The following is a 54155-nucleotide window of genomic DNA, read 5'->3' as shown; positions in this document are numbered from 1 at the left end:
CGGGCCGGGCGGCGTTGCTGGTGGAGGCACGGCTGTACCCCGGGCCAGAGCGCTGATCCGGGGTACAGGGGGCTGGGTTGAAAAGCTGATCACCGCCTAAGAAACGCCGCCGCGCGGGATAAGCGCCAGGTGCTGCACATCGCTGTCGAGCAGTCCGAGGTCAGCCGGAGTCATCCCGGCCGCGGCGAACTGTTCGGCCGGAGACAGGCCGGGGAACCGGGCGCGCAGTAGCAGCAGGTCGGCGAGGGCCGGCGAGATACGGTCCATGACGTCCGGGCGGCGGGTCGCGAAGTCCGTGATCGCGTCCGATTCCGCCTGTTTCGCTTCGAGTTCCGCGACTCTGGCGCGGGCCGCGGCTGCCTTTCGTTCATACGTGGCCAGCGACTCAAGGGCGGCGGCCTCCGCCTCCTTTGAATGGCGGTAGCGGTCCCGTGCGGCGTGATACGCGCGGATGATGGATTCGTACGACTCTCCGTCGGAGTCCTGGTCAGTGGTCACGTCAGTCCAACGACTCCCACCCCGGGCAGGGTGCGCGTCACGCCGGGCGGCTGCGGTCAGCCGGCGTCGGGGAGGGCCCAGTCGTCGGGGAGGTTGAGCAGGCGCTGGGCTCGTCGGTTGTTCTCCTGGCGGAGGGCGGTGGTCCAGGGCCAGGGGTCTTCGGGCTGGAGGTAGGGGCAGACCACGCGGTGCGCGATGCGGCACCGGGTTCCGGGGAGGGGTTCGGCGTCCCAGAGGTTCATCGCGGCCCCGTCGGAGGTGATGATCCAGCGCCGTCGTGGGGGCACGGTGTGGGCGGGGACGAGGATCCGGGGTTCGAGGAGGACCCAGTGGCCTTCGTAGTGGGTGGCGTAGCGGTCCTGTGGGAGGTCGCAGAACGGGCAGTCGGGCGGGGCGGGTGGCCGTGGGGCGGTGGCGCCTTCGAGGAGGGCGTGGAACGTGTTGTCAGTACTGTCCGGACCTGGTGTGGTGTTTCCGGTATCCCCCATGTTTCACAGGGTCCGCACGGCTCGTCGGGGTGGGTAGAGCGCGATCCGGCCGTGCCGGGCGAGGAAGAACCTGCCCGGTGTGCTCCCAGGCGTCACATGGGGCATGCTGCGGCGCAGTAGCACCTTGGGTCCAGGCTGAACTGGCACGCCCTGGCCTTCTTCTTGAGCGGAGTCAGCACTGGTCAGCGGCCTGAAGCGGGTACGGCGATCCGTTACGGGTGACGCTTTCGCGTACCTGCTCTGTCCGGTGACGCGCTCGGTGGGCCGCCTGCCGGCACGCCGAGCGGTCGTAGACGGCGTCGCGGCGGTGCCCGTGCCCCAGAGCGAACCTGCGGCCGCACACCGGACAGTGAGTCACGAGCTCGGTCTCGACGCCCAGGGTGTACCAGAGGCCGATAGCGACGGCCTCGGCGTAGTCGCGGCGCCACCGTCGCGCGGCCGCCTTGCAAGCTGGGCTGCAGAACTGCCTGTCGCTGCGGGCCCTCGCCGGCAGCGGCTTGGAACAGTTGATGTACGCGCACCGGCGCACCCGCCCGGCCATATCTCCACCGTACGCCGCCCCCGCGCTGTGCTCAGGCGGGCGTCAGGCCGCCTGTGTCCAGGTCCAGGTTGAACGGCTCCGGGAGGCGCAGCACCGCGCCGAAGGGGTGGGGGCCGTCGACGCGGGTGTAGCCCAGGTGGCTGGTCTTGCGCAGCCACGAAAGCTCGCGGTGAATCAGGCGAGACCGGGATCGGCTGATCCGAATAGCTTCTTGAACAGGGCCACAACCGCTGCTGCGATGGGCTGCGCGTGTCCCCAGGCCTTCGTGGCCTCCTGGGCCGCCTTGCGCGTCGCACGCAGCGCCCCGACCACCTTGTCGCAGCACAGAATCAGGCTGTCAAGGAACTCGGCGCACCGCGACCATTTCGAGGGGCGGGGCTCTTGGTCCATTGGTCGACTCCTTGATCGGGTGTGGGCGTACGGCGGCCAGCGTTACAGCGGGTGCTGACCGCCCGCCGGAAAACGACGGAAGGCCACCCCTGGAGGTGACAGGAGTGGCCTTGGCGTGGATTGGTGAGGTAGTGCGTCAGGGAGCCGGGCGGTATCCAGCGGTCGGTTCAGGTCGGGCCGGCGTACGCGATGGCGAGGACGGTGAGGGTGCGGGTGTCGCGGCCGACGAGGATCACCGCGGTGACGTGTCCTTGGGCGACGGTCCGGATGATGCCGTCATCCTGCCCGTACGGCTCGGACGCGGCGGTCGGGTCTTCCTGGGCGTCGACGAGCACCAGGGCAAGGTCCCGCCGGGCGAGTTCGGGGAGCTGCTTGTACGTGTCGAAGACGTCTGCGGGGAAGTGGAGCCGGTAGGTCACGCTGCGCCCTGACCACGGTCCTGGCCGCCGGTGTGCCCGTGGTCCTGGTCGCGGTCGTGGCGGGGGCCAGCGTCCCGCAGGATGTCCACGGTCACGTCCCGGGCCTCGAGCCCGTCAGGCAGAGCACCTCGGGCCGCCACGCTCATTCGGGCTGCCTCGATCATCGGCCGGGCCGCCTCAAGTGCCTCAGCCGCACCCGCCCACCCGTCCAAGACCGCGGGCAGGTCCTCGATCGGGGTCAAGTTCACGTCCTGGAGGAGCTGCTGCCTCGACGCGGAATGTGGAAGCGCGACATGTAGCCGGTCCACCGTCCAGTCCTCGTGCCCCATGGCTGTCTCCTCCCGCGCAGTCAGGTGGCCAGCGTAGCGGGCGGGCCGTGCCGCGTCGGGCCCTTCTGGGGCGAGTGCTACTCCGCAGGGTGGCTGGCTGAAGTTGTGGCTGCGGTATGCGCTGCTCGGATCAGCGCCTGGTGTTCATCGTCCAGGTTGCGTGGGGAACGTCCCTTCTTTCGGGTCTGGAAGAAGACCACAGTGCCGTTGACGATGCCGTATCCGCCGCCCAGGAGTTCCACCATTCTGGTGGCCACGGGGTTCGGCTTATGGGTCTCTCGGTCTTCAAAGACAGGGACCAGAGCGTCGAGCGTGGCAGTGCCGTCCAGTGGGAGACCCTCTGTCATGGTGCCGACTTCAAGATGCATCTGTCGCGTGGTGGCGGTCAGGATGGACAGGGTGCCGGTGGGCGGCACGGAGGCAAATGTGACGGCCGGTGTGTGGTCCGGCTCCTTCTTTCCCTCAAGTAGATCTGCCAGCCATTTGTCCCTGTCGAACGGTTCCTTCTCGACTTCCGAGGAATCGGCGAGGTCATGGTCGAGTTCCAGAGTGTCACGGCTGTTGACGCGCTGGTGGAGGGTCTTGAAGTGCGTGAGGGCGGTGCTGGCCTCTTCGCGTTCGGCGAGGAAGCGTACTGCGGTGCCGTGCATGGCCGGGCGGGGCACCGAGTTGGGTACGTCGTAATGCGGTACAGGGCGGTCCTTGGCGTAGCCGATGCGGCGCTCGAGGTTGGTCACGGAGGCGGACGCGACCGCACCGGGCTTCAGGCCCGGGGTGCGCTGCCCCCACGCCACGGAACTGGCTGCTGCACTCCACGCCACGGCGATCACCTGCTCAAGGACGTAGCCGTTCTGAATGGCTTTCAGAGCGAAGTCGTACGCGTCGGGGAGGCGGTGCTCGGGGATGGGGGTTTCGTCATACCGGTTGGTGAGGAGTCCGTTCAGATAGTCGACGGCCATGCCGGCCTCGAGCTGCTGAACGATCTGAGCCACCGCGGCCGTGTGTTCGGTGAGGTAGTCACGCAGCTGCCTGGTCACGGCAGTGATGGCCTCGCGGGTGGTGGGCCCGAGCCAGCGGGGGAACGTCCACGAGACGGCGTCAAGGTACATGCTGGTGGCTTCGCCGTCGTCATTGAAGGCGAACGAGTCAAGGGAAGCGGGCGTCGTAGCGGCGAGCCAGTGCTCCTGGTACATCTCGCGGACCAGCTCGATGTCTCCACTGGAGGAACCGGTGACGGTGTACTTCAGACCCTTCAGGGGGCCGAGGGACTCCAGATTGCCGCGTTGCAGGATGTCGGAGACGGCAAGGAGTGCGAGGGCCTGGCGGGGTTCGGGGTAGGCGAGCGGCTCGTCGGCTCGCAGGCTGCGCGCCAGCCAGCGAGACGCGCTCTCGATCTTCTGTTCCGCCGCCTTGACGGCGCGTTGCTTCTCAAGGGCCGCCGCGGCAGCAGCTTCGACCCGGGCGCTCTCGCGGCAGTCCTGGCAGGTCGCCCGAGCCGGCACCGGCTCTTGAGGGAAGGCGTCGTTCCAGTGCCCGGTCGCGGACATCTCGGACCGGCTGGTCACCGTGAGCGGTGCTGTGCACTCGGGGCAGACCACGGTGAGCAGGGACACCCGGCAAGCAGTGCGCACAGTCCGCGACACGAACGTCGTCTGCCCGATCTCAGCCACGTTCCGAGCCCACGTTCCGGGCTGGGTGAACTCCCAGTAGGCCCGACAGAGGGCCTTCGCGTCATCGGTGATGTCGTCGTTGAAGTGCAGCTCGATCAGAGGCTTGCCAAGGTTGGGATAGAGCACCCGTTCAGGTGCGGCTGGCGTGCCCGTAGAGACGCGCAGCTGCTTCGCTGCTGCCTTCTGCTTCGCCCGCTGCCTCTTCCGGCGCTGGTCACGCTTCCCCATAGCGTCCCCTCCTGCTGAGTGGCCGTCAGGATATCGACGAGACGGGACAAGCAGTCGAGTTCTGGCCTGAAGCACCCACATAGGTGTTGCTGCTCAACTCAGGGCTAGTTCTGGGCGTGCCGACGCCCCCGTCCTTGGTAAAGGATCGGGGGCGTCCTGCTGTATTGCGCAGCTGGTCAGAACGGGGCGGGCAGGCCTTTGTTCTCGAGGAAGTACTGCTCCGCGGCCTCGTCTTCGCAGTCCCCGCACAAGCTGCGGCCCGGAGCCAGCAGGCGGCCACACATGCCGTCGCGGCCGTCGCACTCGCCCTTCTTGCGAGCTGCCTCCTCAGCGCGCGCCTGGGCAGCCCAGTCCTCCGTCGAGCGAGGCTCCGAAGAGGGCTGTACGGCCCGCTGAAGCGGAACCGGGGCATCTGGCGAATCCGTGCCCCCCGCGCGGGAGTTAGCGCCCCCAGACGGCTTGGGGCCGTACTTCCGGGCCTGCTCCGCCTTCCAGTCCGCGATCCGCTCCGCACACAGCCGGCAGGGCGCACCGGTGTCCAGGCTGGCCCCGTTCTCACACCGCAGGTCCGGGCAAGCGAACCGGTCCCCGCGGCGCAGCGGCCGCACCAAGGCGACAGCAACACCGACCGGCTTCTCGAACCGGCCGAACTCCGCCCACTGGTCCGCGAACCCATGATTCGACCACCGGTACCAGATCCGCTCACCCATCTGCTCCACCGTCCGGCCCTCACCCATCGCCGTCAGGATCGCCGACGACAGAGTCGGGACGTCCGGGAGACCACCCTCGGCGTCGAGGAGCTCACGGGGGAACAAGGCGCGCACCCGGCGGACAACGTCGAGCTGCTCCCGGGTGTGGGCCGCCTTCTTGCTGCCGCTCTCCTGTCCTCGAGCCGGCCCGCGGGTTTCGTTGTGCTTGGCGGGGGAGGGGCTGGTCTTGCGGGACGCGGCGGAGCCGCCTTCACGCGCGCACGCGCTACTACCTGAGGTTGAGGAGCTTCGCTCGTCCACGGGGCTACGCCCCGAAGGGGCATCAGCTTCTCTCTCTTTCTTGTTTCCCTTACTTGTAGTTCCAGTGCGCTGCACCGCACTACCGAGGTGCGCTGTACCGCACTGCGTAGTGCGCTGTGCCGCACTACCAGAATCTCGTTCACTGGACCCCGCGAGGCCAGCTTCCTCAGAGGCGCCCTCCCCTGCATTTTCCGTAGTGCGCTGTACCGCACTACGGGGCGACAGGGGGTGCCCCCTCCGGCGGGCCGTCCAGAGCCTGTGACACTCCTTCAGCCAAGCGCGATGGCCCACCTTCGACACGGGAGCGGAAGGCTTGGCGCCCCGACTCTTCTCGTCCTGTTTGATCCGAGACCAGACGTCTTCGATGTCCTTGAGCCACGACTTGCGGTCGACGTAGTACTGCTTGCACCCGTCCGGGTCCTCGCGAAGCCACTCCCAGACCTCGGCGTGCGACGACGGCCCGTCCCAACCGCGGGGAGGCGTGTCGTGAATCTTGTAGAGGTTCCTCGAGCGCATCTTGGCTACGTGCCGCTCCCGCTCCGCACCAATGGCGTTGATGGCCTCGAGTTGGCGGAGGTAGGGGTCCATAGTTCGGGCCTGCTTGTCGCCGGCCAGCATCGCGAGGAAGTCGCGCGGCGGCCACGCGGTTCCGGTGCCCAGGTTCTCGTTCACATGGGCCTTGATGTCCCAGTAGATAGATCGGGCGTTCGGATCCACCCCGGAGACGGCAACCCAGTCGCCCAGCATGGTGAAAGGGGCGCGTCGGCCCTGCTCGAACTCTTCGGCATCGTTCACTCGGTCACCCCCGCCGTACGGAAGATCACGGAGCGTGGGCTTGCAGGGGTAGGGCTGCGCCCGGGTACTCTGCTCATGGATGAGCTACCTGCTCTCAGGTATGGGACTCGTTCGATGCAGCGGGGTACGACCCGCTGTTGTGCTTGGACGGCCGGCGGGGTGCTGCCCCCGCCGGCCGTTCGCGCGTCCAGGACTACCGCGAACCGCGGTTATGCAGGGACGTAACCGGTTCATGAGGCGCTCCGTGTCGACCGCGGTGCCTTGTCCGGGCCTCGGCCGACGATGGGGTGGGACTGGAAGAACTCCAAAAACGGTCCTGTCTCCATGACGTCCGCCCGTGCCACTTCCCAGTACGGGTACGGGCGGTCGATGCCAAAGGGCCAGTCGGGATGCCTGTAGGCGATGCGCCGGACGCCTTCGCGGGTCATGTGCAGGCACAGGCCGAGGCGCATGAGGAGCTCGGCTCCGGTAGCAAACGTGACTACGGGTGGGGTTCCAGTGACCGTGCGAGGGTCTCGGTCCTTCATCGGAGCCCCCGGTCTGCTGTTTTTGCGCCCCGAATGAACGCGAGAGTCACGCCAACAAGTAGTCTCAAAGCGACGGCCTTCCTTTGATGAGGGTTGGTGCGTCAGTGCTGCCGACTTCGCAGGTCGGTAGTGCAAAAGGACGGTCGGCCGGTCTCTACACCGGTCGGCCGTTCGTGCGTCCGGGCTGGGTGCTCGGGCGCGTCAGGTTCAGGCGCTATCAGCCCCTTCCCGCGGGCGTAGCGAAGTGGTCCAGCGGAGAATCGTCGAACCCTCTGCAACCTTCACGGCCACCTCGACGACACGGCCGTCTTCCAACGTGACCGTGCGCACGACCTGGGTGACGACCACGTCCGTCGCGGTCAGTCCCAGGGCCTGCTTCTCCGGCTCCGTCGCGAGTCGGCTGGTGACCTCCTCAAGAACCTGTTCCTGAGCAAGACCGAGACGTGAGGCGGCCAGCTCCCGCGAGGCCCCGGTCGATACCGGCTCCTTCAGCTCGGGAGTCACCGCGATTACGTACGCGGGGTAGTAGCTGCTGCTCAGGTGCACAGGTGTGCCGCCCCTGCTTACGACCCGGCGGCGCACCTGAACGGGCGTGCCCGGGTCTACCTCCAGCCGGGGGGCTACCAGTGCGTCAGCGCCGACGGTTCCGACTTCGAGGATGCGCGAGGACTCGCCCGCTTCTAGGGCGCTACCTGTAGCGGCGTGCATGGACACACGGCTGCCGATACTGGTGCTGGCTGGCGTGGCGACGACGGTCTTGCTGCCTGGCCTGGTGAGTACCAGGCCCTCCATCTTGAGGGCCCGGAATGCGCGGTTGACGGTCGTATGGGCTACGCCGAAGTGGTCGGTCGCTTCCCGATAGCTCGGCATCTCATCGCCAGGTCTGAGTGTCCCGTCCTGGATCTGCCGTCGGTAGTACGCGGCGATCTCCGCGGATCCAGGCGTCTTCGCCATGGCCTACCTCCCTTCTGTGTCGCGTTACTGCTCACTCCATTGTGAGTAGCGGTGTCACTCCAGAGGTTAATCCATCGACACATGTTGCGCTACTACTAGCGCTAGAGGTGTCACTTGGGCTACGTTGTGGATGTCGGAAACGGCGGGAGCCCAGAAACGCCGAAAGGCCCAGGTGCGCATACACCCAGGCCCTTCAGGGACCCCAAAGGATCCGGCGAACCGCCCCAACCTGCGCATACAGGAGGTTGATCCGCGTGAGTAAGCCTAATGGCACCGCCGGACACACCGCACGCACCATCGACACCGACTTCAACGAGGCGCTGCGCCGCACGGCCACAGTGCCCGCTCCTCGCCGGCTGATCGCCGCCGGTGTGAAGCGCGGCAACGGCCGCCTCGTCATCAAGGCGGTGGCATGAACACCACCGACTTCCCGATCGATCCCCAGCTGATCGCAGCCGTCGAGGCCGCTTTCCTCCACACCTTCACTGCCGTCCCGGACGCATGGATCGCAGCCGCTCCGAAGCGAAGGCAGAGCCTCGACAAGGCCAAGCGGGTGCGCAAGCTGGTAGCGCTGAAGAAGCGAGACGGTAGGCGCTGCTTCTACTGCCACCTGCGTCTCTGCTCCTACCGGCCGGCGACGTTCGATCACCTCCTCCCGCGCAGTCTTGTCCCTGGCTGGTCCGTGAAGAACCTGGTGCTGGCCTGCAGTGAGTGCAATGAGGCCAAGGGCAGCCAGGTCCACGCGGTCTTGATGCCGATGTTGGCGGCCCTGGTGATGAACCAGCTGCGTCTGAACGCGGGCCCGGTCGAGCGCAGCCTCGTCCTCAAGGCGGTGGCCTGAGATGGCGAACACGACCCGCATCGACATGGCGAACCCCGACGGTGACGCCATCCGTACCGCCGCCGACAACGGGCAGAACCTTGAACTCCACGACTCCACCCGCCCGGACGTCGCCCCGATCGTTCTCGACGACTTCCTGATGGCCGTCATCCGTGGGGAGGTGGCGTGAGATGGACCGCGAACTTCGCATCCTCGCCCTGCTGGCCCAGCTCCAGCGGCTCAGCCCCGCCGACGCCAAGACAGCCGCACGCCTGACCATGCGGAACGCCGACGGTGACTTCATCGGCGAGGCGCTCCTCTCCGACAAGGCCGTCACCGCCCTCACCGAGTCCACGCTCTCTCTGAACCTGCACCTGCAGAGCGAGCCCACCGCGCCGAGCACCGACATCGACCCGGACCTTGAGGCGGAGTTCGAGGAGCACTGCCTCGGCCTCGACACCGAGTACCTGATGGCCATCGCCGAGCAGGACCCGCACCGGGCCGTAGCCGCGTTCGACGAGATCACCGCCGAAGGCGACCTGTGATGGGCGACTACGGGCCGGTCCACACCGACGGCAACCAGGTCCCGCCCCTCGACGACGACCTCGCCGGCGTCCTCGACGACCTGACCGGCATCCACCCCGGCATCGACCACCTCCGCAACGGCATCCGACTCCTCGCCCTCGACCGCCACACCACCGACAAGACCCAGACCCTCCTCGCCGCCCTCGCCGGATCCTCTGACGGCACCGACGTCCTCACCGCCCTCGCCCACCTCATCGCCCGACTCAGCGCCGCCGACACCAACCCGTGCCTCCGCAACCTCCCCCTCAACCAGCAGAAGGCCGTCCAGCAACACGGCGAAACCGCCCTGTTCGATCTGACTGATCCGAAATTGCATCAGTCGGCCAGCGAAGCCTCCGGTGCCATCAGCAGCCACTGACCCCGAAAGGACCAGCCCCATGACCACCAGCACCCAGCCCCTGACCCCCGCCACCCTCATCGCTCGGTACGCCGCTGGCATCGCGTTCGTCGCCGAGGAGCAGCCCGCCACCACCATCAGCGACTTCACCTACCAGATGGCCGTAGCCGCTGAGAACTTCGAGGCCGCCGGGATCGACGGCGGTGACGAACTGGAGACCGGCGGCCAGTACCTCGCCGACGCCGACGCGGCCACGGACGACAGCAAGCGCGCCGTCCTCCTCGGCCAGGCCGCCGAGTACCTCGCCCGCGCCAACGACATGGCCGACGAGTACCGCGACATGGTCTGACCGATCAGCCGCGCAGCCCCGGACCCGGCATGACGCTGCCGGATCGGCAGCTCGCCGACCGTGAGGCCCGCCAGCCCCTCACCCACTGACCACTCCTCCCGCGGGGTCCGGCCGCCGAGCCGACAGACGACCGGACTCCGTACCCGCCCGACAGCCACGAAAGGACCCACCCATGAAGTTCAAGCTCAGCCCCACCCGTGAGGCCGCGATCACCGCAAGCCAGCGCGCAGAGAGCGACCTGGTCGCAGCTCAGAAGGACGTCTCTTCGGCCCGGTCGCTGCCCGAGAAGGCCGCCGCAGCAACGCGCGTGGCCGAGGCCCGCGAGACCGCCCGGGACGCACAGGCCAAGGTCACTGCCGAGCACGCGAAGGCGAAGGCCGCCGGCCGGTAACCCCCCCCGGGGTCCGGTCGCCGAGCCGACAGACGACCGGACCCCACACCACCGCCCTGGAGCACGGCGCGAGGCCGCCGGATCAACTCCGGCCCAAGGCACTCACCACCACCCACCAGCTGAACACCCGGAAGGAGCACCACCGTGACCCCCGCCCAGTTCCGCAACCAGCACGGCAACCCCACCACCTGGACCGACAGCGACATCGACAGCTACCAGGTCATCGCCGAGACCAGCCACGAAACCCGCCTCGCCTTCCGGATGCGCCGCCTCACCTACCCCGCCTACCAGGCACTCCAGGCCATCCACCACCTCAGCACCAACACCGTGGCGACCATGGCCGGCCTCGCCCTCATCGCGTACGCCTCGCTCACCCGCTCGACCGCCGTCAACGCCGCACTCGTAGGCATCGGCCTCTACCTCGCCTTCGCCTGGGGCATCGACGGCAACGAGAAGGCCTGCCCGATCTGCCGCCGCAACCGCCGTCTCGATGCCGCCTGATGCACAGCCACCGCGCCGCCTACACCCACCAGACCGGCCCCGCACTCGCCTGGAAAGGACACCGAACCCGATGACCACCGTGACAACCCAGTGGCACGACGGCATCGAGCTCAACGGCGTCCCCTACCCCACCCGCAACGACGCCCCCGCTGTCCAGGGCGACAGCGACAACGCCTACGACCTCCCGTCCGACCTGGTCGACTACGCCCGCGCCGTCCACGAAGCCGGACACGCTGTCGCCGCACTCATCGGCGGAGCCCACCTCCACCACGCACAAATCGTCAAGGGACCGGCGACCACCCCCGAAGGCGGAGTAACCGCGGTCTGCAATCTTGCCGACGGATGCGCCTACGCCACCTACTCCGCGGCCGGCGAACGCGCCGTCAACCGGTGGCTCCACGAAGACGGCCTGTGGACACCGGACCGGGCCGTCGCCAACGAAGTCGGCGCCCACGCAGACCGGCGCTCCTTCCTGGCCATCAACCCGCACGTCGGATTCGGCGACAAGGAGATCGACTACGCGGTCGTCCACGACCTCGCCGACCACGCCCTGGACCAGCACTGGGCCGCCGTCACCCGCGTCGCCCACGCCCTCAACCACCACGCGCACCTCACGGGCGGCGAAATCGCCCGCATCGCCGGACTGCCCAACCGGACCCGCCCCTCCTGCACCGCCTGACCACCGAAAGGACACCGATCCCGATGACCACCACCCCGGCTACGCAGCCGACCACCAGCCCCGCCCCGGGCCGGCCCCTGCACGACGCCGGGGACGAAACCACCGAGAAGCTCTACCGCGGCAAGACGGTCTCCGACTGGGCCATCCGCATCGTCCTCGTCGCCGTCATGACCGCCGCCCTCGCCGTCGGCACCTGGTCCATCTACACCCTCCTCACCAAGGTCTTCCAAACCCCCGACTTCGTTGCCGTCCTCGGCTGCGGCATGTTCGACGGCGCCGCCCTCTTCTTCGCCCTCCTCTCCCAGCGCTACGCCACCACCACCGATAGCGGCCTCGCCCCCCGCGCCGCCATGCTCGTCATGGTCGGAGCCAGCAGTTGGGTCAACTGGAAGCACGCCCAGATCGAGAACTGGGGCACCGTCGGCGGCGTCATCCTCGCCTCAGCCCCCGCAATCGCCGAGCTCGCCTTCCTGATGTTCCACCGCTTCGCCCACCGCGAGACGCTCCGGAACCTCGGCCGCGTCCCCCAGGCGCTCCCCACCCTCGGCAAGTGGGCGTGGCTCGCTCACCCGCATCGTTCCGGGAAGACGGTCGACGCTCACATCAAGGCCGCGCTCACCGAGCACGAGGCGATTGCTGACCGCCGGGAGGAGCTCGCCGAAGAGCGCGCTCGGAACATCGTGAGCGCTCACGCTCACCCGACGGCGGCGCTCGCTCGTGACGCTCACGCTTACCTGACCACGCCCGCTCAGGAAGCAGCTCCCGCTCCGGCGCTCACGCTCACCACAGGCGCCCAGATGCTCAGCGAGCCCGTTGAGCGTCCGGCGCTCACCGCGCCCGCGCTCAGCAATGACGCTCACAAGGCTGAGCGCCCCGCCCCGGCAGTCCTCCCGGCCGACGATGAGCGCGCCGCAGACGCTGAGCGTGAGCGCGCTCAGGTCAGCGCCCCCAAGGCTGAGCGCGCTCGCGGTAACGCCCAGAGCGCCCCGAGTCTGAGCGAGCGGAAGGCGCTCAAGGGGCGGCAGGACGTGCTCACGCTCACGCTCTACACCACGCTCGGCGGACGCCCTGAGTGGACCGAGATCCGCGACGCGCTCGTGAGCGCCGGACTTGAGAGCGTCTCCCGGCCCACCGCTCAGCGAATCCGCGAGCGCGTCGAAGCCGCGAATCCCGAGCTTCCCCGTGAGCGCCGGACCGCGCTCAGCGCAACCAACTGACTGACCTGACAGGAGCCCACCCCGATGACTGCCGCGCTCGCACTCTCCTCGTTCACCAGCCCCGACGTTCGCCCCACCGGAGCCAACGCCATCGAGACGACCGAGGCCCGCATCCCGGACCTGGACATGGAGGAGATCCGCGCCGAGCTGTACGCAGCCCTCCAGGACATCGAGAACCTGCGCCACCAGCACCCCTACAAGGCCTCCGGATACGCCGGAGACCCGGTCTACCGACCCATCGCCCCGGACACGAACCGTGACGTGCCGGAGGGCAACGTCAACACCAAGACCAACACCAACTTCGGGACCCACACCCCCATCCAGGCCCCCAACCCCCGGGAAAACACCCTCTGATCAGCGATTTCTTCGCTGGTTGGCCTTGGGGTTGGCGTTGACCTTGGTCTCCAGGTTGGCCTCCCGAACATCACACACAGCAACACCCGCCGTCGTCTGAGCCCCGAGAGAAGGACCCGTCCGTGAGCACCGACAGCTTCAATCTGGCACCCGCCGAGGCCGGTGCCACACTCACCGCCCCGCAGCCCACCACCGACACACCCGCCCCGAAGAAGAAGACCAAGAAGCAGGACACGTCCCCCGAGACCCCCGCCGACGGCACCGTCGCCGGAGCCGTCATCCCCGGCGCCGCGCTCACCGGCCTGATCAGCCTGTGCTGGATGATCCACCAGTTCGGGCTCCCGGCCGTTCTCGCCGGCGTCATCGCCTGTGCCCTGGCCGCGAGCGCCGCCCTCGTCGCGAATGCGCGGCGCGGCACGCGGTCCGTACGAAACGCGCGGAAGAACGCCCTGGGTGCCGTCGGTGGCGGTGGGGGAGCAGGTCCTGGTCGCGGGAAGGGCGGGGGCGGGCAGTCCCTTCGCTCGGGTTGGGGTTCCTTCGGCGGGTCCGGGCGCGGCGGCAACCGGAAGTCCGGCGGCGGGTCGCTGGGCGGGTTCGGGGGCGGAGGGAAGGCAGGCTCGACGGGCGGGTCCGGTCGGTCCGGCGGTTCCGCCTCACTGAAGCCCGCGGGCCTGAACACGCCCAAGAACGGGTCGGGCAAGGCGAAGCCGGGCGCCACGCTCAGCCCGGCACCCGGCCGCACCGGCGCCGGTGCCAGCGGTATGGGTGGTGGCGGGAAGAACCGGATCCCGAACCAGCCCAAGCACCGCGGCGGCACGACGTCCACCGGTCTCGGGTCTGTCGGAAACGGCACCGGGGCGGGCAACCGGGGCGGCCGGGGAGGCCAGGGCGGACCGAACCGGAAGTCGCCGGCCGCCGACCGGCTCAGCCGCATCCACGACCGGAAGCACACCCCCGGCACCCAGAACACCCCGAACATGAAGCCCTTCAAGAACGCCCCGAAGAGCGGCACCCCCACCCGGCCGCTCAGCAAGAACGAACTCAAGAAGGAACGGGCCCTGAAGGAAGCCGCCCGTAAGAACGGAGCCGCCGCTCTCGAGCTGACGAAGAACGCACTCAAGGACGCCAGGAAGCGAAAGGAAGCCGAAGGCACCCGCCGCCAGCGCAAGGTCCGCGACCGGCTCGACAAGACCCGCGGCAAGGTCAAGCGAATCAAGCAGTTCCAGAAGGACAAGGCGGAACTCAAGGAAGCACGCTCCGACCTCTGGCGCCTGTGCAAGCTCCGGATCAAGACGGCCGCCGGACGCGTCCGCACCGCCGTCCGCCCCGTCACCCGCCGCTTCTCAAGGGCGGCCGCCCACGTGTGGCGCTACGGCACCCACGCCTTCAACCGCGCCCACATGATGCTCGGCACGATCCGCTACGCCGACCTCGGCCCGAACTGGGTGCGCCCCCTCGCGAAGCTCCTGCACGCCGTCACCAGCCCCGTCGCCCGCCTCATCCACGCCACCGGTTCCTGGAACTGGCTCAACAGGTGGATGTACCGCAACACGACCACCCAGCCCGACCCGAACGGCCCGAGGCTCAAGCCCGTCTCCCCGGCAGCCGTTGCCGCAGCGGTCATCCGCGATCACGCCGCCCACCAGGCTGTCAACAGCCCGTGGGACGCACCATCACCGAAGGGATCACCCACCATGTCCTCCTCCCTGTCCGGAGCCATGCCGCTCGCCTACGCCGCCGAAGCCGTCCGCAACGCAGGCATCATGCTCCTCATCAACCCCTCCGAGAACATGACCGGCTACGAGGCGACCATCCGCCAGCTGTCCGACGTGCAGGCCGCGATCAGCCAGGTCATCCAGGCCGCCGCCGCCTCCACCCGCGAGAACTTCGCGGTCAACCCCGTCATCAGCGACGCCTACGACGACACCGCCCAGTACGGGTACAGCCTCGCCGAACGCCTCGACGCGATCCCCGTCCTGTTTCGGATGGTCCACGCCGAACAGCTCGAGAACCTCGAGAACCCCACCCCGCAGGCCGCGAAGTGGGACATCGGCGCCAACCTCAACGACTGACCCACACCCACAACCGATTCACCGCAGGACCAGTTCTGAACAGCACCACCGGCCGGGCCCGCACCCCGCAGGCCCGGCCGCCACCCCCACCCACACCACCAAGGAGCCCATCCCGTGTCCATGTTCGACCGCCCCCGCAACCACGAGCCGATCCCGTGGCGGCACGGCACCATCACCACGCCGCTCTACACCGCGGCCACCGTGTACGCCGGCAGCCTCGTCATGGACCTCGCCACAGACGGCACCGGCCTCCCGATCGCCCTCATGGGCCTCGGCTCCGTCACCGGGATCGTCACTGCGGCCGCGTCCCGCTGGTTCCGCGCCCGCCACCAGACCGGCCCCGCCCGCATCTTCCACACCGCGTTCACCGCGACCTGGACCGCCGCCACCTACGCCTGGCTCACCTGGGCCTCCTACGACTCCCCCTGGACCATGGCCTCCGCCGCCACCGTCGCGATCGCCACCGCCGCCCTCACCCCCGCCTACGCCGTCGACCGCTACCTCCGCCACGACGTCATCGCCGCCCAATGGGCCGAGGAAGCCAAGCAGAACCAGGTCATCGACGGCAACGAGTGGGAGCTCCTCTTCGAACAGGCTGGCGCCCGCGGCGTCAAGGTCCAGACCGACTCGTTCACCACCCGCGGCGGATACGCCCTGCCTCTCAAGCTCACCGGCACCCCGTACGCCCAGATCCTGCCCATGCTGCCGATGATCGAGACGAAGAAGGGCGACCTGCGCACCGGCGCCCTCGACCTGCGCCCCGGCGATAGCGGCCTCGCCTCCGACGCCATCCTGTACGTCTCCACTCGCGACGTCATGTCCGAGGCCGTCGACTTGCCTGCCGACGCCCACCCCCTGACCATCAACGAGCCCCTCACTCTCGGCGTCCTCGAATCCGGCGAACCCTTCGAGATCAAGTTCCGGCAGAACAGCGTGTTCATCGCAGGGAAGAAGGGATCCGGCAAGTCCGTCCTCCTCCACTGCATCATCAGCGTCATCACCCGCTGCACCGACGCCGTCATCTGGATGATCGACATGGCCGAAGGGAACACCGCCAAGCGGTGGCTGCGCCCGTGGGTCGAGCAGTGGAAGGACCAGCACGGCCGGCTCATCGACCGGCCCATCCTCGACTGGGTCGCCACCAGCGTCGAAGAAGCCGTCCGCCTCCTCAAGGCATCCGTCGCCGTCGCCGATGGCCGGGCCCGCCGCATGCCCGGCAGCAAGATCCGCCCCACAGCGAACATCCCGGCCCTCATCGTCATCACCGACGAGAACCCCGAGCTCATGTCGTGCGTCCCCGAAGCGATCCAGGAGAAGGTCCGCGGCATCAAGAAGGGCCGCAAGGCCGCCGTCGACTACATTGACGCAGCCCAGCGCGGCACCGGCCCCAACACCGGCGGCGGCGAAGTCATGTCCCAGTACGACACCGTCATCGGCGGCCGCTTCCCCAAGAAGGCCGAGGGCCAGTTCGTCTTCCCCGACTACTTCCAGCGCGTCGACCTGTCCAAGCTCCCCGGCAACGGCTCCTTCTACGTCCTCGACGAGACGCGCTCCAAGACCGGCATGGGCCCCGAGAAGTTCAAGGGTTACTTCATCTACGACGACGACGAGCACCCCGACGGCACCGAGGCCCGGGTCATCGAGGAGAAGGCCGTCGAACGCTGGGACATCCGCCCCGACCTCGACAAGGACTCCCAGGCCGACGCCGAACCGTACGGGTACTCCACCCGCTGGGAAGACAAGGCCCGCATCGCCTGGCTCCTCGACGCCATCGGCCTGCCCACCCCCACCCACACCACCCCTGCCGCGCCCGGCCCGACCCCACAAGGGCCGGCCCGCCCCGCCCGCCCGTCGGCCGCCGCAGCCACCGGAACCATCGCCCCACTGCCCTCCATCGACTCCTACATCGAGCGCGCCAAGCAGAACCAGAACCAGGACCAGGACCACCAGGAAGCAGCCGAACCCCAGCTCGACCCCGCAGCACTCGAACGCGTCCTCGCCGAGGCCGAGAACCTCACCAAGCAGGCCGCAGTCGACCTCATCAAGCCGAAGAAGGACCGCCGACACCCCCGGCGGGACGAGGTCACCGACTGGGTCAAGGCAGCAGGCGACGACGGAATCACCGTCGCCGACATCCGGACCCGACTCGAAGGCCTCTACCCCGAAGAGCAGCCCCCGTCCGACACCGCCATCCAGAAATGGTTCGCCGACCACCCCAACATCGTCAAGCCCGGCCGCGGCATCTACTTCTGGGCCGACGACCCGAACACGACGGGGGAGTAGCACCACCCATGCACGGCACCACCCCGCACCAGGTGATCGCCGCCCGCCTCCCCGGCGGGCGGCTCCTCATCGCACAACTCGACCCCCACACCACCGAACACCGAAGCCCCCTACGGCGCGTACTCCGCGCCAACCGCATCGACATCCCCCTCACCACGAGAAGGGACCAGCCCCTGGAGACCCGTTGACCGCCCCCCTGACCCCCGACCACCTTGACCGCGAGGCCGCCCTCCTCTACGACACCGCCGCCTGGCAGCAAATCGTCACCAACTGGCGGTACACCGCGGCGGAGCCCACCCCGCAGGCAGCGCCCGAAGCGACCCAGGACCCGACCGACACGAAGCTGGGGAACTGGCGGAGCCTCCTCTCCGCCCCCGTCGACCAGCTCATCGCCGACGCCGTCCGGTCCATCCCCGCCGCCCCACCCACCGAGCGCACCCTCCCCGGCCGCATCGGCGCGATCCTCCCCGACCGCCTCCACACCTGGCGCCGCATCGGACAAGCCGACATCCGCCCCTCCACCCACCTCGCCTACACCCGGCAGGTCCTGGCCGAGTGGGGATGGCAGAACCAGCCGTACAAACTCAGGAACGGCCGCGGCGCCCGGTGCCTGTGCGGCGGAATGCTCACCGCACACCGCCTCGGCTACGGCTCCACCAACACCATGAACCAAGCCGGCGCCTGGATCCTCACCGAACTCCGCGCACAGGGATGGACCGGCCTCATCGGCGCATGGAACCGGACCCCCGGCCGCACCGCCACAGACGCTCTCAACCTCATCGACGCCACCATCCGCCGCGCCTCCCACGCAGGCCAATGACCATCCACCGAAACCCCATGGGCATCCTCGAACACCTCGCAACGAGACAGGAGACCACCGCCATGCTGACCGCCATCGTGGCCGTCCTCGGCACCCTCGCCGGATCCGCCATCGCCCACCTCAGCCAGCGCGCCCACCGCAAAGCCGACGACGCCCGTGCCCGCCGCACTGAGGCGCTCACCGCCGTTGCCGAATTGGCGACCGCACTCGCCAACCACAGGCGGGCAATGTGGGTACGAGAAGACCTTCGACTACGAGGCGAGGACTGGGCCAGCGCCCGCGCCGAGTCCCACGCCACCAGGTCCGCGATCACGGCCCCGCTGTTACGGGTCCAGGTTCTTTTGCCCTCCATCGCGGACGCGGCTCAGACCGCCGCCCGCGCCGCGTACAGCCTCCGGGCATCTGAGTCGGAGAGTAGGCTCCGTGCCCGCCGTGAGCACGCCATCACCACCACCGACGGCCTCGTCAACGCAGCCGCCGCCGCGATCGCCGCCTAAACCGGGGGAAGAGCAGCCCGGACAAACCCCCATCCGTACGCCACGATTGACTTGCACGGCCGGCCAGGGAGCCCCGGTGTCCCCGCGCCCACTCCCCGGCCAGGCCGTGCCACACCGCGTAGCCCCCGGAAACCCGGGCACCAGACCATATGACCCGAGCTTGAGCAGGCACATCCCCCGACCCGCTCAAGCCACCTCGGCCCCCACCAGCACCCCCCCGGCTGGTGGGGGCCGAGCCACGTCACGACGCGGCCGGATGCTCCCGGAACCACGCCACCATCTGCTGCAGCGGCTGCGACACCGCGAAGCTGTTGCCCTTCGCGCCGAGATTGTCCCGCCCGTAATGGTCGGCCCGCTTCTCCGCCAGATCCACGAACCCGATCGGCTCGCCGTACTTCGCCGGGTCCTTCGCTTTCATCGCCGCCCGCACATCCACCGCAGCCTTCAGCTTCGCCGTCACCAAGTCCTGGCACTCCGGAGCCGTCTCACACCCCGGCGCAGCCGCGGCCGAGTACGCGTCCAGCGCCTCCTGAACACCCATCACCGACGGCGACGCCGACGTGCTCGCCTTGCTGTCACCCCCACTGCTGCCGTCATCGTCGGAGCCGCACCCGGCCACCCCGAACGCCAGCACCACGACAACCGCCCACCCCGCACCACGCATAAGCCTCATGCGGCGCAGGATCCCACCCAGACCGGGCGGGGGGAAGGAAAACCCCGGCATCAGGGATCATCAGTAGCAGGCGCGGGGCCTGACAACGACAAAGCGGGAGCCCCGACCGCCATGCCAGCCTCCAGAGCAAAGCAAGCCGACACCGCACAGCGCCGCACCGAGATGCTGCGCATGAAGCTCAGCGGCAAGTCGGTCACGCAGATCGCCGAACACTTCGGCATGACGCGCTCCACCGCGTCCAAGGACCTCAGCCGCATCATCCGCAAGGCCCGCGAGCTCGAGATTCAGGAAGCCGAGCTGTACCGCGAGGTCCAGCGGGGCCGCCTCGAGACGCTCCTGCTCGGTGTATGGCCCGACGCGATCGCCGGCGAACCGAAGGCATCCGAAGCCGCCCGGAAGCTGATCTCCGACCTGTCCGACCTTCTCGGCGTCAAGGTGCCCGTCCGCACCGAGATCTCCGGACCTGACGGCGGCGACATCCCCTTCAGCAGCGGCGACCTGACCGAGCTGCGCACCCTCATCGCCATCTCCGATCAGCCGGACGCTGAGGCCCCCGACTTCGGGCACGACGACGAAGACGGCGAAGAGGGCAGCGGCGACGACCAGCCGGACGACGATGACGACGACGATCAGTAGGCGGCACCAGGAGTTCCTCGACGAGTACCGGTCCCTGCCTGCCGAGCAGCGCTACCTCGTCGCCGCCCGCGCCACCCCCGACCAGCGGCGCAAGCTCATGGCGATCGAGCGGAACACGGCCATGGACCGGTCGCCCGGAGCCATGGCGTCTGTCCTCACCGAGGGCCGTGAACTACAGGCGCCGCACCTGAACCTGATCGACCAGGCGTTCCAGCGCATCGCCGCGGGGGAGAAGCTGCAGGTCATGCTCACCATGCCGCCGCGGCACGGGAAGTCGCAGAGGGCCTCACGATGGGGCCCTCTCTGGTACCTGCGGCGCCACCCCGAACACCGCGTCATGATTGCCTCCTACGGGGCCGACCTCGCCGAAGGGCACGGACGGTGGGTGCGCGACCAGCTGCGCGAGTACCCCACGGCGCTTGGTATCCGCCTGCACTCCGGCTCCCACGCCGCCAACCGCTTCGACCTCGAACAGCGCCGCGGCTCATCCGTCACCGGCGGCATGGTCACCGCAGGTGTCGGAGGCGGTCTTACCGGCAAGGGCTTCAACCTCGGCATCATCGACGACCCCTTCAAAGGCAACGACGACTCCGGAAGCCCAGCCCAACGCGACCGCGTCTACGACTGGTACCGCTCCGTCTTCTACACCCGCCGTGCCCCCGGCGCCTCCATCCTGCTGATCAACACCAGGTGGCACGAAGACGACCTCTCCGGCCGGCTCCTCGCCCACGAACCCGAACGCTGGATCCAGATCGACCTCCCCGCCATCGCCGACAACGCCAACGACGCCCTCGGGCGCAGCCTCGGACAAGCTCTCTGGCCCAGCCAGTACGACGAAACCGACCTCGCAGACACCCGCCAGACCCTCGGCGAACGCATCTGGTACGCCATGTACCAGCAGAAGCCCCGCCCCCTCGAAGGCGGCGTCTGGAAATGGGCGTGGATCACCAACAACCGCACGGACCTCAAAGCCTGGCCGGGCATCACCCCCACCCGGGTCGTCGTCGCCGTCGACACCGCCGGCGGGGACACCGTCCGACGCGACTCGGCTGGCAACGACGAAGTCGGACTCGTCTGCGCAGCCCGCGACGCCGAAGGACACCTGTACGTCCTCGACGACCGGTCACGGAACATGGGCGCCGAGACGTGGGGCACCGAGGTCTGCCAGCTCGCGATCGACCGCCAGGCCGACGCCATCGTCATCGAGAAGAACTTCGGCGGCGACATGGCCGCACAGATCGTCCGCCAGGCATGGAGCGAGCTCGAGCGGGAGGGCGGCACGAACCGGATGCTGATGCCCGCCATCATCGAGGTTCACGCGAAACAGGGGAAACGCCTACGGGCCGAACCGATCGCCCAGCTCTACAAACAGGGCCTCGTCCACCACGTCGGCGAGCACACCGAGCTCGAAGGGCAGCTCGTCACCTGGATCCCCGGCATGGACAGCCCGGACCGCATGGACGCCGCCGTACACGGACTCACCGAGCTCGCAGATCCTGCTGGGGCGTCCGTCGGAAGCAGCTCGTACAGCGACCAGCGGTTGGCAGGACGCCGTTGACGACGTGAACATTGCCGGGAATTTGGTCTGCGACATTGCAGGTGCCGACATTGCCGGACTGTAATTCGCCCAGCAATCCGGGGGTGATTCACCGAGGAATGCTGCAAACCCAATGTCACATGGCTACATTGGCCTAGGTCACACTCAGCGCACTTGCGAGTGCGCTGAGGTGGGGTTGCGAGGCGGAACCCGCTGATCAGGACAGGTTCCGCCTCGACTGAGCGGACGCCGGACTAGCTGGTGGACTTAGCGCACAGATCCAGCAGCAACTGGATCAGGGCGATGTAGAAGGCCCACTGGTTGTAGTCCGGCTGTTCGTCCTCAGACATGATCACCCCCGGGCCCCCTGTTGGCGTACGGCCGGGCGGGGCCTGTCCTCCCGGCCGCGGCGACGGGAGGACGGTGGGGCAACCTGGCGAGGACGAACTTGCCGCGAACCACCGACTCTAGAGGGCGTGTCAGCCCGGTGGACGGAATCACGGATTATCACGCTCAAGCGGTAACCCGGCTTGCGTGAATTGAGCAGGGGCAGCGACCTGCCACATCGCCCGTACTCTGATCGCATGGCGCGGGGCCTGGTGCGGAGGAGTCCTGGTGGGTATCAGGCAGATCGCCATCCACGCGTGGAGCTGGCTGAACTACAAGCCGGTGTACTCGGACTCGATGGGCATGCCTAACCGGCGGGCGTTTCCCGAGGCGCAGGCGATGTGGGTGCCGGCTGAGGACGAACGGCGTCTCGCCGCGTACAAGCTGCTGTCCGCCTACGACCACAACCAGGCCGCCGAGATTGCCGAGGTTGTCGACGGCCCGCGGGTCCGGGACCGGCGCGAGTTCGGCGACCCGTCGATGTTCATCGACACTCTCGTGTCGAACGTCCTGGGCCGTGAACAGAAGATCGTCGTCCCTGGTGCGGAGAAGACCGGTGTCGACGACGGCGGGGCAGTTTCCGCCGCCGCGGCGGAACACGTCCAGGAACTTCTACGGGACTGGGCCAAGGCCGAACTCCTGCCGATGCGGCTCCAGCAGTGCGAACGCAAGACTGTCGCCCTCGGGGACGGCGTGTACCGCATGGCGTGGGACCCGGCGAAGAAGCGCCCCACGCTGAGGGTCACCGACCCCGGGTTCTACTTCCCCGTGATTGGGGAGGACGACGACGGCGGGGAGTACCCGCAGCGCGTCCACTTCGCCTGGGAACTCCCCGAAGACCCCAAGCGCGGGCTCAAAGCCAGACTGCGCCGCATCACGTACGAGCTGGACTGGATCCGGCCCCTGACCGTCGCCGGGGTCGACGAGACCGGCACCCGGGCGGTCCGCGCCCTGCCGCCCACCCCCGACTCCGACCCGGACGCCAGCGACGTGACGGACCCCGCCGGCCCCGCACTCACCCCCGGCGACGTTGTTGAGCCCGAGTCCGGGGCCATCGCCCGCCAGTACGCGTGGAACGACGAACCTTCCTACTTCACCTGCTACCTCACCGACGCCACGTGGATCATCGGCGACCTCAAGGGCAACGTGGACGTCGACTCGCTGCCCGCTGCTGGCGCCACATACGCAACTCGATCCGACGGTGAAGTCCTCGACCACCTCGACCTCCTCATCGACTTCATCCCGGTCGTCCACGTCCCCAACACCGTCCCGCCCGCCGAGGAGCACTGGGGGCAGTCCAGCCTGGCGAAGGCGTTGCAGGTGTTCGACGAGCTCGCCGGGTCGGACACGGACTCGGCCCGCGCCTCGGCAACGACCGGCCTGCCGATGCTTGCCGTGTCCGGGATCGCCGACGGCCGGCAGGAACTCTCCGCGAGCCCCGGCATGGTCTTCAAGCTCGGGGAGTCCGGGCGCCTCACCGCCGTCGACACGTCCGCGGCCCTGGCCGAACTCCGCAACCATGTCGGTGACCTGAAGGACCGGGCGTCCAACATCGTGCGGCTGCCCGCCGTATCCCTCGGCACGCTCAGCCCGTCCGAAGTGCCGTCCGGGTTCGCGATGCAGGTGTCCCTGGGCCCGCTCGACTCCCTCATTGGGTCTATGCGCCTGGCCCGCGAGCACAAGGAACGGCTTCTCCTCAAGTTTGTCCAGCGCCTCTACCTGGCCGGGCAGCACCCGGACTGGGCCGGTGTCACCCCGCAGGAAGCCGAACTCGTTCGCGGCCCGTACACCCCCACCGACAAGGCCGCCATCCTCGACCAGGTCGCGTCCGGGGTCCCCAATGGCGTCATCAGCCTGGAGACCGGTGTCCGCATGCTCGCCGACGCCGGGTTCCCGATCGACGACATCGAGAAAGAGATCGAGCAGATTCAGTCCCGCTCCTTCGAGCAGGCCCGGTTCCTAGCCGACGCCCTCGGCAACCCCGACGAAGTCGCCTCCTACCTCGGCCGTGAAGCCCCCGACGAGCCGGTCGCCCCCGCCGTGCAGCTGCCCGCCGTGCCCACCGACGACCAGGCCAACGACCCCATACAGCAGGGGCAGCAGGGGAGCAGGGGGAACAACTGATGCAACCCGTGCTTTCCTTGGATCAAGGCGCGGGGCCTGGAACAAGTTCGGGAGGACTTGCGCTTATGCGTCGCCCCACGCAGCACCACACCACCCCCGCCAGCACGGTGTGGGCGCACCCGTACACCGGTGTCGCCGGTCTCGGAGTGTTCTACAACGATGGTGGTGCCGGAGACGCCAGCGACCCGGCCGGTACCGACGGCCAGGCACCGAAGCCCACCCCGCCCGCGCAGCGCACCTTCACCCAGGCCGAAGTCGAGGCGCTCGCCGCGAAGGAGAAGGCCCAGGGCAAGCGGTCCGCTGCCAAGGAGTTTGCGGAGCAGCATGGGTTCACCACCATCGAGGACGCCGCAACGTTCATCGCCGCCGCCCGTAAGGCCCAGGAAGACGCACTCTCCGAGCAGGAGAAGCAGGCCCGCCAGGTCGCCGAGGAACGCAAGACCCTCGAAGCCGACCGGGCCGCTCTGGCCGCGGAACGCCGAACCGTAAGCCTCGAGCAGGCCCTGACCCGGCTCGGCGCGATCGATACTGCGGACGCGCCGAACCTGCAGGACGCCATGGCGCTCCTTGAGCGCGAGCTCCGCGACACCCAGGACGCCGACGCTGACGCAATCACGGCCGCAGCCGAGCGGATCAAGACGAGGCGGCCGGCGTTCTTCGGAGTCACCCAGCCCGCCGACCCGGCCGTCGCGCAGCTCCCCCCGGCCCCCGGAGGAGCACCCGCAGGAGGCCCCCCGGCACGACAGGCACCCACCGGGAAGCCCGGCGACCGAGGCCGTGAAATGGCCCGCCTCCGCGGCCACAAGCCCGCCGCCTGACCAACAGACTTCCCGGCCCAACAGCCGGGGTTGGGACCACGCCCTCTCCTCGTGGACGCACACCCCAAGGGGTGCAGCTGTCACCGCCGTTTTCATGAGGAGAGGCAGTCGTGAACGACTTCCAGCCCTACTCCTACACGGACAGCGTCACCGCCGACCGGCCGTGGCTCGCGTCCCTGGTAGGAGTCCAGGACACCAACACCATCACCCTCGACCTGAGCAAGTTCGTCGTGGGCACCCACTACGTCGTCTCGGCGAACCCGCTGCTCCAGGGCCGCACGGTCATGAAGTCGGGGATCCCGCTCGGCAAGGTCGCCGCGTCCGGGCTGTACGCCCCCTACGCGGGCACGACCAGCGAGCTGCAGACCGTCACCGTCACCGGCACCCCGACGGGAGGCACCTACACGCTGACGTTCTCCGGGCAGACCACCGCCGGCATCCCCTACAACGCCACCGCGGCGCAGGTGAAGACGGCCCTCGAGGCGCTGTCGAACATCAACCCCGGTGACGTCGTCGTCGCGGGCGGCCCGCACCCGGGCGCCGCAGTCACCGTGACGTTCTCCGGGCAGTACGCCGGCGACAACGTCGCACAGATGACCGCCTCCGGGGCCAACCTCACCGGCGGCACGACCCCCGCCGTTTCCGTCGCCACCACCACGGCCGGCGGCGCCGACCTGGCAACCGACGGCACTCAGGTTCTCGCAGGCTTCCTCGTGTCCGAGATCAGCTTCAACCCGACCTCGACCAAGGCAGCCGGCGCCCTCCTCTGGCGCGGCGAAGTCTTCGCCGCCAAGCTCCCCGTCCCCTTCGACCCGGCCAACGTCACCGCGACGGCACCCGGCGTCAACATCCACTACCGGTAAGAGGAGGAGATCACCATGGAGGCTCTCGAGCTCCTCCTGCGGGACACCAACGACACCGACATGACGGTGTTCGCCCGCGCGATGGACACCCCCGCGAACTACCGGCTCACCCAGGAAGTTCTGCCCGAGAAGCAGATCCAGGGCGTCCGGTTCCGCACCACGTCCGCGAAGCGTCGCGTCAACGCCGCGAAGTTCCGCGCCTACGACGCCCCCACGGCCATGGCGAAGCGCCAGGCTGAGCGAGTCGTCAACGAGGGCATGCTGCCCGCACTGGGCCAGACCCTCGCCGTCTCCGAGATGGACCAGATCCTTCTCGATGTCGGACACGGCCTGGACACCCAGCAGTACATCGACCTGCTGTACTCGGACGTCGAGCGCCACGTCGAGTCCATCAAGACCGCCCAGGAAATCGCCGCCGGCCAGCTCCTGGCCACTGGCGCGGTGAACCTGCCGGGCCTCGGCCTCGACATCGACTGGAACGTCCCGGCGGAGAACATGCCGACCGCGGCCATCCTGTGGGACGACCCGGACGCCACCCCGCTGTCCGACGAGCGGGCCTGGATCGACTACCTGATCGACAGTGGGGCCCCCGCGCCGCGCGAGGTCATCACCTCCCGCCGCGCCCGCGCCCTCCTCGCGTCCAACGCGGAGTACCGGGCCGCGTACTACGGATCCTCCACCGTTGGTGGCACCCCGACCGCGACGCTGAACCCCGACGACGTCAACACCGTGCGCGCCCGCTACGGGCTCCCGCCGATCGTCACCTACGACGTTCAGGTGTGGAACGACGACGTCTACCAGCGTGTGCTCCCGGACAACAAGTGGATCATGGTGCCGGACGTTCCGGCCTCCGAGTGGGCACAGACGCAGTACGGCGTCACCCGCGAGTCCGCGAAGTTCACCTCCGGTACCAACCCGGCGCTCACCCGCGAAGAGGCCCCCGGCATCGTCGTCGTCTCCCACGTCGACGACAACCCGGTCCAGATCTACACCCGCGGCGCAGCGATCGGCATGCCCGTCCTGTACGTCCCGGACATCCACATCTCGGCGACCGTCCTCGGGGCGTGACTGCCATGGCCAAGCTCAGCAAGGCCGTGTACGTCCGCGACCCGGACCGCCACCGCACCGTCCTCCTCAAGCCGGGAGAGGAGCCGGAGCAGCGCATTGCCGCTCTGGTCACCAACCCCGACTGCTGGGAGGACGGCAAGGTACCGGCCAAGCAGGAAAGCGTCACCGACGCCAGGTCCGAGGAAGTCGCCCCCGATAAGGGCGACGACACCGAGGACACCAAGCCGGCCGCCCGTAAGACGGCGGCCAAGAAGCCGGCCCGGGGCCGGACGGCCGCTGCTGAGGGCACCAGCGGTCAGTAAGCGGTAGCGGGCCCGGCCCCCTGGTGGGGCGCCAGCGGTCGGGCCCGCACCTGCTTATCCCTTCCCGCCCCACACCCGACCGGAGGACCTGGTGGACGCAGCCGTACGCGCCTGGCTCATCGCCCAGCTCGGCACCGACACCGACCAGGCAGACCTCGACGCCCGGTACAGCAGGCTCGGCACCGCCCGCGCTGTCGCGCTCGAGATCCTCCGCGAGCGACTCGCCGCGCTGCGCGCACAGCCGTCCACCGTCAACGTGTCCTCCGTCGTGGCCGTGTCGTACACCGAGAACATCAAGGCCTACGAACGGCAGATCGCCGCCCTGGAGGCCGGTGACCCGCCCGCGCCGGACGACCCCACCGACCCTGACGGCACCGGGGACGGGTTCGGAGTGATGTACCTCGTCGAGCGGCCCCGCCGATGACCGCCGCCGTACAGCAGGACCACGGGAGCCGCGAGGAACTCCTCGCCCTCATCGCCCTGTCCGCCAGCCGCCTGGCACGGGACTGGGGGCGCCTCATCACTGCCCAGGACCAGCTGCTCCGCACCCTGGAACGGATCCGGCCCGGCATCGGCTCCACCACCCGCGTCCGCGCGGCCATCAGCGAGTTCAATAGGCAGGTTGCCCAGTTCGACCGGGACGCTCGTGCCTTCGCAGAGCGGTGGGCGGCCACGGACCTACCGACCGCGTACCGCGACGGCGCCCTGCATGCCCTGCGCCGCGCGAATCGGAGCATCAGCCTGTTCCGGTGGACCGTCGACCATCAGGCCGCGATGACCCCGATCACCGCGACTTTCTATGCCGACCTGATGCGCCGTATCCAGGAAGCAGTCCGCAGGGCCCAAGCCTTCGCCCGCGCCGCCCAAGATGCCGCCCGCGAAGTCACCCTTGGCCGCAACCACGAAGGCATCGACAGCCCCCGCCTGGCCGCCGACCACCCCCTCTCCACGGTCATCTACGCCGACCAGTCCCGGCATCCCGTCGAATCATGGGCGCGGTCGGCCTTGTCGTGGCAGGGCGTCGTCGCCGCGAACTCCGGCGCGATCAATACCGCCCGGTGGGAGCTCGACGCCCAGTGGATGCAGTGCGTCGATGGACCGGAGTGCGGATTCACGAATCATGCCGACACCGACCATGCGGACGGCACGATCCGCAGCATCGACGACGCCGACATGTACCCCGCCGCCCACCACGGCTGCATCCGTTCCTGGACTCCCCGCCCCGACCTGAACGGTCGCCGCGACCTCATCTCAGGAGACCCCGCATGAGCGCCCCCACGATGGCCGACGAACCCCGACGCGTACAGATCACAGCCGACGGTGGCATGGCGAGCATCACTGTCGACGGCAGCGACATCAGCAAGGCGGTGCAGGGCTACACCCTGGAACACCGGGCAGGCCAGCCACCCCTGCTCGCCCTGTACGCCTCCCCGGCGGCCGGGACCGCGTTCGACGGGCTCGCCCACCTCGCCGTCGCCGACGCAGGGCGGGATGACGGCCAGATCGTGGCCGCATTCCTCGCGAACATCGACCCTGCCCGACTTGAGGCGGCCGCGCTGGAGCGTGACGACCTTGACGGTGGCCGCCACGAACTCACCCGGGCCATGCTCGCCCAGCTCGCCGACTGGGCGCAGGGGAGGACCTGATGCAAGGCCTGGACGACGCTCTCGCCGGAGTCGTCGGGTGGATCGGGGAGAACCTCCTCATCGACACCGTGCGCATCACCCTGCCCGCCACAGGCGACCCCGTCCTGAACGAGGACACCGGCCAGCTCGAGTACCCCGAGGGTGACGTCCTGTACGAGGGGCCCGGCGGGGTGCAGGGATCATCCGCCCAGGCCGAGATCGTCGCCACGCCCAACCACAACCTCCCCTGGGTGCAGGAGACAACGTCCCGGTACCGGCTCCTCACCCCCCTCGAAGCGCCGATCGCACCCAAGGACGCCATCGTCACTGTCGTCGCCGTCCATGACCCGGCCCGAACCGGGCTCCTCGGGCGGTCGTGGATCTGCACCGACCCGGGCCGCGCCGGCACCGTCGAAGTCGTCCGCATCACCCCCCTCGACCAGATGCAAGCCGAGGTGAACCCATGACGCCTGAACAGCTCGCGGACCGCCTCGAAGCCGCCGCCACCCGGGTTGGGCCAGCCATTCAGCGAGCCGTCCAGCACACGGGAGAGCTCGGGCGCGCCCGTATCCGCGGTAACGCGTCCGGCCGGCCTGGCCCGAACGTCATCACCGGCGCCTACCGGAACTCGTGGGAGACGACAAACCGGCGCCTGCCGCACGGGGCGCTGTGCACCATTGGCACGAACGCCCCCCAAGGCCGGCGCCTGGAGTTCGGGTTCATGGGCATGACGGACAGTCTCGGCCGCACCTACCACCAGCCGCCGTTCCCACACGTCGGCCCCGCCGTCGACTACATCGGGGCAACGCTGATGACGGAGATGCGGTTCGCGGTCGCGGAGGTGCTCCGGTGATCCCCAGACGATCCGTCACCACGGCGCTGACAGCGCTCCTCACCTCCGCCACCGGCCTCCCGGTCGGGCAGGGGCGGATGCCGCAGGCGAAGCCGCCCTACTACCTGCTCTACTCCCTCGACACCGGACTCGACGGGCCGCCGCTCGCCGACACCCTGGACGACCTCGTGGTCGTCTACCAGGTGACGTCCGTGTCCGGCCCCGACCCGGCCCGGCCGGCATCCATGGGCACTCTCGACCAGGCCGAACTCCTCGCCGACAAAGCCCGCGCAGCGATCCTCGGCCGCGACCCGGTATCGGGGGAGTGGCTGCACCCGCTCACCATCCCCGGCGTGAAAGTCATGGGGCGGTCCCTCGACACCGAACCTGGGGGAACGAATGACCCCACGGATGGGATCATCAGTTATGTGCAGCGGTTCAGGCTCGCCCTGACCCCAGCCTGACCCCTGGCCAGGCATTTTCGACCGCACCGCGGCGGCCCCAGCGCGGACGCGCCACCACTCGGTGGCCGACTCCCACACACGCGTGAGCATTCCAAAGGGGCCCAGCATGGCCAGGTTCAGCCGCAAGAGCATCACGAAGATTCTGTTCGCCGAGACGATCGCGTCCACCAGCTACATGCCGACGCTCGTCGAGATCACCGGCGCGACGGACTACACGAAGCAGATCGCCGCGGTCGACGGGTTCTCCATCGAGAACCAGGAGATCGAGACCCCCGACATGGACTCGACGTTCGTGTCGAAGATCCCCGGCGACGACTCCGCGGCCGACTCCTCGCTGACGTTCTGGGAGGACGACACCACCGACACCATCGAGACGGACCTGGCCAAGGGAACCGTCGGGTTCATCCTGATCGCCCGCAAGGGCAAGACGGCTGGCGCCAAGGGTCTCGACGTCTACCCGGTGCGTGTCGCGTCGAACTCGGCCGCAGTCACCGCGGACAACGAGGCCGCGAAGCTCATGGTCAAGTTCTCGATCACGGACCGTCCGCTGCTCAACGCGACAGTCCCCGCGACCTGACCCGACCTCCCCATTGCTCCCGGTCGGGCCCGACGGTGTTCGGGAAGGGGCGCCTGTCGGCGCCCGGCCGGGGTTCCCTTCCCCCCTGATGGAGGACCACCCCATGCCTGCCACCGCCAAGACCACCGCCACGCCGCCCGCCGCCGCCGTCGCGAAGGACGCCCACTGGGCCGCCACCCGCGAGCGTCTCCGCAACCGCACCCGTCACACGGCCGCGCTGACGATCTGCGACGACCTCGACGCCAGGAACGCCCTGGAGACTGCCCGGTACGCGCTGCGCCGCATCCAGTCCGAAGCTGCGGACCGACCCGACGACCAGGCCGTCAAGGCCGCAGTCGCCACCGCCGAGCAGGACGTGGCAACCGCGCAGGCAGCCTTCGACGCCGCGGCGATCGTCCTCCGCTTCCAGGCACTGCCCCGGCTGGAGTTCGAGGCGCTGAAGAAGGCGCACCCGGCGACGGAGGAACAGGCCGAGGACGGCCACGACCTCAACGTCGAAACCCTTGGGCCGGAGCTGATCGCCGCCGCCTCCGCAGACGGCATGACTGCCGAGGACGCTCGCGAGTACCTCGACACCTGGTCCGAGGCCGAGGCCGCCGCCCTCTTCAACGCCGCGTGGAACGTTCAGGAGACATCCCGCCTGGACCTGGGAAAAGGCTGATCTGGGATGAGCGGCTCCGTGGCGAACTCGAACTCTGCGACCGGTGGGGCATCCCCCATTCCCAGTTCCGGGGCATCGGTGACGGCACCTGGACAGCACGCGACCGGGCCAAGGCCCTCGCCTACCGCGACTACCAGCGCACCGTCTGCCCGCAGTGCGGCACCCGGTACGACGACTGGGACCACGGCCACCCCGGCGAAGAGGACGCCTACGCCATCACCGTCCAGCGGTGCGTGGGCTGCCAGGTCATCGCAGATAAGCAAGCCGAACTCGCAGGTGCTAAGGACGCCGACACCAACGGGATCAAGATCGCGCTGATCCCGGCGGCACAGGCAGCAGCGATCGAAGCGCAGCGCGAAATCGTCGCCGGCAGGCGGCGCGGCACCACCGACGACGACTGAACGACCAGAGGAGAGGGAGGGGCCCGGTGGCGAACTGGAACCTCAGCGTGGACCTGCGGGGCCACGGCAACGACCTGGCCCAGTCCCTCAAGTCCGCCGCCAAGCACGCCCGCACCCTCGGCACCGCGGCCCGCACCGCCAAAACGGAGGTCCGGGAACTCGGTGCAGCATCACAAACCGCGGCCCGGCACATCCGCACCCTCGGAACGACCGCCCGCACCACCGCCCGCCGCCTCAACACCCTCGGCACCGACGCCCGTACCGCCGCCCGCCAGATGGGCCGGTACGGAGACGCTGCCCGTGCCGCGAACCGACACGTCAACGCGCTGGGGGACAACTCCCGTGCCACCGGCCGTCAGCTCGCCCGCATGTCCGGCCAGATCGACACCGCCGTCCGCGACCTGCTGCGCCTCGCCCAGGCAGCACAGCGGGCCTCCACCCACATGCGGGGCATCAACGACGGCGGCCGGCTGCGCCGCATGGCCTCCGACACCGGCCGTCTCCGCCACCAGCTCATGGGGGCAGCGGCGCTCCTGTCGGGCGGAGCCCTCGTCATGGGCATCGGCGACCTGATCAAGCACGGCAACGAGTACCAGCAGTCCATGAACACATTCGGGGCCGTGACTGGGGCGACGCAGATGCAGATGCAGCGCGCCGCAGCAACCGCAAACCAGCTCGGCAACGACCTGACCCTGCCCGGGGCCACCGCAGCCGAAGCCGCCGACGCCATGGTCGAACTTGCGAAGGCAGGGTTCAGGACCGACCAGGCCATCAGCGCGACCCGGGCCAGCCTCACCCTCGCCTCCGCCGCCCAGGTCAACGCCGCCGACTCCGCAAAGTACCTCGGCGACATGATGGACCAGTTCGGCATGGGCGCCGACCAAGCTGGAGTCGCCGCCGACACCCTTGCCGCGACCGCGAACGCCGCGTCCGGCGACATCACCGACATCTACTACGCCATGAAGTACGCCGGGCCCGTCGCGCATGGTCTCGGCGTCAACATGCAGGAAGCCGCCAGCGCGGTCGGCATGCTCGGTAAGGCAGGCATCCTCGGGCAGACCGCCGGTACGACCCTGCGCGGCATGATGGCGAACCTGGCCTCCCCGACGAAACAGATGACCCAGGGCCTCGAGGACATGGGCATCCAGGCATGGGACGCCCAGGGGAACTTCAGGGGCCTGCGCTACGTCATCGAGGGCCTGTCCAAGGCCCAGCACTCCATGACACAGCAGGACTTCGCCGCCGCCGTCAAGAAGTCGATGGGCAAGCCCGCCATGTCCGGTGCCATCGCGCTGGCCCATCAGGGCACCGACAGCTTCGACGCGCTGATGCAGGCTGTGTCCTCGACCGGGGCCGCTGCGCAGATCGCCGCGGCGAAGGGCAAGGGCCTCGCCGGTGCGATGCTCCAGCTCAAGACCCAGTCGAAGCAGACCGGCCTCGCCATCTACGACGGGATGGCGCCCGGCCTCGAGTTCCTCACCCGTGGCATCACCTCCGGCCTGTCCAAGGCCACCCCGAAGATCGAGCACTTCTTCGCCTACATGAACGACGCCGCGACCCTGTTCGGCCCGGACATTGCCGCAGCCGCCCGCCGCCAGTTCTCCAGCATCGGCGACGCCGCCGGGGACATGATCGCCCCGTTCAAGGAACTCGGCGGCGACGCAGTCGCATCCGCCCTCCACGTCCTCCTCTCGGCCGGGCAGATGGTCGTCGACGTCCTGAAGAACCTGGCCGCCGGGGCGGAACCCGTCGTGTCCGCGCTCGGAAACGTCGCCGGCGAGGGGAACGGGGTGGCCAGCACGCTCGACATCGTCGTCGTCGCCCTGGATGCCGCCGCCCAGGCTGTCTCTTTCCTGTCCGGTGTCCTCGGACCGGTCGGCCACCTCGTCGGCGGCCTGGTGAACATGTTCGCCTCCCTGCCCGGCCCGGTGCAGTCCGCCGTCCTCGCGATGCTCCTCGTGCGCCGCGTCGGGCCCATCGCGCAGAGCGTCGCCGGATCTGTTGGTGGCCGCCTCACCGGCGCCTACCGCAGCCTCAACCAGCAGATGGCCGTCCAGCGCACCCTGGCCGCCGCATCCGGCGCCTCCATCGGCCGGTACGGTGCCGCGTTCGCCGTCCTTCAGACCCGGATCCCGGTCATCGGCGCCATGGGGGCCAGCTTCCGTACCGCGACCGCAGGAGCAACCGGCTTCGGAGGGGCGCTGCGCGGTGTCACCGCAGCGGCCGGCACCGGACTCCGCTCAGCCATGGGCGGCCTCATGAGCGTCATGGGCGGCCCATGGGGCGTCGCCCTCGCCGCAGCCACGGTCGGCCTCGGCATGCTCGCTACCCGGCAGCAGAAAGCCGCAGCCGCTGCGGCTGAGCACCAGCAGCAGATCTCCAGCCTCACCCAGGCCCTGCGCGAATCCAACGGCGCCGTCGACGACAACGTCCGCGCCATCGCCGCCGAGAACCTCATGGGCCAGAAGGTCAAGACGACCCTGGACGGCCAACAGCGGCTCGTCGACCTGGCCCGCAAAGCCAAGGTGCCGATGTCGCAGCTCGTCGACGCGTACACCAACCAGGGCACCTCGCTCAGCAAGCTGCAGAAGGAACTCGCCGCCACCGCCGAGGCGAGCAAGTTCACGACCATGGACGAGAACGGATCCATGGGCAAGGCCTTCACTGTCCAGGGGCGGGCGGCAGACGACCTCCGCAAGGCGCTGGGCCCGCTGGGCGGCGACTTTCAGAAGGCTGCCGCAGACGCCAAGTCCTTCAACGAGGGCGTAAAGGGCGCAGGAGACACGTCCGCGTACACCCGCCTGAAGGACGCGGTCGGAGCCCTGGCCGACAAGACCGCCGACGCCGACTCCCGCACCCGCGCCCTGCGCGACGCCCTCGACCTCCTCTCCGGCGGATCAGTCAGCCTTCAGGCCGCCCAGGCCCGGGTCAATGAGGCCGTCACCAATGCCAACGAGGCCATGGCCGCCGGGATCGACAAGGCCGACGGTTGGGGCAAGGCCTTGATCGGCGCGAACGGGGCCCTCAGCACGACCACGAAGAACGGTCAGCAGCTCTTCAGCACCCTCGACACAATCGCCGACAGCTCCAGTACCGCAGCCGTGAAGGCGTACGACTTCGCCCAGTCGCAGGGCAAGACCGTCCCGCAGTCGATCCAGGCTGCGACGAAGGAGATGCAGCGCGCCCGAGACGAGGCGATCAAGCTTGGTGAAGGGTACGGCCTGAGTAAGAAGCAGGCTGCCGGGGTCGCGGACGCCATGGGGCTCATCCCCGGCCGGGTGTCGATCCTCCTGCAGACCGAAGGCGTCGACACCGTCCTGGCCGAGCTCCTCGGCGTGCAGGCTGAGTTCGAACGGTTCCCGGACAGGAAGACCATCAAGGTCGATGCCCTCGGGGATGAGGCGAAGAAGGAACTCGAGGACATCGGCTACAAGATCGAACTGATTCCCGGCACCCGCGAGTACAAAATCACCGCGCCGACCAAGGCGGCCCGTGCGGAACTCGACCTCCTCATCAACAAGCTCGGCCAGACCAACGGCAAGACCCTCGACATCAAGGCGCCGACCGGCAAGGTCAAAGCCGAGCTGCAGACCATCCAGGACAAGGTCCGCGACACCAAGGGCAAGACCCTCACCATCAAGGCACCCACCGGTGAGGCACGCCAGAACCTGGACGCCCTCGGCTTCAAAATCAAGAACACCAAGGGCAAGACCGTCACCATCACCGTCCCGACCGGCGACGCCACGTACAACGCCCGCATCATCCAGAACGCCATCGACAACATCCACGGCAAGACCGTCGGCGTCTACCTCTCCTACAAGGCCACCAGCGCCGACAAGGACGCCAACGGCGTCCCCGACCACGTTCAAGCCCCCCAAGCCCGCGGCAGCGTCCTCGACTTCTACGCCAACGGCGGCATGCGGAACCGGCGCGGGATCCGCGAGAACCACACCGCACAGATCGCTCCCGCCGGCGCCTGGCGGGTCTGGGCTGAGGAAGAGACCGGCGGCGAGGCGTACATTCCCCTCGCTGCATCGAAGCGCGGCCGCTCCCGGGCCATCGCCGAGGAGACCATCAGCCGGCTCGGCGGTGACCCCCGCAGCATCCAGTGGAACGCTGACGGCGCCGTCACCGACTGGCGGTACGACCCCTCCACCGGCTCCCTGTACTCAGCCACGGACGCCGGGCAGGCCGGGCACAAGACCAAGAAGGTCAAGGTCAAGGGGAAGAACGGGAAGACGACGACCAAGGAAGTCGACTACTTCGACCTTGGCGCGGTGGAGAAGAAGCTTAAGAGCGCCGCGAAGGCCACCCGGTCCTGGAACACCGACCTAGAGAAGGTCGCCGACCGACTCGGTGGCGACGTCGCCGACGCCCTGGCGGGCATGGGCGAGGACGGCATCAAGCTCGCCCACAAGATGGCCACCGGCTCCAAGAAGTACGCCGAGGAGATGGCCAAGGCGCTACGCGATCTGACGAAGGTCGCGAAGGCGTCCCTGGCCGACTACATCCGGCAGCTCACCAGTGCGAACAGCACCGACGCGACGTTCTCAAAGAACCTGGCGACGCTGGCCGCGAAGGGCTACGGCGACCTTGCCGCTCAGCTGGCCGCGCAGGGCGACACCGCGGCGCAGCAGCTCGCCGCCGCTGCAGTGAAGGACCCCAAGAAGGCAGGGTCGGCGAACACCGCAGCGAAGAAGGCGAACGCTGCGCTCACGCCGGATCAGGTGCAACAGCTCGTCGCGATCATTGCCGCAGTCAAGACCAGCAAGACCGGCCTGCACACGGTCGCCGACACGACCGGCCTCGGCGAGGACGAAATCATCACCATCGCCAACAAGGCCAAGAGCCAGATCACCAGCGCTCTCGGCTCCCGGGCCACGAAGTTCCTCGCAGACCTGGGCCGCGCCAACCAAGGGCTCAGCTACGCCAACGGCGGGATCCGGGAAGGGATCTACGCCACCCGCGGCGGCGCCGTCACCTTCGCCGAACCGGAGACCGGCGGCGAGGCGTACATCCCGCTCGGCCCGAACAAGAGGGCAGCGGCCACCAGCGTGCTGCGCGACGTGGCCGGCCGGTTCGGCGTCGGGCTCACCGACGTGTCCGCGACCCGCCCGGTCGTCATCGTCCAGGGCGGCGGCGACACCAACGTCACCGTCACCGCCGTACGCACAGGCGCTACCGCGTCGGACATCGGATCCCAGGTCGGCCGCTCGGTACGCCGGGCTCGCAGGGGAGGGGTGAACGCCCGTGCCGCTGCCTGAGCTCACGGACTGGCAGTACGAACTCGGGGGCGTCCTCATGGGCGCCGGCACCCCGGTCCAGGTCATCGAGACGACCGGGCTGGGCAGGCCACCGGTCCGGGACAACGACGCCGACCAGCCCTCCATGGACGGGGTATTCGCCGGCCCCGACTACTACGCCGCCCGCCAGGTCCAGTTCGACACCGCGGTGCGCATCCCCGGCGACCCGGCCGCCTGCCATGACGTCGTTGCAGCCCTGCAGGCCGCCGCGGACGATCCGGTGGTACGCCTGACAGGCGGGGCGATGATGCCGCTCCGGATCCTGCGCCCCGGCCGCCCGGTGAAACGACTTAACGGCCGTCTCCGCAAGCTCGACCCCGAGTACAAGCAGGTCATCCACGGCTACGTCCCCCTGGACATCGAGTTCATCGCGACCGACCCAACGTTCTACGCCGACGAGGTCACTACCACCGAGATCCCCCTGGGGTGGCTAACCGGCGGCGGCTTCAAAGCCCCCGTTGTCGCCCCGATCTACGTGCAGTCCGGGACGACGGCCGCCGACCGGCCCGGCTGGGTCACCAACCAGGGAACCGGGGCCGCGTGGCCAGTCATCCGGATCACCGGCCCAGTCGCCACGGTCACCATCACCCATGTCGCGTCCGGCCGCCAACTGTCCCTGCCGACACTCAACCTGACGTCGAGCAGCCAGTGGATCGAGATCGACACCCGGCCCGGCTACCGCACCATCCGCCGGGAGAACGGCGGCAACGCCTCCACCCTCCTGAGCGCGGCCTCCCGCATCGACCTCTTCTCCCTGCCGCCCGGCCAGTCCGAGATGCGCTGGACCGGCTTCGATTCCACGAACTCCGCCCGCATGCGCCTGACCTGGCGCGACGCCTACACCGCCCTCTGAGGAGCGCACACCATGGCCCTTTTCCCCGTGCCGATCCTCACGAACGGCGCCACCCACTCCGCCCAGCAGTTCCGCATGATGGTCAGAGATTTGGTGAGTGGTGCCGAGGGCATCACCCAGGGCACCGACCTCAAGGTCATCCAGCTCGCCACCCCCGGAACCAGCGTCCAGGTCGGTGACGGATCCGGCGTCGTCCGCGGCCGCGTCAACGCGTTCCAGGGCACGTACTCGGTCTGCAACATCGGCGCCGCCACCGTCCCGATCGCAGCCACCGGAGGCACCGCACGCTCGGACATGGTCATCCTCCGCGTCGAGGACCCCGAGTACGAGGGCACCCTCAACCCGACCGTTGATCAGATCGACTACTTCCAGGTCATCTCGAACGTCTCGTCCAGCGCGACCACGATCCCCGACGGGCGCACCGGCATTCCCCTGGCCCGGATCGACATCCCCGCGTCCACATCCACGATCACTAACGCCATGATCAAGGACATCCGACAGGTGGCGGCCCCGCGCAGGGAGAGCCGACTGTGGACCCAGTCCCCGACGGCCCTCTCGACCGAGATCACCGGCAGCGCCAGCGCCTTCGCGTACTTCACCACTGCGGCCGGGTGGACGATCGCGATACCGTCCTGGGCCAGCGTTGCACGCATCAGCATCACCGCATCCCAGCTGCGCTACTCCACCGCCCCGTACTACGGCGGCCTCCGCGCCACCTTCGGCGCCTCCCTGACCGTCCAGCCCGTCAATCTCGACGACAACCAGACCGGCATCCGCCGCGGCACCGTCGCCGCCGCCGACACCCTCACCATCCCGGACACCTACCGCGGCACCAGCCAACTTCTGCGCCTCCAGGCCGCCGGATACACCGGAAACACCGGCAAAGTCGGCGTCGACGGATCGACCACGCTCATCGCACAGGTCGAATTCGAGGAGGCCGCCCGGTGACCCCTGTCCCGGACCGGGTGCTCACCCAGCACGCCCTGACCGGTGAGTGGCTGTCCCTCGCCCTGCCCGTAGGGGAGCTGGAGTACGGAGACGAGCTCAACGGCCCCGGGGCCCTGACCGGCACCTTGGCCCCGCGCCTCCTCTCCCAGAGTCCGACCCTCCTTGACCCGGGCACCACCCTCATCTACGTCGAGTCCGCCGGCCAGCTCCGGTGGGGTGGCCTCGTCTGGGACATCCGCCCCCAGGGCGACACCCTCCAGCTCGAGGCAGCGGGCTGGTCGTCGTACCTGATGCACCGGTACGACGTGGACGGGCAGCTCGGCGGCCGCGGCCCGTACACCTACACCGACCGGTGCCAGGTCATCCGCGACGTCTGGGCCTACGCCCAGTCCATCACGGATGGCAACCTCGGCGTCGTCATCGACCCCGTCACCTCCACGTCCACCGTCGGCACCCCGGCCGAGCGGTACGACAGCACCTGGTGGGACGGGCGCGCCCTTGGCGACATCGTCGACGACATGGTGTCCGCCGAGGCCAGCCCCGACTACACCTGCACTGTCGCCTGGAACGCCGGCAAGACCGCACCGGTGCGCCGGATCCGGCTCGGCTGGCCACGCCTCGGCGCCCGCCGCACCGACATCCACTTCGCCTCCGGCACGAACATCCTCGAAGACCCGGAGATCCCATTCAGCGGAGACGACTACGCGCAGGTCGTCATCGGCATGGGCGCCGGCGACGGATCCGCGAAGCGCCGCCAGATCTCCGCCGTCCGCAACGGCCGCCTCCGCCTCGAGCACGTCGCCGACTACCCGCAGGTCAAGGGCAACGACGTCCTCGCCTCCCTCACCGCGGCCGAGCGCGGACGTCGGGAGGTACTCGGGTCCGTCGACCAGATCACCATCCGCGACACGTCGGCCGCGCCTTTCGGGTCCTGGCAGGTCGGAGACGACGTGTACACCCGCGTCCACAACCCATGGGTGGACTACGTCGGCTGGCGCCGCATCACCGGCTGGACCATCAAGCCCGACGCCCCCGGCGGCCCCCAGGCCGTCATCGACCTCAAGCCCGCCGACGCCTACAAATACGGGGGAGTCTGATGACCGACATCGGCCGGACCCTGGCCCAGCTCGAGAAGCGCCTCGCCGCCGTCGAGCGAACCGCCCGCCTTTCCGCCGCCTCCCTGGACAACACCAGCCTCGAGGTCCGCGACGACTCCGGCTCGTTGCGCGCCCTGGTGGGGCAGCAGGGCGACGGCACCACAGCGGTGAACATCGTCAACGGCGGACCGCCCCCGGCGCCGACCACACCATCGGCGGGCCCGGCACTGGGCGGGATCGCTGCCGGGTGGGACGGAACGTTCGCCGCCGGGGCGGTCATGCCGCTCGACTGGGCCCGCGTCGAAGTACACGCCTCGCCCGCAGCTGCCTTCACGCCGGGACCAGACACCCTGAAAGCAACTATCGAGACCCCGCAGGGCGGCGTGGTCTACATCCCCAGCACCGCGCCCCTGTACGTGGTCCTCCTGGCCCGCAACACATCGGGCGCGGCATCGCCTGCCACGGCGCAGGCCGGCCCTTACGCACCCAAGCCCGTAGCCGGTGAGATCGGCATCGGAGAGATCACGGCGACACTCATCGCCGACGGGGCAGTCACCACCCCGAAGCTGTTCGCGAACGCCGTCACCACCGCCAAGCTGTCCGCCGGATCCGTAGACGCAACCGCCCTGAAGGCCGACGCCATCACGGGCAAGACCATCACAGGGGGAGTGATCAACGGGGCCGAGTTCCACTCCGACGACGGGGCCGGCGGCCTGGTCGACATCTCCACCGGAACCGTTGAAACCACGGCCGCCAACGGCTGGAAGATCGTCGTCGACCCCACGCGGGCCCTCCCCGTCATCGACTTTCTGGACGGCGAGGGTGACACCGCCGGATCCATCAACGCCACCGGCGACAACACGCGACCCGCTCTGAACATCTCCTCCGGGCCGTTCACGGACGGAGCCGTCACCGACTACCGGTGGGTCACCGTGATGGGGCCCGACAGCACCACCAACGGCTGGAAAACCGCCCGGGTCCGGCAGTCCGACAGCACCGTCATGAGCGGCGGATTCCTGTATGCCGGGCCCACCTACGCGCAGCTTGCCTACGTCAACACGACAAGCCCGACACCGCCGTCGATTCTGCAGGTCCAAAATGGCGCGGCCCTCTTCGACGGGTGCCGGGTCGTTGCCGCGCCACCCGCGAGCGCCCAGCCGTGCATCTGGGTGCAGGCACCGACCGGGCACACCGGCAGGCTCCTGAGCCTTCAGACAGGAGGCGCTGACCGGCTCATCATCACTGCGGCAGGAGCTGTCACGGCCGCCAGCAGCATCGCCGCTACCAGCGGAATCCTCAGCACGGACCTCACCATCGCAGGCGTCTCGCAAGGGCGGGGCTACACCGCGTTCCAGGCCCGCGACACTCCCACCGGCACCACCCTGACGACCAGCGAGCAAATCGCGCTCACCCAGACCGGCGTCACCATCAAACGCGACCGCGCCTACCGGATCTCCGTCCGCGGCCTCGCCCGGAACGACACCGCGAACACGGGCGTCCGGGTCCGGGTCCGGAAGACGAACGCGGCCGGCGCGATCTGGCTGGACACCTTCACCGTCACCACCCCCTCGGCCAACGCGAACTACCAGTACGCCAATGACCAGATCATCATCAACGACTCCGGCGCCGACATCACCACCACCCTTGTCATGACATGGGTCAGCGTCGTCGGCGGCAACTCCTTCCTGAACACCGGCCTCGGCTTCTATACCGCCTTCGAAGTCCTCGACATTGGCGCCATGACCAACTTCTCCACCGCCCAGTCCGTCACCTGACAGGAGAGCACCACATGTCTCTGACCATCCCGCCCCTCACCGGCGGAACGCCCCAGTGCGTCATCTCTCTCGAGAGCATCGACCGGAACATCAACATCAACGTCAACGTCACAGCAGCCCAGGTTGCCGCCTGGTCTGACCAGGACCTCACCGACCGGGTCAACGCACTGACCGCCGCAGTCCAAAGCTTCCTGTCCCCCGGGGAGACCACCCGCCTGAACGTCAGCTGGCAGAACTACGCCCGGACAACGATCGTCCGCAGGGATGAAGTGATCGACGACCCGGCTGCCACCCCGGCCGAGTAGCGCACCCACGGGTCCGACCAGGGGCAGCAACCGGGCCGCCCCGCCATACGCTGATCACGGGCGACCCTCCGCCCGCACCACCACGAGGGACTGCCACCCGGCCCCGGCCGGCGCAGCACGCCAACCATTGCTCTGGGCGCGGGGAGTGCAGGAGCACGGGCACGGTGCCCACCGATCTCACGGTCCACCAGTACGACCTCCAGCCCGGCCTCGGCCGGCACATGGTGCTGGACCCGCGCAGCCTCGCCTACCGCCGCCCCTACGACGGGCAACTCCTGCGCGCCACGGCATGGGAACCGCGCATCCCCGTCCTCGACCAGCAGCACCTTGTCGCGCAGGGCATCTACACCTCCCAGGACTACGGCCTCGATGAGGACGTCGATGCCCTGTCCTCCTGCACCGGCAACGCCGCCACCGCCCTCCTGTCGATCCTCCTGACCAAGAAGCAGGCGATCGGGGCGGTCCTGAACACTGACGACGCCACCGCGGCCGAGCACTTCGCGATCGGCCTGTACGCCGACGCCACCGAACGCGACCAGTGGCAAGACGCCCAATGGCCGTCCCAGGACGTCGGGTCATCAGGCCTCGGCGTCACCAAGGTCCTCCGCGACCGCGGCCTCATCGACCAGTACGGGCACGCCACCACGGCCGAGGAACTGTGCACGCTCCTGCAATCCGGCCCGGTCCTGCTCGGCATGCCCTGGTTCAGCTCCTTCTCCGAGCCGAACGCATCCGGGTTCGTGGACGCAGACCCGAACTGGGCGGCGTCCCCGCTCGAAGGCGGCCACGAAGTGTGCGTCACCGCGCTCGAGACCGTCGCCGCCCAGGACGGCACCCTGCTGCCCGACCAGACCGTTCTGCGCTTCGTCAACAGCTGGGGCGCAGCCTGGGCGGACCACGGATCAGGCCGCCTCTCCCTCTCGACGTACCTGGCCATGCGCGACCAGGTCGACGTCATTCAGCCCCGACTCGACGGAGTTACCCCATGAAGCTCATCACCCGGTCCGACCTAGGCTGGCCCGCGTCAGCAGCACCCACACAGGCCACCACCAAGGGCGTAAAGGTCCACTACGAGGGAACCGCGGTCTCCGCCAAGCTGTCGACGGATCACGACGCGTGCATCGCCGAGTGGAAGGCGATACGCAAGTCCCACCTCGCCAACAAGGTCGAAAACTACAGCGACGTTGCCTACAACTACGCGGCCTGCCCCCACGGATACCTCCTCGAAGGCCGCGGCATCGGACACCGCACCGGCGCCAACGGCAACCAGGCCCTCAACCAAGCGCACTACGCGATCGTCGGTCTCGTCGGATCATCCGGCCTGACCGAGCCGACCGACGCCATGCTGTCCGCGATCCGCGACGGCATCGAACTCCTCCGCAAGAACGGTGCCGGGGCCGAGATCAAGGGCCACCGTGATGGGTACGCCACCGCCTGCCCTGGCGGCCCGCTCTACGCCTGGGTGCAGAAGGGCGCCCCCCGACCCGGTGGGGATTCAACACCGCCGCCGAACACTGGGGGCGGGACCAGCTCGAGCGGCACGTACACGGTGAGGAAGGGCGACACGCTCTCCTCCATCGCCACCGCGATCAAGACGACCGTCGCCGCCCTGGCGAAGCTGAACGGTCTGAAAGACCCGAACAAGCTGTCCGTCGGTCAGAAGCTGAAGGTCCCTGCCGCCGCGTCAACGCCTTCCGCGCCGCCGCTGGAGCCGTTCCCCGGCGCCTCGTTCTTCCACGGCGGCCGCCACAGCCCGATCATCACTGCCCTTGGTCGCCGCCTTGTGGCGCTCGGGTTCGGCAAGCACTACACCAGCGGGCCCGGCCCGAACTGGACGAACGCCGACAAGCGCAACGTCCAGGACTTCCAGCGCTCCCGACCCGACCTGGCTGGAGACGCCGATGGCATCCCTGGCCCCAAGACCTGGGCAGCACTCAAGGTCCCGAAGTCCTGACTTCCCAACCCATCCCACCCCTGCAAGGAGAATCCCGTGAAGATCTTCGGCCGTGAACCGGCTGTGCTCCTGAGCCTCATCGCCGTGCTCGTCAAGCTCGTCGCCGCGTTCGGCATCGAGGTGTCCGGAGAGCAGCAGGCCGTCATCAACGCCCTCGCTGCGGCCGCCGTCGGTGTCGCCCTGGCGGTCATGGCCCACGACGGTGTCGGCGCCGCACTGCTCGGCTTCATCCAGGCCGCCATCGCACTCGCGGTCGGCTTCGGACTGGACTGGTCGGCCGAGCAACAGGCCGTCGTCCTGTCCGCGGCCACCGGCGTCGTCGCCATGTGGGACCGGACGCAGATCACCGCGCCCGTACCGGCAGGGGCGGCCAAGTCCGCCTCCCCGGTTGCCTGACAACCCTTCCTGATACACGGAGCACGACATGGCCGATGAGCCGTCTCTGGGAGAGCTGGGGCGGCTCATCCAGCTCATGCGTGGCGACATTCGCGACGACATGGCCCAGATCAACGCCCGGCTAGACCGCATGGTGTCCACCGACGTGTACACGGTGGAGCGCGCGGCTCTCGAGCGGGAGATCGCCGACTTGAAGAAGGACGTGGAAGGCGTGCAGGCGCAGCGGACAGCGGATGCCGACCGGGTCACTCAGACCAGACGGTGGCTCTTCGCGTCGGTCGTCATACCGATGCTGGGGCTCATCATTCCGATCGTGGCCCTCCTCTTGGGAGGCAAAGGATGAGGGCCCTGACGAGGGTGGAGGCCCGAAAGCAGCGTAAACGCGGCGACTACGCGGCCGCGGTCGCAGCTCTGTTCGCTGCGCTCATCCTCGGTGTCGTCGTCACCGCATTCGTCGTGCTCTCCAACGATTTGGATGCGGCGAATCAGGCCCGCGATGCTCTGGCCCGGCAGGTTCAGGGGCTGGGGGAGAAGCCGGTGGCAGGCCCGCCCGGATCGCGCGGCAAGGCCGGCGAGACCGTCGTGGGCAGGACAGGGCCTCCTGGACCACCGGGCCCGACGGGCGCTGCGGGTAAGGCCGCACCCACCATCACGCCGAGCCCCGGTCCGTCCGGCCCGGCAGGCGCCGACTCCACAATTCCCGGACCGAGCGGCCCACCCGGGCAGGACGCCACTGGAGTACCGGGCACCAATGGCAAGGACGGTACGAACGGGAAGGACGGCGTGCCTCCTGCGGAGTGGGCGTACACCGACCCTTCGGGGGTCGCTTACCGGTGCACGCCAGTCGACAACTTCGACCCGAACAACCCGCGGTACCGGTGCACGCCCACCAGCACGTCGGTACCTACCGGCGACTCATCAACCGCCGCCCTGATGAGGAGACCTTGGTGAGCACTGTGCAGGGCATCCGATCAGGGGTTTTGTCCTATAAAAATTCACACCAAGTAACATGATCTTGCTCGCGTGAGCGCTCCGGCTCGTCATCTCTCGTATGCCCCTGCTGTCCGTCCTGGTGAACAACCTGCCAGTCAGGAACCGGGGCTCGACTCGGCTGCCTCGGTACGGGCATGAGGTCTTTCAATGCGGTGCATGTGCGGGCGTGAGTAGTCGAGGTACAGGAAATCCCGGTGAGATCGATCTTGCTGGCAGGCCCTCGACCCTCTCCGCCGCCACACAGGCGCCGCCAGAGAGGGGTCCAGCCAAGATCATCCCACTGCCCCTTTTGGGCTCACCTTGGCTGGACCCCAGAGAGGGTCGAGAAGAGGGACCTCGACCAGCACCAGGACCACGACGAGCCCAGCCCGTCCTTGGCTACGCCTGGGCGTTCATCCGCCATTACTTCTGACCGGCAAAGTCGCCCTCGCGCCGGGTCAACCGGTGCGGCGAACACACCTGGAGACGAGCTCGACGACACCGTGCAGGCAGACCGTGGCGAACCCGGCAGTGGACGCCGCCCCGTCAGGGACGTACCCCAGGCCAAGGGAGGCCGCCAGGACCCCCGACAGGGCCCGCAGAGCGTCGAGCGGCCGCGGGGGCCGCCACGCCACCGGGACGGGTCGCCACGGCGACACCTCGTCGACCGGCACGGTGGGGACCGGGATCTGCGGCTCGATGACGGTCGTGGTGTCGGTGACGCCCTGAAGGGGCTGCTCGCCCAACGGCGCGGGAGTGTTCATGTCGGTCGGCATTGCCGGGTCCTCTCTCAGCTGCTCCGCCAGGCCGTTCCTGGGGTCGCAACACCCAGAATCGAGAGGGAAATCCGCAACATCAACCAGCGTTTTCGCAGGTCAGAAGCCATGAGTTGGTTGCGATGCGTGCAATGGAGGGGGTGCGCTCGCGCGCCCCCTCGATTATACGGAACGCAGTCAACTCAACCCGTAGAGCGACTATCAGAAATGCGTAGAGGAAGTCATCACCACCCAGACAGGCGCTGGACGCGATTGCCAAGCTCGGCGAGCAGTGGGCGACGTCGGGCCCGTCGGAGGTGTGGCGGGAACCGGGCGAACCGGGGGTGAGGGTGCGGACGTACGCGCAGGTGAGGCCGTCAGTAGGCTGACGTGCGGGTGCCTCCGACCACTTGTCCTGGTCGGAGGCACCGTTCTGTGCGGCTACTTGGATGCCTCGGTGGCGGGTGATCTACCAGTCGCGGGATGTGTTGTTGATGGCCATCCGGAAGACACCAGTGAGGTGCTCCGGCATTTGGTAGCCGACGACCTTGCCGAAGCCGGGGCCCTGGGCCTGGATCGGCGGCTTCATCCCATCCGGCCACCACCCTTCACGGACGCCGCGGTCGAGGATGCGCTTGAGGGCTGCGCTGTGGCCGCGGAGGCTGGTGTCTTCGCCGTCGCGGAGGTCGTCGGCACTGACGTACCCGTTGCGGTCGGCGGCTTCCTTGACGATGCGTTGGGCTCGGGCGGGGAGGGCAAGGTAGTAGCGGCTGGCTCGTTCCTTGGTCCAGGTGGTGTCGGTGTGGACTTGGCCGGCGTGTTCGGCGAGGAGAACGAGGAGTCGCTCCTGGAAGTCGTTGGTGGGGTCCTCCACCGTGACGGTGATCTTCATGTGGCCTCCGTGGCAACAGACGTGGATAGACATCGTTCTTACGTGAACGACGGTACGGCACTGAACCTCGTTTGTCAGCCGTTAACTCAGGTTCATTGCAGCGAGGTTGGGACAGTCGAGCCCGGGCAATCACCCCACGCAGCGCACCCACCGGACTGACGTGGAAGAAGCCCCCATATCCATGGAACGTTCCTCTGATGAGCTGACATCATCAGCCGCATGGACGCAGCGAAGAACCCCCAGTACCTCCGCAGGATTTCCGATGCCCTGACAGACTTTCAGAAGGCCCTGACGGACTTCCTCGCTCTGCACGTTGAGACACAAGCTATGGGAATAGGCAGGGCGCTGTTCCCTTCCGTCGTACCCGCCGAGGGGACCAGCCCTGAGGCGATAGCGGAGGCCAGCAAGCGCGTCGCCCTTGCTGCGGGACGGGCCGCAGCCGCCCCCGGCTTGACGAGTATGTATATCGGCGTGAGCGGGCATGGGGAACCGGTTGATCCCGTAGCTGCCTGGCGAACGATGACACAGCCCAAACCGCTGTTGGATGCTGGTGACGTTCTCGACGCGGTGGATCAAATGCTCGGCCGGCTGGAGGCAATGACGTGGAAGGCCGAGGCAGAGCTGCCTCCCACCACGGGAGTTGAGGCGATGCACCCCACTATATGGGGAGCAGCAAAGAAGCTATGGCTGGATGGACACTTCCGGCTGGCTGTTCAGTCGGCAGCGGAGACTCTTACGGCGCAGCTCAAGGCCCGCACCGGTCTGCAGAACCTGGATGCCACCAACGTGTACGAGAAGGTGTTCGCCAAGAGCGCCCCCTTGCTGCAGTGGCCGGGTGATCCTGGTGACCGAACGGTCAGCTCGATGCAGAACGGTCTGGCCAAGTACGCCCCAGGCGTCAACATGACGGTACGCAACACGGCCACGCACGACACCGGGGACGACATGACAGCTCAGGACGCGCTGGAGCGGCTCGCCGCCCTGAGCCTTCTGGCGCGTTGGGTTGATGAGTGTGAGGACGTCGCCTCACCTTAGGATCGCGCACAGCGAAGATTCGCACTGTTCGAACGATGCCCCCGCCGCGGCAATCGGGCGGAGGCATCGTTCTGTCTGGCTCCAGATAATGTTCCTTCGGTCCAGCGATCGACGTGCCGGGCGGAACGCAGCGTCTCACCTCGGATAACCTCTCCTTATCCGAGGTAATGAACGGGCGTCAGGATGGAACACGTGCACGACATCGAACCGGCCAACGCCACCGCTCTCACCCCGGCCGCCACGGAGCGGGCCGCGCTCGTCGAACGATGGGCCGCCCGGCACGGAGTCGAGGCCGCAGCCCGACTCGCGCAGGCCGAGGACTTCGCCGACGCCGTCTCGGCCGAGATCCGCCCGGAGAACACCGAGGACACGTACACCAAGTCCTGGCGCGTATGGGAACGGTTCTGCGCGGCGCAGAGCTTCCCCGTCACCGAGGGCTCCCGCGGCGCGCTGGTCGCCTACGTCGCGTGGCTGCTGCGCGAGGGGCGTCAGAAGCCAGGCCCCGGCGGGGTGTTGGGGTACGCGCCAGCCAGTGCACGCCTTCACCTGGATGCTGCGATCGTTGGCCTGCGCCGGGCCGGCCACACCGTCACGAAGGACGACGCCGCCGAGGCCCGCGTGGCGCTGGACGGCCTGGAGGTCAAGCTCATCAAGGCCAAGGAGCGGCGCGGTCGCGGCCAGGCCGTGGCCGCCGACCCGGACGGGCTGTACGCCATCGCCGCCGCGTGCGACGACAGCCTCGAAGGTCGACGCGACCTCGCCCTGATCCTCACCGGCTTCCACTACGCCTCCCGCGCCTCGGAACCCGCAGGCCTGCTGAACGCGGACGTGTCGGTACGGGCCAAGGGACTCGTCGTCTCCGTTCTCACAGGCAAAACGAAGCACAGCGTCCGCAGCCCGAAGATTCCCTACGCCTCCGACCCGACGATCTGCCCCGTGCGCGCATGGATCGCCTACCGTGAGGCCCTCGTCGCCCACGGCGGAAGCGCGCACCGGTCGCCAACTGACTCCGCTTTCCACTGGATTGACCAGCACGGTAACATCCGCGGCCCGCTCGGTCCGGACGGCGTGACCCAGGCCATCAAGCGGATCGCCGCCCGCGCCGGGATCCCTGTGAAGTGGACCGGGCACTCGCTGCGCTCCGGCCTGGCCTCCACCGGGCGCCGCAAGGGGAAGGATGCGGTCGCGATTGCCGACCAGGGTGGATGGGCCCGTCACAGCCGTTCCATGCTCGGATACATGCAGCGCGACGACGGGTGGGACGACAATGCTTCCGCAGGACTGACCTGATGACGACCAGCGGGAGACACCGATGAGCCCCCAGCAGTACAGCGCCCCGTCGGTCCGGCAGCTCGCCGCGGCAGTCGACTCCATGGCCGGGCAGGTGTCGGAGGGCCGGCTGCGGCAGCTGCGGATGGTGGTCGGGATGTTCGACCGGGCTGTGGGCCGGGACGAGATGCCGGGCCGGGCGTCCCGGACCGCGGCCCAGTTGTTTACGTGGGCGTCGCTGCGCCCGTTCTGGGAGCTCGCGGCAGATGGGCAGTTGCGGCACCTGCAAAGGGACGTCGGGAAGCCGTTGCCGGAGTGGACGCTTCGGATTGTGCGGGACTGTCTGAAGATCCTTGCCCGTGAGGTGCTGCCGGCGGGGAAGACGGTGCGCCTGCCGTCGGTTGCGAACCCGGAGCCGAAGCCCACCGTGGGTGGCCGGTCGCTGGATGCCCTGTACCGGGGGATGGTGGACCTGGCCGGGCAGGGGCCGCTGGAACGGGACGGGACAGCCTTGTCGTACGAGGACCGGACCCGGTTGCTCGCGATCGTGGCGGTGGTGCTGGACGCGGCCCCACGGTCGGGGGAGTTGGCGGCGCAGTCCTTGTCGGATCTGGCTGCGGGCGAGACGGCGGTGGCGGTGCGCCGGCAGCAGCAGAAGGCGCCCCCGAACCGGGTCGAGGAGATCGCGGCCCTGGCGGAGGTGGGGACGGAGGCGGCCCGGTCGGTGCTGGGTGGCTGGCTGGAGCGGGTGTCGGAGGAGACCCGGCAGCGGGTCCTGGCCGCGGTAGCCGAGCTGGATCCGTTGCCGGAGGTCGAGTGGTACCCGCTGCGGGAGGGTTCCCAGGTGGCGGTGCGCCGCTGGTTGAAGGTGCGGCAGGGCCTGGTGGAGTCGCTGCCGCTGGAAGGTGCGAAGACCGCACTGTGGGTGTCGATCGTGCCATCGAAGGCCGGCCCGCCGGGGGTGCCCCTGCGGCCGCAGGGGTTGCGGCAGGCGTACGCGCGGGGGATCACGGCGCTGAACTGGGTCATGGCCGGGCAGTACGGGTGGGAGCCGTTGCCTACGACGATGGAGCAGATCCGCCGGTCCGTCGAGGCGGTGCCGTTGGAGGAGCCTCCGGCCGGCTGATGTCGACGGGCGGTCAGAGCGGGTTGCCCGTACGGTCGGTGTGGGCGCCCTGACAGGACGGTGCTCGTGTGGCCCCGCGATCGCTTCGCACGTTCCGCGGGGCCACCTGCCATTACCAGCGGGATTACTCAAAGTCGCAGGTCACGTTGCCGCCGCTGTCGGCAAGCTCCTGGGCGCGCTCCAAGGTCTTGGGCTGGTAGCGCGGTCCGCAGATCGTGACTAGGCCGCCAATGTTGGACTGGTAGACCGTGATGACGCCGCCGTGGTGGCTGCAAGCTCCTCGCTTGCCGATAGATGAGGAATGCCATCCATCGGAGCAGCCCTGCCCCTGGTAGACCCACTGAATGGGGGTCCCCGTGGCTGAAGCGCTCGGGCTGGGCTTGCTGTCGGCCTTCTTGTCGTCGCCGTCTACCAGATCGATGAGGTTGCCGAGGATGACGATGAACAGCCACGCACCGACAACGTAGGCGACCAACTTGCCAAGGCTGCGCGTGGCCCTTCGTATGCCGCTGGGCGGAGTGAGTCTCGGGGTGTCCATAGGGTCTCTCCCAGTACTGGGCATGTGTCGGGATCATCCCAGACATAGGGGGCTCAGGTTCCTGGGAGCGTGTCCTGCTCGACCTGGTGTTCAGCGGCGGGTCGGGGCCGGCGATTGGGGTCGCATTCTGGCCCGTACCCGGTGAGTCGGGAGTCGAGGTTGGTGAGGGAGCGCCCGCACTTGCGGCAGTACCGGTGCCGGTAGCCGGCCTCTGGCGCCCCGATGAGGGCTTGCTGCTGGTTCCGATCGTCTCGGTCCATGTGGCCAGTGTCCTGGAAGTGGTGGCGGTGTGGTGAGCGGGCGCACTACAATCGCCGTCATCTGACGGGTGTGCCCGGCAGGTTGAGGCCACCACCCGGTTCGGGGCGGTGGCCTTCGGTGTTCACGGGGTCAGCAGAAGTCGGCCTGCCGGAAGGGGCAGCCTCGACTGTCCCGCCAGTCGATGACACCCTTCGGGCGGCTGCGCATCTGGTGCAGTCCTGCCTGGCCGGGCCGAAGGGTGGCGTGGGCCCAGAAGTCGTCCAGCGGAACGTTGGTTCCGGCCTCAGTGCGGATGGTGACGCCCGGGCCGGAGAGGAACTTCCACCAGGTGTCAGTACAGATGACGCCCTGCTCGTCGTGTGAACGCCACAGGAACTCCCAGCCGCCTACGTGCTGGCCGATGTGCAGGCCATCCCCGTCGCCGCCGGAGAAGGGGCCGACCGCGTAGTAGTTGATGGACATTCGATTCTCCCTAGGCCGCAAGGCCGGTGTCGGACTGGATGAGGGTACGGGGGGTGTGGTCGGCGTCGTCCTGGTCGCGAGCGAGCTCGTACAAGAACAATGCCTCCGCGCTGTCGGCCGGCGCCGGGGCGGGACGTACGTACTTAGCGGGGGCCGGACGGTCGAGGGCGTAGGCCATGCGGTGCACCGTGTAGGCGGCAATCTGACTGACGTTGAAGGTGCGCTCGGCGGATCGGATGCGCGGGTCGGCCTGCATCTCGGTGGCGCGAAGCCGGCACATGGCCACGATCTCGATGCCCTCGCTGGTGGTGCGAACCTCGTGCACTTCAACCGTTCGGATCGTCTCAACGCCGTGCTTGTCGACGTAGGTGATGGTGACGGCGCGCTGGGCATCGAGGGCCCGGTACAGGTCGGCGAGGGTCTTGGTGCTGCTCTGCTGGTTCGTGTGTCGCATTCGGTGCCCCCGCTGTGTGGTTGGTGTGTGACCACCGTCCCACATTCCCCTTGCGAACACAATGGGAATGTGGGTAGAGTTCTGGTTGTCGGGACAGCCCCGGCGGCAGGCGCTACCCCAATGAGCATGGCGCCCGCAATGGAAAAGGAGGAAACTGGCGTGGCCAACGCCCCCAAGAAGCGCCCGCCGAACCCCAGGTCCGACCGGCGCTCGCCGAGAGGACCCCGCCCCGTGCCCACCAACCGCGAACTGCGCACCGGCCTCGTCGCCGCATCCGACCGCCTTCGGGAGGTCGACTCACCCGACCTGGCCGCATGGGTCGACGAGGTCCTCGCCCCCAGGGGCTGGGCTGCTCTGCGCGCCACGGACCCCGACGGAACCGCCGGCCCCAACCTGTCAGTGATGCTGGACAAGGCTGCGCGGGATCAGATCGTGGCCGCCGCGGAGGCCGCCGGTACGTCAGTGACGGACGTCGTCAACGACGGGTTCCGCAGTCTCCTCGCCGGGGAGTACACCCCGCGCAAGCCCGTCCGGGCCCGGTACGGCGCCTCCGCTGAAAAGGTCAACCTCAACATCACCCCGGCCCTTTCGCTGCGCCAGCAGGTCGAGGAGGCGGCAGGCATGTCCGCGGCGCACGTGGCGGCGGACCACCTGATGCGCACGTACAAGGCCGGCCCGTACGCGGGGGACAGTGCGGCTGCCCCGCCTGCGACTGGCACGTCACGCAACCCCCAGGTTCCGCGCACGGTGCGGGACGCGATCCGCGCCCAGGCCAAGGCCGCCGGCCGCATGGTCACCGACGACGTCACCGAGGGCTTCCAGAAGTACCTCAGCGGCGAGTTCACGCCGGACGCCCCGGTGTGGGCGGACACGTCGGACATGGTGAATCTGCGGATCAACCCGAACGACGACCTCTATGTACAGGTGGCGTCCGCCAAGGGCCTGCGCCCCCTGCAGGTCGCCATCGCGTACCTGCTGCACAAGTACGACGTCGCCCCGGGCGCGTCCGAGTAGTCAGCCCTGACGGGGTGGGCCTGGACGCCGACAACCACGCCCACCCCGCGTAGCAACAACCTCACAGGAGACCTCATGGCTACGGCCGTCGAGGCCCCCGCCAGCAACACGGCGGAGGGCCCCACCTCGCACACCCAAAATCAGGCCCACCCCACCATCCACCAGCTGATGGCACTCGTCATGCGGGACGTCAGGGACGTTGGCAAGAACGGCTTCAACGACCACCAGAAGTACAAGTTCCGGGGTGTCGACGACTTCATCGGAGCCCTCGCCCAGCCCCTCCGGGACCACGGCGTCTTCATGATGACGGAGATCCTCGACTTCCAGACCTCGGTGCGCGGGAAGATGAATGCCGTTCACCTGCGGGTCGCGTTCCACTTCTACGGCCCGGCCGGCGACAAGGTCACCGCGACCACGCTGGGCGAGGCGTCCGACACCGCCGACAAGGCATCGAACAAGGCAATGTCCGCAGCGTTGAAGTACGCGCTCATGCAGACGTTCATGATCCCGGTCGATGCGGGGTCCCTCGACGACGGCGACCGCGACCACCCCGCCGCACAGAGCTCCCCGGCCGACGCGTACATGGAGCGGCTCCGCAAGCCGACCGTGTGGAACAACGTGACGGCGCTGCTGGCGATGCACACGGAGGCGAAGGGCGATGGGCTCCTGAATGCGACCGTGCACGGCCCGAACGGCCAGACCACGCTCGGGGACCTCCTGGTAGCCCGCGGCACCCAGCTCAAGGGTGAGGCCGCAGCCCGGGAGGAGCGCAAGGCGCAGGAGGCCCCCGCCGCGGCTGCACAGGTTGCCGCCGAGCACGGCGCATCTGCCGACCAGGTGGACCAGCTCATGGCCCAGGTGCAGCGGCACTGGAACGACCCGATGGAACTGACGAAGGACATGGCCGAGGCCACCCGCCGCAACGTGGCGCTGACGGAGGTCGATGGGCCCCACGGCGGGATGGTCCAGTTCGGCGCGATGGTCACCACCCGCATTGCCGAGCTCAAGGAGCAGGCCCGCCAGG

63 protein-coding genes and 1 pseudogene (1 of these 64 running past the window's edge) are annotated in these 54155 nt (G+C 68.7%); 48 read left to right on the top strand and 16 right to left on the bottom strand.

The genetic code is table 11. The features are described from left to right. Positions 1-96 precede the first annotated feature (96 nt). From ACWCPY_RS26075 to ACWCPY_RS26035, 9 genes and pseudogenes are all read right to left on the bottom strand, one after another. Positions 97-498, bottom strand: a complete 402-nt coding sequence (locus tag ACWCPY_RS26075; RefSeq protein ID WP_451268804.1) for a hypothetical protein — start codon at positions 496-498, stop codon at positions 97-99. 56 nt (positions 499-554) lie between these two features. Next, positions 555-986 (bottom strand): DUF6083 domain-containing protein, encoded by a 432-nt coding sequence (locus ACWCPY_RS26070; RefSeq protein ID WP_451268802.1) that lies wholly within the window; start codon positions 984-986, stop codon positions 555-557. A 572-nt stretch (positions 987-1558) separates the two neighbouring features. Then, positions 1559-1663, bottom strand: a pseudogene (locus ACWCPY_RS26065) (Uma2 family endonuclease); the annotation flags it as partial. 38 nt (positions 1664-1701) lie between these two features. Further along, positions 1702-1917 (bottom strand): hypothetical protein, encoded by a 216-nt coding sequence (locus ACWCPY_RS26060; RefSeq protein ID WP_451268824.1) that lies wholly within the window; start codon positions 1915-1917, stop codon positions 1702-1704. 167 nt (positions 1918-2084) lie between these two features. Then, positions 2085-2336: a hypothetical protein gene (locus ACWCPY_RS26055; protein WP_451268800.1), complete on the bottom strand. Its 252-nt coding sequence runs from the start codon at positions 2334-2336 to the stop codon at positions 2085-2087. Continuing rightward, positions 2333-2665, bottom strand: coding sequence for a hypothetical protein (locus tag ACWCPY_RS26050; RefSeq protein ID WP_451268798.1), 333 nt, complete (start codon positions 2663-2665; stop codon positions 2333-2335). Before ACWCPY_RS26050 ends, ACWCPY_RS26055 begins: the two co-directional genes overlap by 4 nt. Before the next feature lie 77 nt (positions 2666-2742). Then, positions 2743-4563, bottom strand: a complete 1821-nt coding sequence (locus tag ACWCPY_RS26045) for a hypothetical protein (RefSeq protein ID WP_451268796.1) — start codon at positions 4561-4563, stop codon at positions 2743-2745. A gap of 176 nt (positions 4564-4739) precedes the next feature. Beyond that, positions 4740-6368: a hypothetical protein gene (locus ACWCPY_RS26040; RefSeq protein ID WP_451268794.1), complete on the bottom strand. Its 1629-nt coding sequence runs from the start codon at positions 6366-6368 to the stop codon at positions 4740-4742. A gap of 734 nt (positions 6369-7102) precedes the next feature. Further along, positions 7103-7849, bottom strand: coding sequence for a GntR family transcriptional regulator (locus ACWCPY_RS26035; RefSeq protein WP_451268792.1), 747 nt, complete (start codon positions 7847-7849; stop codon positions 7103-7105). Between the two features lie 254 nt (positions 7850-8103). On the opposite strand from ACWCPY_RS26035, the gene ACWCPY_RS26030 reads away from it, so the two are divergent. From ACWCPY_RS26030 to ACWCPY_RS25955, 16 genes are all read left to right on the top strand, one after another. Next, entirely contained in the window at positions 8104-8265 is a 162-nt protein-coding gene (locus ACWCPY_RS26030; protein ID WP_451268790.1) for a hypothetical protein, read from the top strand. Further along, entirely contained in the window at positions 8262-8690 is a 429-nt protein-coding gene (locus ACWCPY_RS26025; protein WP_451268788.1) for an HNH endonuclease, read from the top strand. The genes ACWCPY_RS26030 and ACWCPY_RS26025 overlap by 4 nt, the downstream gene beginning before the upstream one ends. A 1-nt stretch (position 8691) precedes the next feature. Then, a complete protein-coding gene (locus ACWCPY_RS26020) occupies positions 8692-8859 on the top strand; it encodes a hypothetical protein (RefSeq protein WP_451268786.1) in 168 nt (55 codons plus the stop codon). A gap of 1 nt (position 8860) precedes the next feature. Then, positions 8861-9214, top strand: a complete 354-nt coding sequence (locus tag ACWCPY_RS26015; RefSeq protein ID WP_451268784.1) for a hypothetical protein — start codon at positions 8861-8863, stop codon at positions 9212-9214. Further along, a complete protein-coding gene (locus tag ACWCPY_RS26010; RefSeq protein ID WP_451268782.1) occupies positions 9214-9612 on the top strand; it encodes a hypothetical protein in 399 nt (132 codons plus the stop codon). The genes ACWCPY_RS26015 and ACWCPY_RS26010 overlap by 1 nt, the downstream gene beginning before the upstream one ends. A gap of 19 nt (positions 9613-9631) precedes the next feature. After that, positions 9632-9940: a hypothetical protein gene (locus tag ACWCPY_RS26005; RefSeq protein ID WP_451268780.1), complete on the top strand. Its 309-nt coding sequence runs from the start codon at positions 9632-9634 to the stop codon at positions 9938-9940. A 172-nt stretch (positions 9941-10112) separates the two neighbouring features. Continuing rightward, the gene (locus ACWCPY_RS26000; RefSeq protein ID WP_451268778.1) at positions 10113-10331 is read left to right on the top strand and encodes a hypothetical protein; all 219 of its coding nucleotides are present in this window, start codon (positions 10113-10115) and stop codon (positions 10329-10331) included. A 144-nt stretch (positions 10332-10475) separates the two neighbouring features. Further along, positions 10476-10832, top strand: coding sequence for a hypothetical protein (locus ACWCPY_RS25995; RefSeq protein ID WP_451268776.1), 357 nt, complete (start codon positions 10476-10478; stop codon positions 10830-10832). Between the two features lie 70 nt (positions 10833-10902). Then, positions 10903-11511 (top strand): hypothetical protein, encoded by a 609-nt coding sequence (locus ACWCPY_RS25990; protein WP_451268775.1) that lies wholly within the window; start codon positions 10903-10905, stop codon positions 11509-11511. Positions 11512-11534: 23 nt separating this feature from the next. Next, on the top strand, positions 11535-12728 hold the full coding sequence (locus ACWCPY_RS25985) for a hypothetical protein (RefSeq protein ID WP_451268773.1): 1194 nt from the start codon (positions 11535-11537) through the stop codon (positions 12726-12728). A 24-nt stretch (positions 12729-12752) separates the two neighbouring features. Next, complete coding sequence (locus tag ACWCPY_RS25980; protein WP_451268771.1) at positions 12753-13082, top strand: hypothetical protein; 330 nt, start codon at positions 12753-12755, stop codon at positions 13080-13082. 122 nt (positions 13083-13204) lie between these two features. Further along, on the top strand, positions 13205-15154 hold the full coding sequence (locus ACWCPY_RS25975) for a hypothetical protein (RefSeq protein ID WP_451268769.1): 1950 nt from the start codon (positions 13205-13207) through the stop codon (positions 15152-15154). Between the two features lie 114 nt (positions 15155-15268). Beyond that, positions 15269-17437 carry a hypothetical protein gene (locus ACWCPY_RS25970; protein WP_451268767.1) on the top strand — a complete coding sequence of 723 codons (2169 nt, stop codon included), beginning with the start codon at positions 15269-15271 and terminating at the stop codon, positions 17435-17437. A gap of 8 nt (positions 17438-17445) precedes the next feature. Beyond that, positions 17446-17625 carry a hypothetical protein gene (locus ACWCPY_RS25965; protein WP_451268765.1) on the top strand — a complete coding sequence of 60 codons (180 nt, stop codon included), beginning with the start codon at positions 17446-17448 and terminating at the stop codon, positions 17623-17625. Further along, positions 17622-18257 carry a DUF6197 family protein gene (locus tag ACWCPY_RS25960; protein ID WP_451268763.1) on the top strand — a complete coding sequence of 212 codons (636 nt, stop codon included), beginning with the start codon at positions 17622-17624 and terminating at the stop codon, positions 18255-18257. Before ACWCPY_RS25965 ends, ACWCPY_RS25960 begins: the two co-directional genes overlap by 4 nt. Then, on the top strand, positions 18254-18754 hold the full coding sequence (locus ACWCPY_RS25955) for a protein kilB (RefSeq protein ID WP_451268761.1): 501 nt from the start codon (positions 18254-18256) through the stop codon (positions 18752-18754). The genes ACWCPY_RS25960 and ACWCPY_RS25955 overlap by 4 nt, the downstream gene beginning before the upstream one ends. A 241-nt stretch (positions 18755-18995) precedes the next feature. Here the strand turns inward: ACWCPY_RS25955 and ACWCPY_RS25950 are convergent, their stop codons facing one another. After that, positions 18996-19391, bottom strand: coding sequence for a hypothetical protein (locus tag ACWCPY_RS25950; RefSeq protein ID WP_451268759.1), 396 nt, complete (start codon positions 19389-19391; stop codon positions 18996-18998). Between the two features lie 207 nt (positions 19392-19598). Here ACWCPY_RS25950 and ACWCPY_RS25945 point away from each other — a divergent pair, with 207 nt between their 5' ends. From ACWCPY_RS25945 to ACWCPY_RS25820, 26 genes are all read left to right on the top strand, one after another. Further along, a complete protein-coding gene (locus ACWCPY_RS25945; RefSeq protein WP_451268758.1) occupies positions 19599-20063 on the top strand; it encodes a hypothetical protein in 465 nt (154 codons plus the stop codon). Then, positions 20044-21621, top strand: coding sequence for a terminase large subunit domain-containing protein (locus ACWCPY_RS25940; RefSeq protein ID WP_451268756.1), 1578 nt, complete (start codon positions 20044-20046; stop codon positions 21619-21621). Before ACWCPY_RS25945 ends, ACWCPY_RS25940 begins: the two co-directional genes overlap by 20 nt. 594 nt (positions 21622-22215) lie before the next feature. Continuing rightward, positions 22216-24111 carry a hypothetical protein gene (locus ACWCPY_RS25935; protein WP_451268754.1) on the top strand — a complete coding sequence of 632 codons (1896 nt, stop codon included), beginning with the start codon at positions 22216-22218 and terminating at the stop codon, positions 24109-24111. Between the two features lie 65 nt (positions 24112-24176). Then, positions 24177-24929 carry a hypothetical protein gene (locus ACWCPY_RS25930; protein WP_451268752.1) on the top strand — a complete coding sequence of 251 codons (753 nt, stop codon included), beginning with the start codon at positions 24177-24179 and terminating at the stop codon, positions 24927-24929. Positions 24930-25039: 110 nt separating this feature from the next. Beyond that, positions 25040-25792: a hypothetical protein gene (locus ACWCPY_RS25925; RefSeq protein WP_451268750.1), complete on the top strand. Its 753-nt coding sequence runs from the start codon at positions 25040-25042 to the stop codon at positions 25790-25792. A 15-nt stretch (positions 25793-25807) separates the two neighbouring features. Further along, positions 25808-26860 (top strand): major capsid protein, encoded by a 1053-nt coding sequence (locus tag ACWCPY_RS25920; RefSeq protein ID WP_451268748.1) that lies wholly within the window; start codon positions 25808-25810, stop codon positions 26858-26860. A gap of 5 nt (positions 26861-26865) precedes the next feature. Further along, positions 26866-27162: a hypothetical protein gene (locus tag ACWCPY_RS25915; protein WP_451268746.1), complete on the top strand. Its 297-nt coding sequence runs from the start codon at positions 26866-26868 to the stop codon at positions 27160-27162. A 91-nt stretch (positions 27163-27253) separates the two neighbouring features. Further along, on the top strand, positions 27254-27586 hold the full coding sequence (locus ACWCPY_RS25910; protein WP_451268744.1) for a hypothetical protein: 333 nt from the start codon (positions 27254-27256) through the stop codon (positions 27584-27586). Continuing rightward, entirely contained in the window at positions 27583-28431 is an 849-nt protein-coding gene (locus ACWCPY_RS25905) for a hypothetical protein (protein WP_451268742.1), read from the top strand. The genes ACWCPY_RS25910 and ACWCPY_RS25905 overlap by 4 nt, the downstream gene beginning before the upstream one ends. Next, positions 28428-28808, top strand: a complete 381-nt coding sequence (locus tag ACWCPY_RS25900) for a hypothetical protein (RefSeq protein WP_451268740.1) — start codon at positions 28428-28430, stop codon at positions 28806-28808. The genes ACWCPY_RS25905 and ACWCPY_RS25900 overlap by 4 nt, the downstream gene beginning before the upstream one ends. After that, complete coding sequence (locus ACWCPY_RS25895; RefSeq protein ID WP_451268738.1) at positions 28808-29254, top strand: DUF6093 family protein; 447 nt, start codon at positions 28808-28810, stop codon at positions 29252-29254. Before ACWCPY_RS25900 ends, ACWCPY_RS25895 begins: the two co-directional genes overlap by 1 nt. Further along, complete coding sequence (locus ACWCPY_RS25890; protein ID WP_451268736.1) at positions 29251-29640, top strand: HK97 gp10 family phage protein; 390 nt, start codon at positions 29251-29253, stop codon at positions 29638-29640. Before ACWCPY_RS25895 ends, ACWCPY_RS25890 begins: the two co-directional genes overlap by 4 nt. Beyond that, complete coding sequence (locus tag ACWCPY_RS25885; RefSeq protein WP_451268735.1) at positions 29637-30083, top strand: hypothetical protein; 447 nt, start codon at positions 29637-29639, stop codon at positions 30081-30083. Before ACWCPY_RS25890 ends, ACWCPY_RS25885 begins: the two co-directional genes overlap by 4 nt. 106 nt (positions 30084-30189) lie before the next feature. Next, positions 30190-30660, top strand: coding sequence for a phage tail tube protein (locus ACWCPY_RS25880; RefSeq protein WP_451268733.1), 471 nt, complete (start codon positions 30190-30192; stop codon positions 30658-30660). A 103-nt stretch (positions 30661-30763) separates the two neighbouring features. Further along, entirely contained in the window at positions 30764-31321 is a 558-nt protein-coding gene (locus ACWCPY_RS25875) for a hypothetical protein (protein ID WP_451268731.1), read from the top strand. Next, on the top strand, positions 31276-31722 hold the full coding sequence (locus tag ACWCPY_RS25870) for a hypothetical protein (RefSeq protein WP_451268729.1): 447 nt from the start codon (positions 31276-31278) through the stop codon (positions 31720-31722). Before ACWCPY_RS25875 ends, ACWCPY_RS25870 begins: the two co-directional genes overlap by 46 nt. 26 nt (positions 31723-31748) lie before the next feature. After that, positions 31749-36986: a phage tail tape measure protein gene (locus ACWCPY_RS25865; RefSeq protein WP_451268727.1), complete on the top strand. Its 5238-nt coding sequence runs from the start codon at positions 31749-31751 to the stop codon at positions 36984-36986. After that, the gene (locus tag ACWCPY_RS25860; protein WP_451268725.1) at positions 36973-37878 is read left to right on the top strand and encodes a hypothetical protein; all 906 of its coding nucleotides are present in this window, start codon (positions 36973-36975) and stop codon (positions 37876-37878) included. The genes ACWCPY_RS25865 and ACWCPY_RS25860 overlap by 14 nt, the downstream gene beginning before the upstream one ends. 12 nt (positions 37879-37890) lie before the next feature. Next, the gene (locus ACWCPY_RS25855; RefSeq protein WP_451268723.1) at positions 37891-38826 is read left to right on the top strand and encodes a hypothetical protein; all 936 of its coding nucleotides are present in this window, start codon (positions 37891-37893) and stop codon (positions 38824-38826) included. Next, positions 38823-39923 carry a hypothetical protein gene (locus ACWCPY_RS25850; RefSeq protein WP_451268721.1) on the top strand — a complete coding sequence of 367 codons (1101 nt, stop codon included), beginning with the start codon at positions 38823-38825 and terminating at the stop codon, positions 39921-39923. The genes ACWCPY_RS25855 and ACWCPY_RS25850 overlap by 4 nt, the downstream gene beginning before the upstream one ends. After that, positions 39923-41698, top strand: a complete 1776-nt coding sequence (locus ACWCPY_RS25845; protein ID WP_451268719.1) for a hypothetical protein — start codon at positions 39923-39925, stop codon at positions 41696-41698. Before ACWCPY_RS25850 ends, ACWCPY_RS25845 begins: the two co-directional genes overlap by 1 nt. A 14-nt stretch (positions 41699-41712) precedes the next feature. Then, positions 41713-42003 (top strand): hypothetical protein, encoded by a 291-nt coding sequence (locus ACWCPY_RS25840; RefSeq protein ID WP_451268717.1) that lies wholly within the window; start codon positions 41713-41715, stop codon positions 42001-42003. A gap of 164 nt (positions 42004-42167) precedes the next feature. Further along, positions 42168-42992 (top strand): hypothetical protein, encoded by an 825-nt coding sequence (locus ACWCPY_RS25835; protein WP_451268715.1) that lies wholly within the window; start codon positions 42168-42170, stop codon positions 42990-42992. Continuing rightward, complete coding sequence (locus ACWCPY_RS25830; protein WP_451268713.1) at positions 42989-43957, top strand: peptidoglycan-binding protein; 969 nt, start codon at positions 42989-42991, stop codon at positions 43955-43957. Before ACWCPY_RS25835 ends, ACWCPY_RS25830 begins: the two co-directional genes overlap by 4 nt. Positions 43958-43993: 36 nt before the next feature. Then, the gene (locus ACWCPY_RS25825; RefSeq protein ID WP_451268711.1) at positions 43994-44353 is read left to right on the top strand and encodes a hypothetical protein; all 360 of its coding nucleotides are present in this window, start codon (positions 43994-43996) and stop codon (positions 44351-44353) included. 28 nt (positions 44354-44381) lie between these two features. Continuing rightward, positions 44382-44696, top strand: coding sequence for a hypothetical protein (locus ACWCPY_RS25820; RefSeq protein WP_451268709.1), 315 nt, complete (start codon positions 44382-44384; stop codon positions 44694-44696). A gap of 1087 nt (positions 44697-45783) precedes the next feature. Here ACWCPY_RS25820 and ACWCPY_RS25815 read toward each other — a convergent pair. Then, complete coding sequence (locus ACWCPY_RS25815; protein ID WP_451268707.1) at positions 45784-46101, bottom strand: hypothetical protein; 318 nt, start codon at positions 46099-46101, stop codon at positions 45784-45786. 242 nt (positions 46102-46343) lie between these two features. On the opposite strand from ACWCPY_RS25815, the gene ACWCPY_RS25810 reads away from it, so the two are divergent. Then, positions 46344-46469 (top strand): DUF6207 family protein, encoded by a 126-nt coding sequence (locus ACWCPY_RS25810; RefSeq protein WP_451268818.1) that lies wholly within the window; start codon positions 46344-46346, stop codon positions 46467-46469. A gap of 80 nt (positions 46470-46549) precedes the next feature. Here the strand turns inward: ACWCPY_RS25810 and ACWCPY_RS25805 are convergent, their stop codons facing one another. Next, the gene (locus ACWCPY_RS25805) at positions 46550-46972 is read right to left on the bottom strand and encodes a hypothetical protein (protein WP_451268705.1); all 423 of its coding nucleotides are present in this window, start codon (positions 46970-46972) and stop codon (positions 46550-46552) included. 219 nt (positions 46973-47191) lie between these two features. Between ACWCPY_RS25805 and ACWCPY_RS25800 the strand changes: the two genes are divergently transcribed. The 3 genes from ACWCPY_RS25800 to ACWCPY_RS25790 all read left to right on the top strand — a co-directional run bounded on the left by ACWCPY_RS25800 (position 47192) and on the right by ACWCPY_RS25790 (position 50402). Continuing rightward, positions 47192-48007 carry a TIGR02391 family protein gene (locus ACWCPY_RS25800; protein WP_451268703.1) on the top strand — a complete coding sequence of 272 codons (816 nt, stop codon included), beginning with the start codon at positions 47192-47194 and terminating at the stop codon, positions 48005-48007. A gap of 192 nt (positions 48008-48199) precedes the next feature. Next, complete coding sequence (locus tag ACWCPY_RS25795; RefSeq protein WP_451268701.1) at positions 48200-49297, top strand: tyrosine-type recombinase/integrase; 1098 nt, start codon at positions 48200-48202, stop codon at positions 49295-49297. 22 nt (positions 49298-49319) lie between these two features. After that, the gene (locus ACWCPY_RS25790) at positions 49320-50402 is read left to right on the top strand and encodes a hypothetical protein (RefSeq protein ID WP_451268699.1); all 1083 of its coding nucleotides are present in this window, start codon (positions 49320-49322) and stop codon (positions 50400-50402) included. 124 nt (positions 50403-50526) lie between these two features. Here the strand turns inward: ACWCPY_RS25790 and ACWCPY_RS25785 are convergent, their stop codons facing one another. The 4 genes from ACWCPY_RS25785 to ACWCPY_RS25770 form a co-directional block, all read right to left on the bottom strand. Beyond that, positions 50527-50877 carry a hypothetical protein gene (locus ACWCPY_RS25785; RefSeq protein WP_451268697.1) on the bottom strand — a complete coding sequence of 117 codons (351 nt, stop codon included), beginning with the start codon at positions 50875-50877 and terminating at the stop codon, positions 50527-50529. Positions 50878-50993: 116 nt separating this feature from the next. Next, positions 50994-51200 carry a DUF6011 domain-containing protein gene (locus tag ACWCPY_RS25780; protein WP_451268695.1) on the bottom strand — a complete coding sequence of 69 codons (207 nt, stop codon included), beginning with the start codon at positions 51198-51200 and terminating at the stop codon, positions 50994-50996. 130 nt (positions 51201-51330) lie between these two features. Then, on the bottom strand, positions 51331-51663 hold the full coding sequence (locus ACWCPY_RS25775; protein ID WP_451268693.1) for a hypothetical protein: 333 nt from the start codon (positions 51661-51663) through the stop codon (positions 51331-51333). A gap of 10 nt (positions 51664-51673) precedes the next feature. Beyond that, on the bottom strand, positions 51674-52117 hold the full coding sequence (locus ACWCPY_RS25770) for a WYL domain-containing protein (protein WP_451268691.1): 444 nt from the start codon (positions 52115-52117) through the stop codon (positions 51674-51676). Positions 52118-52348: 231 nt separating this feature from the next. Here ACWCPY_RS25770 and ACWCPY_RS25765 point away from each other — a divergent pair, with 231 nt between their 5' ends. Continuing rightward, complete coding sequence (locus tag ACWCPY_RS25765; RefSeq protein WP_451268689.1) at positions 52349-53131, top strand: hypothetical protein; 783 nt, start codon at positions 52349-52351, stop codon at positions 53129-53131. 75 nt (positions 53132-53206) lie between these two features. Further along, positions 53207-54155, top strand: partial view of an ERF family protein gene (locus ACWCPY_RS25760; RefSeq protein ID WP_451268687.1) — the 5' portion only. It continues 41 nt past the right edge of the window; 949 of the gene's 990 nt are visible here — the first part of the coding sequence; the start codon lies at positions 53207-53209; its stop codon lies beyond the right edge, outside the window.

The organism is Streptomyces sp. NPDC002403, assembly GCF_053593015.1.
The sequence above is the reverse complement of the archived record's forward strand: the minus strand, read 5'-3'. Positions and strand labels throughout refer to the sequence as shown.

Bases quoted from the DNA above. Each gene is read 5' to 3' on its own strand.
- ACWCPY_RS25830 (WP_451268713.1), top strand. From the start codon at position 42,989: ATGAAGCTCATCACCCGGTCCGACCTAGGCTGGCCCGCGTCAGCAGCA.
- ACWCPY_RS25980 (WP_451268771.1), top strand. From the start codon at position 12,753: ATGACTGCCGCGCTCGCACTCTCCTCGTTCACCAGCCCCGACGTTCGC.
- ACWCPY_RS26005 (WP_451268780.1), top strand. From the start codon at position 9,632: ATGACCACCAGCACCCAGCCCCTGACCCCCGCCACCCTCATCGCTCGG.
- ACWCPY_RS25905 (WP_451268742.1), top strand. From the start codon at position 27,583: ATGACCGCCGCCGTACAGCAGGACCACGGGAGCCGCGAGGAACTCCTC.
- ACWCPY_RS25840 (WP_451268717.1), top strand. From the start codon at position 41,713: ATGTCTCTGACCATCCCGCCCCTCACCGGCGGAACGCCCCAGTGCGTC.
- ACWCPY_RS26020 (WP_451268786.1), top strand. From the start codon at position 8,692: ATGGCGAACACGACCCGCATCGACATGGCGAACCCCGACGGTGACGCC.
- ACWCPY_RS25805 (WP_451268705.1), bottom strand. From the start codon at position 46,972: ATGAAGATCACCGTCACGGTGGAGGACCCCACCAACGACTTCCAGGAG.
- ACWCPY_RS25880 (WP_451268733.1), top strand. From the start codon at position 30,190: ATGGCCAGGTTCAGCCGCAAGAGCATCACGAAGATTCTGTTCGCCGAG.
- ACWCPY_RS25820 (WP_451268709.1), top strand. From the start codon at position 44,382: ATGGCCGATGAGCCGTCTCTGGGAGAGCTGGGGCGGCTCATCCAGCTC.
- ACWCPY_RS25895 (WP_451268738.1), top strand. From the start codon at position 28,808: ATGCAAGGCCTGGACGACGCTCTCGCCGGAGTCGTCGGGTGGATCGGG.
- ACWCPY_RS25945 (WP_451268758.1), top strand. From the start codon at position 19,599: ATGAAGCTCAGCGGCAAGTCGGTCACGCAGATCGCCGAACACTTCGGC.
- ACWCPY_RS26035 (WP_451268792.1), bottom strand. From the start codon at position 7,849: ATGGCGAAGACGCCTGGATCCGCGGAGATCGCCGCGTACTACCGACGG.
- ACWCPY_RS26045 (WP_451268796.1), bottom strand. From the start codon at position 4,563: ATGGGGAAGCGTGACCAGCGCCGGAAGAGGCAGCGGGCGAAGCAGAAG.
- ACWCPY_RS26015 (WP_451268784.1), top strand. From the start codon at position 8,861: ATGGACCGCGAACTTCGCATCCTCGCCCTGCTGGCCCAGCTCCAGCGG.
- ACWCPY_RS25855 (WP_451268723.1), top strand. From the start codon at position 37,891: ATGGCCCTTTTCCCCGTGCCGATCCTCACGAACGGCGCCACCCACTCC.
- ACWCPY_RS25940 (WP_451268756.1), top strand. From the start codon at position 20,044: ATGACGACGACGATCAGTAGGCGGCACCAGGAGTTCCTCGACGAGTAC.
- ACWCPY_RS25990 (WP_451268775.1), top strand. From the start codon at position 10,903: ATGACCACCGTGACAACCCAGTGGCACGACGGCATCGAGCTCAACGGC.
- ACWCPY_RS26025 (WP_451268788.1), top strand. From the start codon at position 8,262: ATGAACACCACCGACTTCCCGATCGATCCCCAGCTGATCGCAGCCGTC.
- ACWCPY_RS26060 (WP_451268824.1), bottom strand. From the start codon at position 1,917: ATGGACCAAGAGCCCCGCCCCTCGAAATGGTCGCGGTGCGCCGAGTTC.
- ACWCPY_RS25845 (WP_451268719.1), top strand. From the start codon at position 39,923: ATGACCGACATCGGCCGGACCCTGGCCCAGCTCGAGAAGCGCCTCGCC.
- ACWCPY_RS25900 (WP_451268740.1), top strand. From the start codon at position 28,428: ATGAGCGCCCCCACGATGGCCGACGAACCCCGACGCGTACAGATCACA.
- ACWCPY_RS26070 (WP_451268802.1), bottom strand. From the start codon at position 986: ATGGGGGATACCGGAAACACCACACCAGGTCCGGACAGTACTGACAAC.
- ACWCPY_RS25930 (WP_451268752.1), top strand. From the start codon at position 24,177: ATGCGTCGCCCCACGCAGCACCACACCACCCCCGCCAGCACGGTGTGG.
- ACWCPY_RS25920 (WP_451268748.1), top strand. From the start codon at position 25,808: ATGGAGGCTCTCGAGCTCCTCCTGCGGGACACCAACGACACCGACATG.
- ACWCPY_RS25955 (WP_451268761.1), top strand. From the start codon at position 18,254: ATGACCATCCACCGAAACCCCATGGGCATCCTCGAACACCTCGCAACG.
- ACWCPY_RS25815 (WP_451268707.1), bottom strand. From the start codon at position 46,101: ATGCCGACCGACATGAACACTCCCGCGCCGTTGGGCGAGCAGCCCCTT.
- ACWCPY_RS25875 (WP_451268731.1), top strand. From the start codon at position 30,764: ATGCCTGCCACCGCCAAGACCACCGCCACGCCGCCCGCCGCCGCCGTC.
- ACWCPY_RS25890 (WP_451268736.1), top strand. From the start codon at position 29,251: ATGACGCCTGAACAGCTCGCGGACCGCCTCGAAGCCGCCGCCACCCGG.
- ACWCPY_RS25965 (WP_451268765.1), top strand. From the start codon at position 17,446: ATGCACGGCACCACCCCGCACCAGGTGATCGCCGCCCGCCTCCCCGGC.
- ACWCPY_RS25915 (WP_451268746.1), top strand. From the start codon at position 26,866: ATGGCCAAGCTCAGCAAGGCCGTGTACGTCCGCGACCCGGACCGCCAC.
- ACWCPY_RS25775 (WP_451268693.1), bottom strand. From the start codon at position 51,663: ATGTCCATCAACTACTACGCGGTCGGCCCCTTCTCCGGCGGCGACGGG.
- ACWCPY_RS26000 (WP_451268778.1), top strand. From the start codon at position 10,113: ATGAAGTTCAAGCTCAGCCCCACCCGTGAGGCCGCGATCACCGCAAGC.
- ACWCPY_RS26010 (WP_451268782.1), top strand. From the start codon at position 9,214: ATGGGCGACTACGGGCCGGTCCACACCGACGGCAACCAGGTCCCGCCC.
- ACWCPY_RS26050 (WP_451268798.1), bottom strand. From the start codon at position 2,665: ATGGGGCACGAGGACTGGACGGTGGACCGGCTACATGTCGCGCTTCCA.
- ACWCPY_RS25800 (WP_451268703.1), top strand. From the start codon at position 47,192: ATGGACGCAGCGAAGAACCCCCAGTACCTCCGCAGGATTTCCGATGCC.
- ACWCPY_RS25780 (WP_451268695.1), bottom strand. From the start codon at position 51,200: ATGGACCGAGACGATCGGAACCAGCAGCAAGCCCTCATCGGGGCGCCA.
- ACWCPY_RS25770 (WP_451268691.1), bottom strand. From the start codon at position 52,117: ATGCGACACACGAACCAGCAGAGCAGCACCAAGACCCTCGCCGACCTG.
- ACWCPY_RS25985 (WP_451268773.1), top strand. From the start codon at position 11,535: ATGACCACCACCCCGGCTACGCAGCCGACCACCAGCCCCGCCCCGGGC.
- ACWCPY_RS25790 (WP_451268699.1), top strand. From the start codon at position 49,320: ATGAGCCCCCAGCAGTACAGCGCCCCGTCGGTCCGGCAGCTCGCCGCG.